The sequence below is a fragment of the Actinotalea subterranea genome, from assembly GCF_008364845.1.
Lineage (GTDB): Bacteria > Actinomycetota > Actinomycetes > Actinomycetales > Cellulomonadaceae > Actinotalea > Actinotalea subterranea.
The window spans coordinates 1-56531 of record NZ_VTTP01000013.1 but is presented as its reverse complement, the minus strand read 5'-3'; the positions used below and the strand labels follow the sequence as shown (position 1 = coordinate 56531).

The 56531-nt window shown below is 73.2% G+C and carries 54 protein-coding genes (1 of these 54 running past the window's edge); 22 read left to right on the top strand and 32 right to left on the bottom strand.

Features of this window, described 5'->3' with window-relative positions; all coding sequences use genetic code 11:
* Window positions 1–891, bottom strand: the 5' portion of a protein-coding gene (locus FZ988_RS16935; RefSeq protein WP_149205216.1) for a glycosyltransferase family 4 protein. It extends 201 nt beyond the left edge of the window; only the first 891 of its 1092 coding nucleotides appear in the window; the start codon lies at window positions 889–891; the stop codon falls past the left edge of the window.
* Window positions 888–1799, bottom strand: a complete 912-nt coding sequence (locus FZ988_RS16930; protein WP_149205215.1) for an alpha/beta fold hydrolase — start codon at window positions 1797–1799, stop codon at window positions 888–890. Before FZ988_RS16930 ends, FZ988_RS16935 begins: the two co-directional genes overlap by 4 nt.
* Window positions 1800–2084: 285 nt before the next feature.
* On the opposite strand from FZ988_RS16930, the gene FZ988_RS16925 reads away from it, so the two are divergent.
* Together FZ988_RS16925 and FZ988_RS16920 are read left to right on the top strand one after the other, a co-directional pair.
* Complete coding sequence (locus tag FZ988_RS16925; RefSeq protein WP_149205214.1) at window positions 2085–3068, top strand: DMT family transporter; 984 nt, start codon at window positions 2085–2087, stop codon at window positions 3066–3068.
* A 34-nt stretch (window positions 3069–3102) separates the two neighbouring features.
* Window positions 3103–4275: a glycosyltransferase gene (locus FZ988_RS16920; RefSeq protein ID WP_246169587.1), complete on the top strand. Its 1173-nt coding sequence runs from the start codon at window positions 3103–3105 to the stop codon at window positions 4273–4275.
* Between the two features lie 12 nt (window positions 4276–4287).
* On the opposite strand, the gene FZ988_RS16915 is transcribed toward FZ988_RS16920, so the two are convergent.
* The 5 genes from FZ988_RS16915 to FZ988_RS16895 form a co-directional block, all read right to left on the bottom strand.
* Entirely contained in the window at window positions 4288–5328 is a 1041-nt protein-coding gene (locus FZ988_RS16915; protein ID WP_149205213.1) for a helix-turn-helix domain-containing protein, read from the bottom strand.
* Window positions 5329–5376: 48 nt separating this feature from the next.
* On the bottom strand, window positions 5377–6360 hold the full coding sequence (locus tag FZ988_RS16910; RefSeq protein WP_188079158.1) for an alpha/beta hydrolase: 984 nt from the start codon (window positions 6358–6360) through the stop codon (window positions 5377–5379).
* Complete coding sequence (locus tag FZ988_RS16905) at window positions 6357–7190, bottom strand: carbohydrate ABC transporter permease (RefSeq protein ID WP_246169586.1); 834 nt, start codon at window positions 7188–7190, stop codon at window positions 6357–6359. The genes FZ988_RS16910 and FZ988_RS16905 overlap by 4 nt, the downstream gene beginning before the upstream one ends.
* Window positions 7187–8005, bottom strand: coding sequence for a carbohydrate ABC transporter permease (locus tag FZ988_RS16900; RefSeq protein WP_246169585.1), 819 nt, complete (start codon window positions 8003–8005; stop codon window positions 7187–7189). The genes FZ988_RS16905 and FZ988_RS16900 overlap by 4 nt, the downstream gene beginning before the upstream one ends.
* A gap of 128 nt (window positions 8006–8133) precedes the next feature.
* The gene (locus tag FZ988_RS16895) at window positions 8134–9510 is read right to left on the bottom strand and encodes an ABC transporter substrate-binding protein (RefSeq protein ID WP_149205211.1); all 1377 of its coding nucleotides are present in this window, start codon (window positions 9508–9510) and stop codon (window positions 8134–8136) included.
* Window positions 9511–9707: 197 nt separating this feature from the next.
* Here FZ988_RS16895 and FZ988_RS16890 point away from each other — a divergent pair, with 197 nt between their 5' ends.
* From FZ988_RS16890 to FZ988_RS16875, 4 genes are all read left to right on the top strand, one after another.
* Window positions 9708–10523 carry an alpha/beta hydrolase family protein gene (locus tag FZ988_RS16890; protein WP_149205210.1) on the top strand — a complete coding sequence of 272 codons (816 nt, stop codon included), beginning with the start codon at window positions 9708–9710 and terminating at the stop codon, window positions 10521–10523.
* A gap of 96 nt (window positions 10524–10619) precedes the next feature.
* Entirely contained in the window at window positions 10620–11627 is a 1008-nt protein-coding gene (locus FZ988_RS16885) for an acetylxylan esterase (RefSeq protein ID WP_149205209.1), read from the top strand.
* Entirely contained in the window at window positions 11618–12037 is a 420-nt protein-coding gene (locus FZ988_RS16880) for a DUF3237 family protein (RefSeq protein ID WP_149205208.1), read from the top strand. The genes FZ988_RS16885 and FZ988_RS16880 overlap by 10 nt, the downstream gene beginning before the upstream one ends.
* Before the next feature lie 114 nt (window positions 12038–12151).
* Entirely contained in the window at window positions 12152–13129 is a 978-nt protein-coding gene (locus FZ988_RS16875) for an aldo/keto reductase (protein WP_149205207.1), read from the top strand.
* A gap of 68 nt (window positions 13130–13197) precedes the next feature.
* Here FZ988_RS16875 and FZ988_RS16870 read toward each other — a convergent pair whose 3' ends face one another.
* The 14 genes from FZ988_RS16870 to FZ988_RS16805 all read right to left on the bottom strand — a co-directional run bounded on the left by FZ988_RS16870 (window position 13198) and on the right by FZ988_RS16805 (window position 29953).
* Window positions 13198–13530 carry a TfoX/Sxy family protein gene (locus FZ988_RS16870; protein WP_149205206.1) on the bottom strand — a complete coding sequence of 111 codons (333 nt, stop codon included), beginning with the start codon at window positions 13528–13530 and terminating at the stop codon, window positions 13198–13200.
* Between the two features lie 49 nt (window positions 13531–13579).
* Window positions 13580–14809 (bottom strand): cytochrome P450, encoded by a 1230-nt coding sequence (locus tag FZ988_RS16865; RefSeq protein WP_246169584.1) that lies wholly within the window; start codon window positions 14807–14809, stop codon window positions 13580–13582.
* Window positions 14810–14863: 54 nt separating this feature from the next.
* Complete coding sequence (locus FZ988_RS16860; protein ID WP_246169583.1) at window positions 14864–17170, bottom strand: exo-beta-d-1,3/1,6-glucosidase; 2307 nt, start codon at window positions 17168–17170, stop codon at window positions 14864–14866.
* Complete coding sequence (locus FZ988_RS16855) at window positions 17167–18816, bottom strand: glycoside hydrolase family 5 protein (protein ID WP_246169582.1); 1650 nt, start codon at window positions 18814–18816, stop codon at window positions 17167–17169. The genes FZ988_RS16860 and FZ988_RS16855 overlap by 4 nt, the downstream gene beginning before the upstream one ends.
* A 50-nt stretch (window positions 18817–18866) precedes the next feature.
* Window positions 18867–19691, bottom strand: coding sequence for a carbohydrate ABC transporter permease (locus FZ988_RS16850; protein WP_149205205.1), 825 nt, complete (start codon window positions 19689–19691; stop codon window positions 18867–18869).
* Window positions 19684–20634, bottom strand: coding sequence for a carbohydrate ABC transporter permease (locus FZ988_RS16845; RefSeq protein ID WP_246169581.1), 951 nt, complete (start codon window positions 20632–20634; stop codon window positions 19684–19686). The genes FZ988_RS16850 and FZ988_RS16845 overlap by 8 nt, the downstream gene beginning before the upstream one ends.
* A 71-nt stretch (window positions 20635–20705) precedes the next feature.
* The gene (locus FZ988_RS16840) at window positions 20706–21965 is read right to left on the bottom strand and encodes an extracellular solute-binding protein (RefSeq protein WP_149205204.1); all 1260 of its coding nucleotides are present in this window, start codon (window positions 21963–21965) and stop codon (window positions 20706–20708) included.
* 176 nt (window positions 21966–22141) lie between these two features.
* Entirely contained in the window at window positions 22142–24976 is a 2835-nt protein-coding gene (locus tag FZ988_RS16835; RefSeq protein WP_188079157.1) for a discoidin domain-containing protein, read from the bottom strand.
* A gap of 178 nt (window positions 24977–25154) precedes the next feature.
* Window positions 25155–26378 carry an ROK family transcriptional regulator gene (locus FZ988_RS16830; RefSeq protein ID WP_149205203.1) on the bottom strand — a complete coding sequence of 408 codons (1224 nt, stop codon included), beginning with the start codon at window positions 26376–26378 and terminating at the stop codon, window positions 25155–25157.
* A gap of 63 nt (window positions 26379–26441) precedes the next feature.
* On the bottom strand, window positions 26442–27278 hold the full coding sequence (locus FZ988_RS16825; protein WP_149205202.1) for a glycoside hydrolase family 31 protein: 837 nt from the start codon (window positions 27276–27278) through the stop codon (window positions 26442–26444).
* Entirely contained in the window at window positions 27275–27610 is a 336-nt protein-coding gene (locus FZ988_RS16820; RefSeq protein ID WP_149205201.1) for a hypothetical protein, read from the bottom strand. The genes FZ988_RS16825 and FZ988_RS16820 overlap by 4 nt, the downstream gene beginning before the upstream one ends.
* A 27-nt stretch (window positions 27611–27637) precedes the next feature.
* Entirely contained in the window at window positions 27638–28312 is a 675-nt protein-coding gene (locus tag FZ988_RS16815) for an SDR family NAD(P)-dependent oxidoreductase (RefSeq protein WP_149205200.1), read from the bottom strand.
* A gap of 60 nt (window positions 28313–28372) precedes the next feature.
* Window positions 28373–29410, bottom strand: a complete 1038-nt coding sequence (locus FZ988_RS16810) for a GNAT family N-acetyltransferase (protein WP_149205199.1) — start codon at window positions 29408–29410, stop codon at window positions 28373–28375.
* 114 nt (window positions 29411–29524) lie between these two features.
* Entirely contained in the window at window positions 29525–29953 is a 429-nt protein-coding gene (locus FZ988_RS16805; protein WP_342781351.1) for a winged helix-turn-helix transcriptional regulator, read from the bottom strand.
* Between the two features lie 119 nt (window positions 29954–30072).
* Here FZ988_RS16805 and FZ988_RS16800 point away from each other — a divergent pair, with 119 nt between their 5' ends.
* From FZ988_RS16800 to FZ988_RS16775, 6 genes are all read left to right on the top strand, one after another.
* On the top strand, window positions 30073–30969 hold the full coding sequence (locus tag FZ988_RS16800) for an aldo/keto reductase family oxidoreductase (protein WP_149205197.1): 897 nt from the start codon (window positions 30073–30075) through the stop codon (window positions 30967–30969).
* A 148-nt stretch (window positions 30970–31117) separates the two neighbouring features.
* Window positions 31118–32044, top strand: coding sequence for an ABC transporter ATP-binding protein (locus FZ988_RS16795; RefSeq protein WP_149205196.1), 927 nt, complete (start codon window positions 31118–31120; stop codon window positions 32042–32044).
* The gene (locus tag FZ988_RS16790; protein ID WP_149205195.1) at window positions 32041–32922 is read left to right on the top strand and encodes an ABC transporter permease subunit; all 882 of its coding nucleotides are present in this window, start codon (window positions 32041–32043) and stop codon (window positions 32920–32922) included. Before FZ988_RS16795 ends, FZ988_RS16790 begins: the two co-directional genes overlap by 4 nt.
* Window positions 32919–33722 carry a hypothetical protein gene (locus FZ988_RS16785; RefSeq protein ID WP_149205194.1) on the top strand — a complete coding sequence of 268 codons (804 nt, stop codon included), beginning with the start codon at window positions 32919–32921 and terminating at the stop codon, window positions 33720–33722. Before FZ988_RS16790 ends, FZ988_RS16785 begins: the two co-directional genes overlap by 4 nt.
* Before the next feature lie 25 nt (window positions 33723–33747).
* Complete coding sequence (locus FZ988_RS16780) at window positions 33748–35160, top strand: sensor histidine kinase (protein ID WP_149205193.1); 1413 nt, start codon at window positions 33748–33750, stop codon at window positions 35158–35160.
* Window positions 35157–35840 (top strand): response regulator, encoded by a 684-nt coding sequence (locus tag FZ988_RS16775; protein WP_149205192.1) that lies wholly within the window; start codon window positions 35157–35159, stop codon window positions 35838–35840. Before FZ988_RS16780 ends, FZ988_RS16775 begins: the two co-directional genes overlap by 4 nt.
* Window positions 35841–35961: 121 nt before the next feature.
* Here FZ988_RS16775 and FZ988_RS16770 read toward each other — a convergent pair whose 3' ends face one another.
* From FZ988_RS16770 to FZ988_RS16760, 3 genes are all read right to left on the bottom strand, one after another.
* The gene (locus FZ988_RS16770; RefSeq protein ID WP_149205191.1) at window positions 35962–36792 is read right to left on the bottom strand and encodes a GNAT family N-acetyltransferase; all 831 of its coding nucleotides are present in this window, start codon (window positions 36790–36792) and stop codon (window positions 35962–35964) included.
* A complete protein-coding gene (locus tag FZ988_RS16765) occupies window positions 36789–37739 on the bottom strand; it encodes an alpha/beta fold hydrolase (protein ID WP_149205190.1) in 951 nt (316 codons plus the stop codon). Before FZ988_RS16765 ends, FZ988_RS16770 begins: the two co-directional genes overlap by 4 nt.
* Before the next feature lie 115 nt (window positions 37740–37854).
* The gene (locus FZ988_RS16760; protein WP_149205189.1) at window positions 37855–38775 is read right to left on the bottom strand and encodes an RNA polymerase sigma factor; all 921 of its coding nucleotides are present in this window, start codon (window positions 38773–38775) and stop codon (window positions 37855–37857) included.
* 209 nt (window positions 38776–38984) lie between these two features.
* On the opposite strand from FZ988_RS16760, the gene FZ988_RS16755 reads away from it, so the two are divergent.
* The 4 genes from FZ988_RS16755 to FZ988_RS16740 are packed head-to-tail and all read left to right on the top strand — an operon-like array spanning window position 38985 to window position 42514.
* A complete protein-coding gene (locus tag FZ988_RS16755; protein ID WP_149205188.1) occupies window positions 38985–39890 on the top strand; it encodes an ABC transporter ATP-binding protein in 906 nt (301 codons plus the stop codon).
* Window positions 39890–40648 (top strand): ABC transporter permease, encoded by a 759-nt coding sequence (locus tag FZ988_RS16750; RefSeq protein WP_149205187.1) that lies wholly within the window; start codon window positions 39890–39892, stop codon window positions 40646–40648. Before FZ988_RS16755 ends, FZ988_RS16750 begins: the two co-directional genes overlap by 1 nt.
* Window positions 40649–40667: 19 nt before the next feature.
* Entirely contained in the window at window positions 40668–41897 is a 1230-nt protein-coding gene (locus FZ988_RS16745) for a sensor histidine kinase (RefSeq protein WP_149205186.1), read from the top strand.
* Window positions 41894–42514, top strand: a complete 621-nt coding sequence (locus FZ988_RS16740) for a response regulator (RefSeq protein WP_149205185.1) — start codon at window positions 41894–41896, stop codon at window positions 42512–42514. The genes FZ988_RS16745 and FZ988_RS16740 overlap by 4 nt, the downstream gene beginning before the upstream one ends.
* Before the next feature lie 68 nt (window positions 42515–42582).
* On the opposite strand, the gene FZ988_RS16735 is transcribed toward FZ988_RS16740, so the two are convergent.
* Window positions 42583–43071, bottom strand: a complete 489-nt coding sequence (locus FZ988_RS16735; RefSeq protein ID WP_149205184.1) for a VanZ family protein — start codon at window positions 43069–43071, stop codon at window positions 42583–42585.
* A 212-nt stretch (window positions 43072–43283) separates the two neighbouring features.
* Between FZ988_RS16735 and FZ988_RS16730 the strand changes: the two genes are divergently transcribed.
* The 5 genes from FZ988_RS16730 to FZ988_RS16710 all read left to right on the top strand — a co-directional run bounded on the left by FZ988_RS16730 (window position 43284) and on the right by FZ988_RS16710 (window position 48571).
* A complete protein-coding gene (locus tag FZ988_RS16730; RefSeq protein WP_149205183.1) occupies window positions 43284–44246 on the top strand; it encodes an ATP-binding cassette domain-containing protein in 963 nt (320 codons plus the stop codon).
* On the top strand, window positions 44246–45130 hold the full coding sequence (locus FZ988_RS16725) for an ABC transporter permease (RefSeq protein ID WP_149205182.1): 885 nt from the start codon (window positions 44246–44248) through the stop codon (window positions 45128–45130). The genes FZ988_RS16730 and FZ988_RS16725 overlap by 1 nt, the downstream gene beginning before the upstream one ends.
* A 40-nt stretch (window positions 45131–45170) precedes the next feature.
* A complete protein-coding gene (locus tag FZ988_RS16720) occupies window positions 45171–46418 on the top strand; it encodes a sensor histidine kinase (protein WP_149205181.1) in 1248 nt (415 codons plus the stop codon).
* Complete coding sequence (locus FZ988_RS16715) at window positions 46415–47092, top strand: response regulator (RefSeq protein WP_149205180.1); 678 nt, start codon at window positions 46415–46417, stop codon at window positions 47090–47092. Before FZ988_RS16720 ends, FZ988_RS16715 begins: the two co-directional genes overlap by 4 nt.
* 87 nt (window positions 47093–47179) lie before the next feature.
* The gene (locus tag FZ988_RS16710; RefSeq protein ID WP_149205179.1) at window positions 47180–48571 is read left to right on the top strand and encodes a ferric reductase-like transmembrane domain-containing protein; all 1392 of its coding nucleotides are present in this window, start codon (window positions 47180–47182) and stop codon (window positions 48569–48571) included.
* Window positions 48572–48617: 46 nt separating this feature from the next.
* On the opposite strand, the gene FZ988_RS16705 is transcribed toward FZ988_RS16710, so the two are convergent.
* Window positions 48618–48989 (bottom strand): VOC family protein, encoded by a 372-nt coding sequence (locus FZ988_RS16705; protein ID WP_149205178.1) that lies wholly within the window; start codon window positions 48987–48989, stop codon window positions 48618–48620.
* A 57-nt stretch (window positions 48990–49046) separates the two neighbouring features.
* On the opposite strand from FZ988_RS16705, the gene FZ988_RS16700 reads away from it, so the two are divergent.
* Complete coding sequence (locus FZ988_RS16700; protein ID WP_149205177.1) at window positions 49047–49511, top strand: MarR family winged helix-turn-helix transcriptional regulator; 465 nt, start codon at window positions 49047–49049, stop codon at window positions 49509–49511.
* A 95-nt stretch (window positions 49512–49606) separates the two neighbouring features.
* On the opposite strand, the gene FZ988_RS16695 is transcribed toward FZ988_RS16700, so the two are convergent.
* The 6 genes from FZ988_RS16695 to FZ988_RS16670 all read right to left on the bottom strand — a co-directional run bounded on the left by FZ988_RS16695 (window position 49607) and on the right by FZ988_RS16670 (window position 56484).
* Complete coding sequence (locus tag FZ988_RS16695; RefSeq protein ID WP_246169580.1) at window positions 49607–50200, bottom strand: hypothetical protein; 594 nt, start codon at window positions 50198–50200, stop codon at window positions 49607–49609.
* Between the two features lie 165 nt (window positions 50201–50365).
* Window positions 50366–51955 carry a beta-1,3-glucanase family protein gene (locus FZ988_RS16690; protein ID WP_149205176.1) on the bottom strand — a complete coding sequence of 530 codons (1590 nt, stop codon included), beginning with the start codon at window positions 51953–51955 and terminating at the stop codon, window positions 50366–50368.
* A 281-nt stretch (window positions 51956–52236) separates the two neighbouring features.
* Entirely contained in the window at window positions 52237–53256 is a 1020-nt protein-coding gene (locus FZ988_RS16685; protein ID WP_149205175.1) for a LacI family DNA-binding transcriptional regulator, read from the bottom strand.
* A 51-nt stretch (window positions 53257–53307) separates the two neighbouring features.
* Window positions 53308–54159 (bottom strand): carbohydrate ABC transporter permease, encoded by an 852-nt coding sequence (locus tag FZ988_RS16680; protein ID WP_246169579.1) that lies wholly within the window; start codon window positions 54157–54159, stop codon window positions 53308–53310.
* A gap of 32 nt (window positions 54160–54191) precedes the next feature.
* Complete coding sequence (locus tag FZ988_RS16675) at window positions 54192–55076, bottom strand: carbohydrate ABC transporter permease (RefSeq protein WP_149205173.1); 885 nt, start codon at window positions 55074–55076, stop codon at window positions 54192–54194.
* Window positions 55077–55131: 55 nt separating this feature from the next.
* Complete coding sequence (locus FZ988_RS16670; protein WP_149205172.1) at window positions 55132–56484, bottom strand: ABC transporter substrate-binding protein; 1353 nt, start codon at window positions 56482–56484, stop codon at window positions 55132–55134.
* Between the last annotated feature and the right edge of the window lie 47 nt (window positions 56485–56531).

The following is a 56531-nucleotide window of genomic DNA, read 5'->3' as shown; positions in this document are numbered from 1 at the left end:
CGCGTCGCCCCCCACCTCACGGAAGACCGGGATGTCGCTGACCACCACGGGCGTCCCGAGCGCCATCGCCTCGACGAGCGGGATGCCGAAACCCTCGTCACGCGACGCCGAGAGGAGCGCCGTCGCACCACGCAGCACCCGGCGGTACTCCGCGTCCGACGCACCGTCGTGGAACACGAGCCCCCCCGCTCCCGCGAGCGCTCCGAGGCGCTCGCGCGCGGCCGCCGGCAGCGGGCTCATCAGGTGGAGCTCGTGGCCCGGGAGCAGCGCCGCCGCCCGGACGAGCGTCTCGACGTTCTTGTACGGCATGAACGAGCCCATGTAGACGAGCGCACCCGTCGGCAGCTCACGGCGCGTCGCCTCACCCGGCGGCACGGGGTCGGCGGCGTTCGTCACGACCGTGACCGGGCGCCGCGTCAGCCGGTGCCGCGCGATGAGGTCCTGCGTCGTCCGGGACACCGTGACCACGTGATCGGCCCGGTTCAGCAGCAGCCGTTGCGGCCACCACGCGAGGTGGAAGGCACGCCACAGCGCGCGAACCGGTGCCGGCAGGTCCCTCGGCGGCGTCGGGTTCCGGTAGTAGATGAGGTCGTGCAGCGTCAGCACCAGGCCGTAGTCGCGGCCCCAGGAGCCCATCGTCTGCATCGGGCTGAAGACGACGTCGGGACGCAGCCGGCGCACCTGACGCGCCACGAACGGCTCACGCCAGCTCGTCGGGGCGCTGATCAGGTGCCACGGCAGGTCCGGCAGGTGGGCGCGCTGTCGCTCGTCGCTCACGAGCAGCTCCACCGGCACCAGCCGCGCCAGCTCGGCGACGAGGCCAGCCGTGTAGCGGCTGATGCCGTCGTGCCGGCCCACCCGCACGTAGCGGCAGTCGACGAACGCTCTCACCGGGTCAGGTCCAGGACGAAGCGCCGCACCTCGCGGGCCACGCCGTCGGGCGCCTCGTAGTGCGTCAGGTGCCCGACGCCGGGCAGCATCACGAGGCTCGCGTCCGCGAAGAGGTCGAGCAGGAGCCGCTGCCCGGCGGGCGGCGCGAGCTCGTCCCGCTCCCCCGCGACCAGGAGCGTCGGGACCCCGACGTGCGGCGCCGACGACGCGACGTCACCCGACACCGACGCGTCGAACGCCTCGAGGAGGGTGCGCCGGTCCGCGAACGCGGAGAAGTAGCGGTCGTGCTCCTCATGGATCCACCGACGCAGCACGCGGTCCGTCGTCGTCGCCATGAGGATGCTCGCGCCGCGGGTCATGGCGGGGTGCCGCAGGACCCACGTCCCTGCGCCTCGCGGACCTCGGCCCGCGAGGTGGTGCAGGAGCACCGTCGCCCGGGTCGCCAGGCGGCGCCGCCCGGCGAGCGCGGCGGTCGCGATCGGGTTGACGAGCACGAGCCCGCGCACCCGCGGTGCGTCCGGTGCCGCGAGGGCGGCCGTCGCGACGATCGACCCGAACGAGTGACCGGCGAGGACGGCGTCACCGGCGGGGTCGACGGCCCGCAGCAGGTCACGCGCCCACCCGGCGTAGCCGGCGACGTCGTGCACCGCGTCCGGCAGCGGCGCGGACGCGCCGAAGCCCGGCAGGTCGGGCACCACCACACGCAGCCCCGTGAGGTGCGCGACGATCGGCTCGAGCCCGTGATGGTCGCCGCGGTACCCGTGCAGGAAGACGACGCAGGGCCCCTCGTCCGGCCCGTACACCCACAGGTGCGTACGCGCGCCGCGCAGCACGACCTCCTCCCGGCGCACGCGCGTGGCGGCGACGAGGGAGGCGTACGGAGAGGGGACCGGGCTCTGGCGGGGCATCGCCGCAGAGCGTAACGACCCTGCCCGGCCCGCGACGTCGTCCTGAGGTCGTACACGCACCCTGAAGAAGACCCGGGGGTTGTCCCCCGGACGGGTGGGGGGACACCCGGATGTACGGGGGCCGCTCCGACCTGTCACCGTTGTCCCATGACGACGAGCACCGGCACCTCGCGCCGACCCCTGACGCCCCCGCCGGTCCCGACGGTTCGTCCGCACCGGCCGCGCCCCTCCCACGGCGCCCGCGTCGTGGTGGCGGCGCGCACGGCACCGGGCCTGGGACGCTGAGTGGGGGACGCCATCGGCAGCCACGCCGGCGCCATCCTGCTCGCCCTCCTGGGCGCCGCGTTCTTCGCGGCCTCGTCCGCGCTCCAGCACCACGCCGTGCGCACCGGGCACCACGACGGCGACGCCCGCCCCGCAGCACCGGACGACGGCACCTCGCAGGACGCCACGACGGGCACGGCCCCCGCGCGCGGCGGCGCGACCATGTCGGTGCGCCACCTGCTCGCCGTCATGCGGCACCCGCGGTGGCTCGCCGGGCTCGGCCTCGCCGGGGCCGGGGCCGGCGTCCACGCCCTCGCCCTGCTCATGGCGCCGCTCCGCGTGGTCCAGCCGATCGGCGTCCTCGCCGTCCCGATGGCGGTGCTCATCTCAGCGGCACGCCTGCGCCGCCGTCCGCCGCACGGCGTCATGGCAGGCGCCGCCGTGAGCATCGTCGGTGTCGCGGTCTTCGTCGTGCTGTCCGCCGGCTCCGCCGCGAGCCACTCACCGACCGGGGGCGCGACGCTCGTGGCCGGGGCGTGCGTGGCCGCCGTCGTCGCGACGCTCACGCTCGTGGGGCTCACCAGGTCCGGCACCGGCCGCTGCGTCGCGCTCGCGATGGCCGGTGCGTCGGCGTTCGGCCTCGTGTCCACGCTCGTGCGGGTCATGTCCCAGGCCGTGGCCGCCGGTGACGTCGGAATCCTCGACCCGCCGATGCTCGGCGCCGCAACCGGCATCATCGCCTCGATGGCCGTGGGAGGCTGGCTCGTCCAGCACGCCTACCACGCAGGGGCGCCAGAAGTCGTGATCGCCTGTCTCACCGTCGTCGACCCGATCGTGGCCGTCCTGCTCGGAGCCCTCCTGCTCGGCGAGGGCACAGCCACGCCCGTGGCCACCTGGGCCCTGCTCGGTGTCGCGGCGGCCGCCGCGACCGCGGGCGTCCTGACCCTCGCCCACCATCACCCCGACGCCGTCGCCGCGCGAGCGGAAGCCGCCGTCCTCGTATGACCCTGTCCAGCACACCCAACCTCGGGAGCCACCCGTGACCACGCTCCGCATCCTCGTCGGCGCAGAGACGTACCCGCCCGACGTGAACGGCGCCGCGCGCTTCGCCGGTCGCCTTGCCGCCGGCCTCGCCGCCCGCGGGCACGACGTCCACGTCGTCGCCCCCTCACCCACCGGCCGGCCCGGCGTCGAGGTGCACGACGGCGTCACCGTGCACCGTGTGACGTCCCGGCGGTACGGCCCCCTCGAGGCCCTGCGCATCTGCATGCCGTGGGAGGCCGCCCGCGAGACGGCGCAGATCATGGCCGAGGTCGACCCGGACGTGGTGCACACCAACGGGCACCTGGTCGTCGGGCGTGGCGTCGTCAACGCCGCGCACCGGCAGGGCCGGCCGCTCGTCGCGACCAACCACCTCATGCCGGAGAACGTCGTCGGCTACCTGCCCTTCCCGCGCGTCATGCGCGACGCGATCGGCCGGTGGATGTGGCGGGACCTCGGCCGCGTCTACGGCCGCGCCCAGGTCGTCACCGCGCCGACCCCGCGCGCCGTCGACCTCCTCACGGAGCGCGCCGGGCTGACCGAGGCCTTCGCGGTCTCCAACGGCATCGACACCGACCAGTACCAGCTGCGGACGCGCACCCCCGGCCTCGAGCCCACCCTCCTGTTCGTCGGGCGCCTCGACCCCGAGAAGCGCGTGGACGAGCTCCTCCGCGCCGTGGCGATGCTCCCTCCAGGCGTGCCGGCACGCCTGGAGGTCGTCGGCGACGGCGCGAAGCGCGCCGAGTGGACCGCGCTCGCAGGCACGCTCGGCATCGCGGACCGGGTCGTCTTCCGCGGCCGCATCACGGACGACGAGCTCCTGCAGGCCTACTCCGACGCGGACGTGTTCTGCATGCCCGGGGTCGCCGAGCTCCAGAGTCTCGTGACGCTCGAGGCCATGGCCGCCGGCCTGCCGGTCGTGGCGGCCGACGCCATGGCGCTGCCGCACCTCGTCCGCCCGGGGGTCAACGGCGAGCTCTACGAGCCCGGTGACGTCGGCGAGCTCGCCGACTGCCTCACGGTGCTGCTGATGGACCCGGGCCTGCGCGAGAGGTGCGGAGCCGCGAGCCGTGAGCTCGTCGCGGTGCACGCGATCGACGCGACGCTCGGCATGTTCGAGACGGTCTACGACAAGGTCCTCGACCGGCAGCCGGTCTCCGCCGACGCCTGAGGTACGCCCCGGTCAGTCCTGCGTGGCCGCGAACCGGACGGTCCGCAGGCGGTGCAGGCTGAGCGCGACGAGCGCGCGGTGGCGACCGTGCGCCGCGGTCACGTCGAAGCCGAGGTCGCGCTGCATGCGCGTCAGCCGGCTCTGGAGCGTCGAGTGGTGCAGGCCCAGGACCTGCGCCGCGGCGCGCACGGAGTCGGTCGCGGCGAGCGCCTCGAGGGTCTCCAGGCCCCACGGCTCGGCGGCCAGGGCGGCCACCCGTTCCAGGTCCGGGTGCTCCCCCACCGTCCCCTCGGCCGCCGTCAGGAAGGGACCGAGCACGCCCAGCTCGTCCCAGTGCACGACGGGTGACAGCCGGGAGACGAGGCGGACGGCGACGAGGGCCTGCGCGAACGACTGCGGCAGCCCGTGCAGCGACGTCGCGGTCCCCACCCCGCAGCGCGCCGGCCACCGCTCGGTCGTGGGCTCGGCGACGCCCGCCCGGATCGTGCCCAGCGAGGACTCCACGAGCGTCGACCGCATCCCGTCGGGCATCGGCTCGTCAGGCGGCGCGACCACGACGCGCAGCGGCCGGTCGACGGGCAGCCGCAGCCTGCGGGCGGCCTTGCGCCGGGAGTCGTCCGTCGACGTGGCCGAGACGAGGATCTCGACCGCCCCGGCGTCGTCCAGGTCGACGGGGCTGACCCGCTCGAGCGTGAGCCGCAGCCCGGCGGAGAGCCGCTCGAGCGTGACCATGTCGTTCGCGCTGCTCCCGCCCGGCCGCTCGATCCAGACCAGGGCCCCGGAGCCGTCGTCGAACTCCAGGTGCGGCCACTCCCGGACGACGTCGACACCCTCGACGGCGGGCGCCACGTTCCCCGACGGGTCGACGCGGATCCAGAGCTGGTGCAGCGGGTGCGCGAACCCCGCCGGCCACCCCGACAGCACCGCGGCGCCACGCACGAACGGCTCGAGGCCCGCCTTGCGGCGCAGCAGCGTGTCGAAGTACGTGATGATCTTCACGGCGGCGGAGGCGTCCTCGTCGAGGGCGCTGAGTCGCTGAAGGAGCTCTCTCATCAGCCCGTGGGGCCGTGCTGGGACGTTCGCATCGTCGCGCGCCCTCCGTCAGTCGCGGCCGGAGTACCCGAGCGCGCGGTCCAGCCAGTTGCGCACCGCGTCCCGAGCCCCCCTCGCGAGCGTGGTGTGCTCGAACAGCTGGAAGCCGTGGAAAGCACCCGCCCACACGTGGAGCTCGGCCTGGCCGCCGGCCGCCCAGATGTCGGAAGCATAGGCGACCGCCTCGTCACGGAACACCTCGGCGCTGCCGACCTCGATGAACGCGGGCGGCAGGTTGTCGAAGCGCTCCGCGCGTGCGGGCGCCGCGTAGGCCGGGACGTCGTCCGAGCCGTAGAGGTCGCCCAGCAGCGAGCGCCAGCCCAGCTCGTTCTCCGTCGAGTTCCAGATGCCCGACGGGAACTGCCGCGCGGAGCGGGTCACCCTGTCGTCGAGCATCGGTGCGAGCAGGAGCTGACCCGCCAGGCGCGGCCCGTTCGCGTCGCGGACCATCTGCGCGACGGAGGCGGCGAGCCCTCCCCCGGCGCTGATGCCGGCGAGGAGGGCCGTCTCGAGGGTCAGCCCGAGGCGGCCCGCGTTGTCCTCGAGCCACCGCAGGCCCGCGTAGCAGTCCTGCTGCGGGACGGGGAACCTGTGCTCGGGGGCCAGGCGGTACTCGACGGTGGCGACGACGGCGTTGTACCGCTCGATCCACTCGAGGAACACGTCCGCACCGCTCCACCGGTTGCCGAGGATCATCCCGCCGCCGTGCATGTAGTAGATCAGCGGGCTCGTCGGGATGCGGTCGCGCCGGTGGACCAGGCTCAGGGTGATCGTCGCGCCGTCCGCGACCGGGATCTCCTCGTCGACCCGGACGAGGCCGAGCTCCTCGATGTGCCTCGTCATCGCCGCGGCGTCGCCGGCCTCGACCCGCCGCCGCTCCCCGATGTCGTCGGCGGTCAGGGGCGACGGCGTGCCGACGGTGAGCGCGAGCGCGGCCGCGGACTCCGAGTCGAACGGCGGTGCGGGCAGTGGTGCTGCGTTGCGGAGTGTCATCCCTTGACCGATCCCTGGAGGAGTGCGGCGACGAACTGCTTCTGGAAGAGCAGGAACACCACGATGGTGGGCGCCATGATGAGCAACGCACCAGCGGAGAGCAGCACGATGTCCGTGCCGTGCTCACCCTGGAACGCGCCGAGCGCGCCCGCGACGGTCCGCTTGAGCGGGTCGTCCATCATCACGAGCGCGATGATGAACTGGTTCCACGTCCAGAGGCTGAACAGCACGGTCAGCGTCGAGAGCGCGGGCTTGGCGAGCGGAGCGTGGATGAGCCGCAGCGCACGCCACGAGCCGGCCCCGTCGAGCGCCGCGGCCTCGTCGAGCTCCTTGGGCACGCCCTGGAAGTGCGCCCGCATCCACAGGACGCCGAACGGCAGGTAGAGCGCGATGAGGGGCAGTGCGATCGCGATCTGGGTGTTGTGCAGCCCCCAGTTCCGCATCATGTAGTAGAGGGGCCAGATGAGGCCCTCGAACGGGATCGTGAGGCCGAGGAGCAGGACTCCCAGGGCGATCGCCCGGCCCGGCACGCGCAGCACCTCGAGCCCGTACGCGGCGAGCAGCGACAGCACGAGCGACGCGGGCACGACCATGACGACGAGCAGGACGCTCGACCACATGAGCTCCGGCAGCCGTGCGACCTGGAACGCGGTGACGAAGTTCTCCAGGTGCAGCGGGAACGAGAAGCTCATCCCCGTCGGTGCGCTCCCCGGCTCCTGGAGCGCGGCGCTCAGCATGCCGGCGAACGGCAGCAGGGTGAAGGCGACGAGCCCTGTGAGGATCACCCGGCCGGACCACTTCTCGGCCTTCCCGATACGTCTGACGCTCACGACCGACCTCGCACGACTCGCTGGATGGGGATGACGACCAGAAGGACGAGCACCATGAGGACCACGCCCATCGCGGACCCGGCACCGACACGCGCCTGGTTGAACGTGAGCTGGTAGACGTCGACGCCGGGCACCATCGTCGCCCGGCCGGGACCGCCGAGCGTCATGACGTACACGACGTCGAAGCTCTTCAGGGCGCTGATGAGGGTCACGGTCACGGCGACGGCGACCTCGTTGCGCAGGCCGGGCAGGGTCACTGCGAAGAACGTCCGCACGGCACCCGCGCCGTCGACGCTCGCGGCGTCGTACAGGGCAGGGTCGATCTTGGACATCCCGGCGCTGAAGAGCATCGTGCAGAAGCCGATCAGCACCCAGGTGCCGACGAGGCCGATGGCCGGCAGCGCCCACGTGAAGTCGGCGAGCCACGGGCGGGCGAGCGCGCCCAGCCCGACCGCCCGCAACGCCTGGTTGACGGCACCGTCCGTGGCGTAGAGCCAGCTCCAGGCGATGCCGGCCCCGACGAGGGGGACGACCTGGGGCAGGAACAGGATCGTCTGGGCCGCACGGCTCCACCGGGACTCCAGGGAACGCGTCAGCGTCGCCGCGAGCAGGCCCAGGGCGACCGACAGCACCGAGTAGAAGAAGATCAGCTTGAACGCGTTGAGCAGGGCGTTCAGTCGGGACGGGTCCGCGAACACCTCGACGTAGTTCTCGAGGCCCACCCACACGGCGGTGCCGATGCCGTTCCAGTCGAAGAACGAGTACTGCACCGAGAGGCCGAACGGGCCCAGCACGAGGACCGCGTAGAGCGCCATGGCCGGCGCGACGTAACCCCAGGCGAGCCATCGGCGACGGGGCCCCCGCGGCCTGCGGGCGTCGCGACCGGCACCGCCGGCCGGTGGAGCGAGCTCCACCGCGCCGGCGCTGCCTCGAGTCACTGCGGTCATCGCCCGAGCTCGGTCTCGTACCCGGTCTGGACCGCCGTCACGTACTCCTCGGGGGTGATCCGGTCGCTGATGAGCAGCTGCAGGTTGGGGCCGATGACGGCCGTGAAGATGCCGGGCGTCGAGTTGGCCGTGAAGTCGATGGCCCCGTCGCTCTGCGACACCACCTGGGCCGCGGCGAGGGTCTCGACCGCGAGGGTGCCCTCCTTGGGCGTGGGCTGCGCGAGCTCCGCCGGACCGCCGGGGGTCGAGCCGGTCACGTCGAGCACGATCTGACGCGCCCCCTCGTCGGTGTGCACCCAGTTGAGGAAGTACGCCATCGCGTCCTTGTCCGCCGCCTGTGCGGGCACGACGTATGTGGCGGGCGCGGACATCGCGATGGCCCGGCTGTCCGCCGTCTCACCGGGGAACAGGAAGAAGCCGAAGGCGCCGGGGGCGATACCGTCGATCTGCGCGGCGGCCCAGTCGCCGTTGAACATGAAGAGGCCCTCACCGCCGGAGAACCCGCCGATGTCGCCCATGTAGTCGATGGCGTTCGCGTCGTCGGGGAAGTAGCCCTTCTGGGCCCACTCCTGGATCTTCTGCGCGGCCGCGAGGGACGAGTCGAGCTCGAACGTGGAGTCGGGGCGCGCATACGCGAAGTGCTTGAGGTCGTCGAGCCCCGTGGGCGTGCGCAGGGCGTACTGGTTCTGCAGCGCCTGGAAGGGGAAGTTGACCATGAAGTCCTTGTTGCCGGAGCTGATCGGGAGCTCACCGGCGGCCTTGGCGACCGCGAGCTGCTCCTCGAACTCGTCGATCGTCGTCGGCGGGATCGTGAGCCCCAGCTCCGCCGCGAGCGCCTTGTTGTAGTAGACGCCCGTGACCGAGTAGCCGATGCCGAGCCCGTACAGCGAGCCCGCCCCACGGGAGCCGTCACCCGGCGTGCGGAGCTGGTCCATCGTGCCGGTGGGCCACGCGTCCCAGCCGTACGCCTCGGCGTAGCCGTCGAGGTTCGCGACGATCCCGTCCTTGGCTGCCTGGGCGACCGAGGTGTAGCGCACGAGGTCCGGCGGGGCGTCACCCGAGATGATCTTGGTGGCGTTCTGCGACAGGTTCGCGGTCGTGTCCGCCTGGAACGTGAAGGTGACGTTCGGGTGCTGGCTCGTGAACTCCTCCGCGAGCGCCTTGAACGCGTCCTGGAAGTTGGTCTCGAGGTAGACGTCGAGGACGACCTCCTCCTCCGTGAGGGCGGTGTTCACCGGTGTGGCGCTCGCCGCGGGGGTCTCGGCTGGTGCCGAGCCGCCGGGCGTGCACCCGGCGAGCAGGACGCCGGCGACCCCGACGAGCGCCAGCCCCACCGCTCTCCTGCGTGCACCCCTGGTCGTGGTCAGACGCATGGCTTCTCCCTTGAAGTACCGGCGCTGCGCTTCAGCACCCGCGGACAACTGTCCTCGCGGCCCGTGCGGCGCCGACACCGCCACGACGACGAAGGTCCGGGGGCCGCGCCCGCCATGCGGCGGTTGAACGCGCCGGGACGACCTGGTGCGATGGCTCAGCCGGGCGGTAGGCACCCGGCGACGACGAGAGGACCACGGTGGACGTCACCCCCCTGAGCTGGTCGACGCCGGCGGGCGCCGTCATGCGCGGCTCGCTCTACCACCCCGCCGGCGACGGCCCCGCGTGCGCCGCGGGGACCGACCTCGTGGTCCTGCACCACGGCTTCGCGTCGACGAGGACGGAGGCGCTCGGGCTGTTCATGGGGCTCGCGCGTGAGCTGTGCGCACGCGGGTTCACGGTCGCCTCGTTCGACCGGGTCGCCCACGGCGAGAGCGACGGCGAGTTCGACCGGATCACGATCGAGACCGAGGTCGAGGACGCGGTCGGCGCGATCACGTGGCTCGCCGACCACCCCACGCTCCGGCCGCGCTCCGTGAGCCTCCTCGGCATGAGCATGGGCGCCGTCGTCGCGGGCGTCGCCGCCGCGCGGCTGCGGACGCCTGTCGCGTCCATGGTCTTCTGGTCGCCGGCCGCCGTGTTCGCTGACGAGCTCCGGGGAGGGTCCATCCAGGGCCGACCGTTCGGGGACCTCGCGACCACGGGCTACGTGGACTTCCTGGGGCTGCGGCTCTCCGCCGCGTACGTCGACGCGGCCGCGCGGTTCGACCCCTACGCGCAGGCCCGGGGCTACGAGGGGCCCGTGCTGGTCATGCACGGCGCGGACGACGCCATCGTCCCGTCGTCGTACGCGCTCGCCTACGGGGACGTGTACGGGGATCGGGCCGAGATCACGGTCGTCGACGGCGCGGACCACGGCTGGAGCAGCGTCGGCGCACGCGAGGTCCTCTACGACCGCACCCTTGCGTTCCTCGTCCGTCACACGGCCCCCGTCGCGGCGCGACCGGGCGCCTGACCGACCCGTCCGGGCCCGGCACCCCGGGCCCGGCACCCGAGCACGCCGGCGCCGCGCGAGACGCGGCGCCGGGGACCGAGACAGGAAGGACCCGCCGTGCCGCGTTTCGACATGCCCCTCGAGGCCCTGCGTGACTACGCGCCCGAGATCGAGGCACCCGACGACTTCGACACCTTCTGGGCGACGACCCTCGAGGAGTCGCGCGCGCTCGACGCCCACGTGACGGTGACACCCGTTGTGACCGCGCTCACCGGGGTCGAGGTGCACGACGTGACGTTCCCGGGCTTCGCGGGCGACCCCGTCAAGGCCTGGTACCTGCGCCCCGCCGGCGCACCGGGCCCGCTGCCCGTGGTCGTGGAGTACGTCGGCTACGGCGGCGGACGGGGCCTGCCGCACGAGCACCTCGCGTGGCCGTCGGCGGGGTACGCCTACGTGGTCATGGACTCGCGCGGCCAGGGATCCGTGTGGGGCGGGGGCGGCGGCACAGCCGACCCGCACGGGGCCGGCCCGGCGGTCCCCGGCTTCACGACGCGCGGCATCGAGGCGCCCGAGACCTACTACTACCGGCGGCTGTTCACCGACGCCGTGCGGTGCGTCGACGCCGTGCGCGGCCTGCCGGGGATCGACCCCGCCCGGGTGGTCGTCGCGGGCGTCAGCCAGGGCGGCGGGACGGCGCTCGCCGTCGCCGGGCTCCAGGACGGCCTCGCTGCGGCGCTCGTCGACGTCCCGTTCTGCTGCCACTTCTCGCGCGCGGTGGGGATGACCGACGCGGACCCGTACGCCGAGGTCGCCCGCTACCTGGCCGTGCACCGCGACCGCGTCGACACCGTGCTGCGGACCCTGTCCTACGTGGACGGCGTCCACTTCGCCCGACGGGCCACCGCACCGGCGTTCTTCTCCGCGGCGCTCCTCGACGTGATCTGCCCGCCGTCGACCGTGTTCGCCGCGTACAACCGCTACGCCGGGCCCAAGGACATCACCGTCTACCCGTACAACAACCACGAGGGCGGCGGGGTCGCACGCTGGCCCGAGCACGCGCGGTTCCTCGCAGACCTCGCGACGGGCACCGACGCGGCCGTGCAGGGGGCCGGGCCGTGGAGCTGAGCCAGCGGCACGCGTTCACGATCGAGGCGGTCATCGGGGCACCCGTCGAGGTCGGCGCGACGGCAGCCGGCTTCCGGCGGGTCATCCCGATCCTCGGCGGCACCGTCAGCGACGGGCTCAGCGGCACCGTGCTGCCCGGCGGGGCCGACTGGAACGTCGTGCGCGCCGACGGCTCCGTGCACCTGTGGGCGCGGTACGAGCTGCGGACCGACGACGGTGCGGTCGTGTCGGTCCTCAACGAGGGGGTCCACGACGGCCGGTCGCCCCTGATCCTGACCCGACCGACGTTCGAGGTCGGCGCCGGCGGCCCCACGTGGCTGGCGACGGGCTTCTTCGTCGGGGTGCTCACCCCGCCGGTCTCGACCGACCGCGTGCGCATCGAGGTGCACCTGATCACCGCCCAGGGCTAGCGGCACGTCGGCGCGTCGGGAACACCGGACGGCGCACCCGAGTTGCCCCAGGCAACGGCCCGCGGGACGACCCGCCGGCCCCGAGCCGCACAGCCCCACCCCCGAGGAGCCCGCATGACCACGACCGCCGCGCACTCACTGGCCGCCCTGCGCCGCTTCCCGCTCGTGCTCGGCGGCAACGTGTTCGGGTGGACGGCCGACGAGCCCAGCACCCTCGCGGTGCTGGACGCGTTCGCCGACGCCGGAGGGGTCATGGTCGACACGGCCGACGGCTACTCCGCCTGGGTCCCCGGGCACACGGGCGGTGAGAGCGAGACCCTCATCGGCCGGTGGCTCGCCCGCCGCGGGCGCCGCGACGACGTGGTGGTCGCCACGAAGGTCAGCACCCACCCCGACTTCTCCGGGCTCGCCCCGGCCACGGTCCGGGCGGCCGCAGAGGCGTCCCTGCGCCGGCTCGGCACGGACCGGATCGACCTGTACTACGCGCACTTCGACGACGCGGGCGTGCCGCTCGCCGAGACCGCCGGCGCCTTCTCGGCGCTGGTCGACGACGGCCTGGTCAAGGACGTCGGCCTGTCGAACTACACGCCCGAGCGCATCGACGAGTGGATGGCCGTGGCCGAGCGCGACGGCCTCCACCGACCGGTGGCCCTGCAGCCGCACTACAACCTCCTCGAGCGTGAGTTCGAGGGCGCGCTGCGCGACCGCGCCGAGCGCTACGGCCTCGGCGTCCTGCCGTACTTCGGCCTGGCGCGGGGCTTCCTCGCCGGCAAGTACCGCGACGGCGGTCCCGCCGTCGACAGCCCGCGCGCCGGCTCCGCCGCGGCCTACCTCGACGACCGGGGCCGACGCGTCCTGGCGGCCCTCGACGACGTCGCGGCGGCGCACCGGACGTCCGTGGCAGCGGTGGCCCTCGCGTGGCTGCGCATGCAGCCCACGGTCGTCGCGCCGATCGCGAGCGCACGGACGGTCGACCAGCTCGCGGACCTCCTCGCCTCGGCGACCCTCGAGCTCACGGCCGCCGAGGTCGACGCCCTCGCGCAGGCCTCCGTGCGGGCCGACGGCGACGCGGGCGCCGCGCACTCCGGCTGAGCCCGCACCGGTGCACCCGGTGGGGCGGGCCACCTGACCCGGTGGCAGGCCCCACCGGGAGACGGTGGCTACGCCGTGGGGAGCGCCCGCGCGTGGTCGACGGCGCGACGCACCCAGCGCTCGAGGTCGGCGTCGCCGGCGACCGCCTCGGCGGCGACGTGGAGCCAACCATCCATCGCGCGGCCGCGCATCTCGAACCTCGCGACGCCCGGCTGGGCGGCGAGCTCCTCGGTGGACGCGGGCTTGACCCGTACGAGCAGCCCACCCTTGCTGCTCGCGCTGACCGCGAGGTGGCCGTCGACGAGGAACGCCAGCCCGCCGAACATGCGCTTCTCCTCGAGGCCGCGCTCGTGCCCCACCAGGTCGCGGACCCGGTCCGCCAGCTCGACGTCGTACGCCATGACGGCATTGTGGTTCCGGCGGCGCGCCACCGGAAGGGTCGGCTCGGGTTCAGGTCAGCAGGACGGGGGCCGCGGCGAAGCCTCCGACGGGTGGCAGCGCGCGTTCGCGAGGTCTCTGCGGGTCGGCCTCGATCGCGGTGGTCGCTGCCAGGAGCGCCCGCACCAGGACCCGCAGCTCGAGGGTCGCGAGGGGCCGGCCGGGGCACACGTGCCTCCCGATGCCCCACACGAGGGTGTCGGGTCCGTTGCGTGCCGGGTCGAACGCGTCAGGGTCACCGAAGACGGCCGGGTCGCGGTTGGCGGCCGTCCAGCTGAGGAACACCCGCTCCCCCGGCTCGATCCGACGGCCACCCACCGTGACCGGACGGGTCGCGACGCGGCGGTTCGAGACGAACGGGTCGTCGATCCGCAGGATCTCGTCGAGCACGGCGTCCAGCTCGGCGTCCGGCACACCGGCACGCAGGTGCGCCTGGAGCCCCGGGTGGTCCGCGAGGTGGACGAGGACCACACCCACGCACAGGGCCATCGAGCCGAGGTCGCCGCCGGTCCAGTTCCGCAGGATCGAGACGATCTCGTCCTCGGTGAGCGGCCGACCGTCGAGGCGGTCGTGGACGAGCTCGGTCGTGACGTCGTCGGGCCGCTCGGGGCCGGACGCGCGGCGCGGGGCGACGAGCGCACGGACGAGGGCGTCGAACCGGTCCGCGACCTCGGCCGTGCGCGTGGGGTCGCCTGACCGGGTGGCCGCGTGGTTGTCCTGGACCCACCTCAGCAGGTCCTCCTCGATGTCCGCCGGCCACCCGAGCCAGGCGCTCTGGGCGCGGACGGCGAAGCGCGCGCCGAGCTGCACGGCGTCGACGCGTGCGGGCAGGTCGAGCCCGGCCACCAGGTCCGCCGCGACCTGCGTCGCACGGGGCTCGACCGCGGCGACCCTCGCCGGCGTGAAGTACCTGTCGACGAGGGCACGCCACGCGCTGTGCGTGGCGCCGTCGAGGCCGTTGGGCACCTGGAGGTGCCGGGACGTCGCGCTCGAGAACGTCTCGTCGTCGAGCGCGGCCCTGGTGACGTCGGCGTGCGCGAACAGCGTCCAGGCTCCGTCCGGGCCGTGGGCGACGGGGCACCGTGCGCGCATCTCGTCGTACGCGGCGACGGGGTCGCGGCGGACGTCGGGGCCTCGCGGGTCCCAGTCCGCAGGCCCCGCGTCCGGCCGGGACCCGTGGGCGGGGGCGCCGTAGGGCGGCAGGGTGGGTGAGCGCTCGTCCGTCGCGGTGTGCTCGGTCACCCGGTCATCCTGCCCCCCGGCCCGGGCCGGTGCGCGCCGGCGGTCGCCGGGCGGTCAGCCGCCCGTGACGGTGAACCTGGCGCGCACCTGCGCCTGGGGCCGTGAGGACGGACCGACACGGAGCTCGAACTCGCCGGGCTCGACGACCCGGTGCCCGGCGCCGTCCACGATGGTGCAGTCGGCCGCCGCGACCTCGAGCTCGACCGTCCGCTCCTCGCCCGCGGCGAGCTCGACCTGGACGAACGCCTTGAGCTCCTGCTCGGCCCAGGTCGCGGACGTGACGACGTCGCTCACGTAGACCTGGACGGTCTCGAGCGCGGGCCGGCCGCCGGCGTTGCGCAGCGTCACGGACGCGCGGACCACGCCGGTCGCGGTCACCTGCGGGTCCACGACGCGCAGGTCGTCGTACTCCACGGTGGTGTAGCTCAGGCCCTCCCCGAACGCGAACGCCGGGCTCTGCGTGAGGTCCGCGTACCTGGCGCCGTGCTGGCCGCGCACCTGGTTGTAGTACGTCGGCTGCTGGCCGGCGTGCGCGGCGAAGGAGATCGGCAGCCGACCGCTCGGCTCGACGAGCCCGAGCAGGACCTCGGCGAGCGCGCGGCCACCGCGCATCCCCGGGTTCGCGGCCCACACGAGCGCGGCGGCCTCGAGCGCGGACGGAGGCAGCACGAGCGGCTTGGACGCGAGCAGGACCACGACGACGGGCGTGCCCGTGGCCACGAGCGCGTCCAGGAGCGCCACCTGACCACCCATGAGCTCGAGCGTGGCCGTGGACCGGCCCTCGCCGACGAGCTCGATGCGGTCACCCACCACGGCGACCACCACGTCGGCGTCGCGTGCCGCGTCGACGGCCTCGTCGAGGAGGCCCTGGTCCACGGGCGCCGGGTGCACGACCGGGGGGCGGGGCTGACCGTCGGGGAAGGTCTCGCCCTCGGGGTCGGGGCCGACCGTCAGGATGTCGGCGCCGCGCGCGTGGGTGACCTGCCACGCCGACGGCGCGAGGGCCCGCAGCCCGTCCACGACGGTCTCCGTGAGCTCGCGCGGGTGCCCGTCGGGCATGAGCCAGCGCACCTGGCCCGACGCGCCCGCCCAGTCGCCGAGCTGCGTGTGGACGTCGTCGGCGTTGGGGCCGACGACCAGGACGCGGCGCGGGCGCGGGTCGACGGCGACGCTCGCGCCGCCAGGGACCGTCCGGCAGCCGCCCGCCAGCGGGAGCGTGCCGTCGTTGCGCAGCAGGACGAGCGACCGGCGCGCGACCTCGAGGTTGAGCTGGGCGTGCGGTGCTGCGCCGACGAGCCGGCGGCGGTCGGGGTGCGGGTGCCGGGGGTCCTCGAACAGCCCCATCCGGAACTTGAGGGCGAGGATGCGGGCGACGGCACGGTCGATGCCCGCCTCGTCGGCCATGCCCGTGCGCACGGCCTCCTGGGCCGCCTCGAAGAACTGCGGGGTCGTCATGATCACGTCGTTCCCGGCGCGGATGGCCGCGGCCGCCGCGGCGACGTCGTCGGGGAAGATCCGCTGCTCCCAGACCATGCGCCCGACGTTGTCCCAGTCGGTGACGAGGACACCCGGGTAGTCCCACTCCTGGCGCAGCACGCCGTCGAGCAGCCATGCGTTCGTGGTGACGGGCACGCCGTCCATCGACTGGTAGCCGAGCATCACGGTGCCCGTGCCCTCGCGCACGACCCGCTCGAACGGGGGCAGGAACCACGAGCGGAGCTTGCGCCGCGAGATGTCGGCCTCGGACGCGTCGCGTCCGCCCTGCGTCTCCGAGTACCCCGCGAAGTGCTTCGCGGTCGCGAGCACCGCAGTGGGGTCGGACAGCCCGTCGCCCTGGTACCCGCGCACCATGGCGGCGCCGAGCTCACCGAGGAGGTACGGGTCCTCGCCGAACGTCTCCCCCACGCGACCCCACCGCAGGTCGCGCGCGATGCAGAGCACGGGCGAGAACGTCCAGTGCACGCCCGTCGCGGCGACCTCGACGGCGGTCGCGCGCGCCACGCGCTCGAGGAGCTCGGGCGACCAGCTCGCGGCCATGCCGAGCTGGGTGGGGAAGATCGTCGCGCCCGCCTCGAAGGAGTGGCCGTGGATGCAGTCCTCCCCGACGAGCACGGGGATGCCGAGCCGGGTCCGGGTCACGGCCTCGTGGGCCGCGCGCACGTGCGCGGGCGACGCGTGCAGGATCGCGCCTGCGTGCCGCTGCTCCACGGCGTGCTCGACGCCCTCCTGCGCGTCGAGCAGCAGCATCTGGCCGACCTTCTCGGCGAGCGTCATGCGGCCCAGCAGGTCGGCGACCCGCTCGGCGACCGGCAGGCCGGCGTCCCGGTACGGCGCGGCGACGTGCGTCCCGAGCGCGCTCACGAGGCGACCCCCGTCACGCGCACGGAGGCGAGCGTGAGCCCGCCGTCGGCCGCGGCGACCCGGAGCGCGACGCGGTCCGGCCGCGGGGACGTGAGCGGTGCCGCCCACGCGTCGTCCAGGGCCGTGGCGTGAGCCGGCGCGGGGTGCAGGGCGATCGGCACGCCGTCGACCTCGAGCAGCGGGACAGCGCCCGGCGCGCCCGGCGCGCCGCAGGTGCCGAGGACCACGACCTCCCACGTGCCCGCGGGCACCTCGGGCTCGAGCACGAGCCAGTCGCCCGGGGCCAGGTCGGCGACCACGTCGCCCTCCGGCCCGGCGGCGCGGGGGTGCTCGAAGCCGAGGTCCGGACCGCCGTCCCGGCGCCGGAGCGTCACGGCGTCGTCGGGCCGCAGCTGCGGGTGGGGCACGGCTCGGGTGGTGCCGTACGACGCGCCGGCGCCGCGGAACGTGAACGCGCTCGCCGGCAGCGTCACCGGGGCCCGACGGAACAGGGCGTGCACGACGTCCTCGCGCCGCTCGCACGCGTGCGCGGGCATGGCGTCGAGCAGGTCGGTGAGGATCCGGACGGCGTCGGCCCGGTCCGGGCGCGGCCCCCGGCCGTCCGCGTACGCGAGCACGCGGTCCCAGCCCTCGGGCGCGCGCACCGACATCGGCGACGTCTGCGTGTCGATCTTCTTCCAGGGCCAGAAGTTCCAGCCGATCCCGTGGTCCTCGTAGAGCTGGTGGGCCGCGGCGAGCCACTCGGGCGTGTTCTCGCCGCCCTCCCCCATGTAGACCGGCAGGCCGAGCCGGCGACCCACCTCGACGTACCCCTGGATGCTGGGACGGTCGGCGGCCGACCAGTACTTGTGGAACTGGAGCGCGGAGTTCTCGTCCCACACCTGCGTGAAGATCTCCCAGCCGGTCGCCCAGTGCGTGCCCTCGTACATGATCAGGTGGTCGGGGTCGACGTCGCGGATCGCCGCGGTGATCCGCCGGTACAGCGCGACGAGCTGCTCGGGGTACGTGTGCTGCCACTCGTTGGGCAGCGGCTCGTTGAGCAGGTCGTAGCCGAGCACGGCCGGCTCGCTCGCGTAGCGACGCGCGAGCTCGACCCACAGGGCGACGGTGAGGTCCGCGTTCCGGGGGTCCATGAACAGCGCGGGGCGGCCGTCCGAGTCGTCGATGTTGGTGCCCGTCTGGCCGCCCGGCGCGCCGTGCAGGTCCAGGAGCACGCGGAGCCCGGCGTCGCGGCACCAGCCCACGAGGCGCTCGACGAGCGCGAACCCGTCCTCGCGCCAGCCACCGTCCCCGGTCATGAGCACGCGCCAGTTGATGGGCAGGCGCACGTGGTCGAACCCGTCCCGCGCGATCTGGGCGACGTCGGCCTGCGTGACGAACACCTCCCGGAAGCGTCGCCAGAACGCGGCGGCCTCCTGCTCGCCGACGAGGTCGACGACGAGCGCCTCGATCTGCGTGGGAGAGGCGGCCGCGTGCCCGAAACCCCACATGTAGCCCTCGGGCAGCAGCCAGTTGCCCAGGCCGACACCCCGGAGCAGGAGGGGCTCGCCGTCGGGCCCGACCAGTCGCCCGCCCTCCGCCCGGACGAACGCGGACGGGGCGTGCACGGGTGTGCGGGGACGGGTCGAGGCAGAGACGTGGGACACGGGGTTTCCTCCGGACGGGGACGGCGGCGGGACGGGCGGGGCGGGCCGGGCTACTTCAGGCCCGACATCGTGAAGCCCTGGACGATGTGCCGCTGGAAGAGCACGAAGACGACGATGATCGGCACGACCATGAGCGAGGCCCCGGCCATCTGCAGGGTCGGGTTCACGGTGATCTGCTGGTTGAGCAGCGAGAGGCCGACCGAGAGCGTGTACATGTCCTGGTCCGTCGCGATGATCAGGGGCCACAGGAAGCTGTTCCACCCGCTGATGAAGGTCAGCACGCCCTGGACCGCGAGGATCGGCGTCGACAGCGGCAGCACGATCGTCAGGAACGTCCGCATCTCCCCCGCACCGTCGAGGCGTGCGGCCTCGAGGAGCTCGTCGGGGATGGTCGCCATGAACTGCCGGAACAGGAAGATGCCGAAGGCGCTCACGAGGGTGGGCGCGGCGATGCCGGCCAGGGTGTTCGTCAGGTGGAGCTCGTTGAGGATCAGGTAGGTCGGGATCATCGTGACCTGGACCGGGATCATGAGCGTCATCAGGACGAGCATGAACAGCACGCCACGCCCGCGGAACCGGTACTTGGCGAACCCGTAGCCCGCCATCGCCATCGCGAGCAGCCCGACGGCCCCGATCGCCACGACGGCGAGCGTGTTCAGCAGGTACCTGCCGAAGTCGAGCTCGGTGAAGAGCCGCGTGTAGGCGTCGAACGACGGCGCACTCGGCCAGAAGGTCGGGGGTGTGGCGAGCGCCTCGCTCGCGGGCTTGAGCGAGCTCGTGATCATCCATAGGAACGGGAACGAGGTCGCGAGCGCCCCGACGGCGAGGACGGCACCGACGAGGACGACGAGGGGGCGTCGGCGGCGATCAGTCATCGGAACCTCGCATGCGCAGCTGGACCGCCGTGACGACGGCGATGAGGATCAGCAGGACGATCGAGCCGGCGCTGGCGTAGCCGAACTGGTTGAGGCTGAAGCCGTTCTCGAAGATGAACAGGGAGATGGACGTCGTCGCCCCCACCGGGCCGCCCTTGGTCAGCACGTACGGCTCGTCGAAGAACTGGAGCCAGCCGATGAGCGTGGTCACCGTGACGAAGAAGAGGGCGAACCGCAGCAGCGGGAACGTGACCCGCCAGAACGTGGTCCACCGGCCCGCGCCGTCGAGCGCGGCGGCCTCGTGGTACTCCTTCGGCACCGACTGGAGCGCGGCCAGGAAGATGATGATGTTGAGGCCGGTGGCCCGCCACACGGCGACGAGCGCCACGGAGAACCGGGCGGACGTCGGGTCGGAGAGCCAGCCGACGGGCCCGAGGCCGACCTGGTCGAGCAGGTGGTTCAGCAGCCCGAACTGGCTGTTGTAGAGGTAGCCCCAGATCAGGGCGATCGCGACGATGGCCGTGATCGCGGGCAGGAAGTAGAACGCGCGCAGCGCCCGGAAGAACCGCGACTCCGACGTGTTGAGCGCGACGGCGACGGCCAGCGAGACCGCGATGATGACCGGCACGCCGACGACGACGAAGAAGGCGGTGGTCTGCAGGGCCTTCCAGAAGCCCGGGTCCGAGAAGAGCCGCTCGTAGTTGTCCAGGCCGATGAAGCGGACGGTCTCGGGGTTGCCGAGCCCGCCGATGTCGAGGTCGGTCAGGCTCACGCCCGCGGCGACGAGGATCGGCAGCAGCCCGAACATCGCGAGCAGCAGCAGCGCCGGTGAGATGAACGCGTACGGGACGAGCGCCGCGCGGCCGCGTCGGGGTCGCCGGTCGGCAGGCCCTCCTCCGGGGCGGGTGCGGCGCCGCGCACCCGGCCGTCGATCGTCGTGCACCGGTCCAACCTCCGTGGTGCCAGGGAGAACGGCGGTGCCGCCGAGGGGCCCGCCGGCACCGCCGTTCCCGCTCATCGGGCGTTGATCTCCTCGATCGTGGCGAACAGGGCCGTCAGGGTCTGCTCCTTGTCGGCGCCGGTCAGCGCGATCGCGTTGAGGGACTCGAGGACTGCCTTGTTCGCCTCGTCCCAGGCGGTGCTGATGGGCAGCGGGCGGGAGTCCTGGAGCTGCTCGGCGTAGACCACGGCGAGCGGGTCGTCGGCGAGCGCCGCGTCGTCGAACGCGGCGGTCACGGCGGGGAGCTCGCCCGTGGCGTCGTACCAGGCGACCTGGGTGTCGGCCTCGGTGAGGAAGTCCAGGAGCTGGAGCGCGGCGTCCATGTTCTCGGTGCCCCTCCAGATGCCCAGGTTGGAGCCGGCGAAGAGCGAGGTGGCCGAGTCGTTGCTGGGCACCGTGGTCACGCCCCACTTGCCCTCGAGGTCGGGGGCCTGCTCGGCGATGGCGGCTGCGAGGTAGGGGCCCGAGACGAGCAGGGGTGCGGAGCCCGAGATGAACCCGGCCGTCTGGTCGAAGTCACCGGCCGTGGGCACGGACGCGTCCTCGTAGAAGCCCAGGTAGTGGTCGACGGCCTCCCGGAAGGCGGGCGTGTCGAGCTCGATGGTCCCGTCCTTGGCGATGACGTCGCCGCCCGACTGCCACGTGTAGGTGACGGGGAGCGGAGCGTCCCACTGCGGGATGTAGTAGCCGTACTGCCCGTCGCCCCGGGCGGCGAGGGTGGTCGCCGCCGTGCGAAGCTCGTCCCACGTGGCCGGCGGCCCGTCGATGCCTGCCTCGGCGAGGATGTCCGAGCGGTAGAAGAGCACACGCGTGTCGCTCACCCACGGCACGGAGTACAGCCCGCCCTCAGGGTTGAGGTTCTCGGCCGCGACGGCGCTCGGGAAGTTCGCGGGGTCGAGGTTGGGGTGGTCGGGGACGTAGTCGGTGAGGTCCTCGAGCGCGCCGCCCTCGAGGAAGGACGCGAGGTGGGACAGGCCGATCTGCGTGACGTCGGGGCCCTCGCCCGAGGCGACGGCGGTGGTGAGGCGGTCGTTGACGTTGTCCCAGGGGATCGCCTCGACGTCGACGGCGATGCCCGTCTCGGCGGTGAACGGCTCGACGGCGGCCTCGAGGTTGGCACCCGAGTCGCCCATGACCCAGACGGTCAGGGGCGCGGTCTCGGTGTCGTCGCCGGCGGCGTCGGCCTCGGGCGACTGCCCCCCGCAGCCGGTGAGGGCGAAGGTCGCGACGACGGCGACCACGCCGATCCTGCGGGTGGTGCGGGCCTTGCTCATGACAGCTCCTTCGTTGGAGGTCGGGGGTGCAGCTCCTTCTTTCACGACCAAGAATAAGTGCTGGAATATGCCTGCGGCAAGCATCGCGCATCACGATCGAGTAACGAGGCAGGACGCGCACGGACAGCGGTGCGGGCCCCCGCCGACGACGGCGAGGGCCCGCACCAGGTCACACCTCAGTACGACGAGTACACGCTCACGTCGTCGATCGTCCACCACTGCGGTGCGGCGCCGGTCTGCGTGATCCGGATGTAGCGCGCCGTCGTGGGCGTCACCGAGATCGGCCGCTTCCAGCCGTACGCGATGCCCGTGGCCAGAGTCGTCCACGACGTCCCGTCGGTCGAGACCGCGACGTCGAAGCCACGCGGGTAGTCCCACGTGTTCCCCGTCGGCGTCTGGACCGTGACCATCGCGACCGTGCGGTTGGCACCCATGTCGATGCGGTACCACTCCCCGCCGGCCATCGCCGAGCCCGTGGCCCAGCTGCCGCCGCCCACGCCGTCGACCCCGCCCGCGGGCGAGGACCCCGGTGCGGTGCTCGACGCCGTCGCCGTCCACCCCGCGTGGCTGATCGCCGTAGGCGAGTACGTCGAGAGGCCGCCGGAGTACTTCGCCAACGTCGCGACGAACCGCGTGTTCTTCGTGAAGCTCCCGGTGCCGAACTGGCCGAGCTTCGAGATGAACGTCGCGGAGCTGTCGCTGTTGATGACCGGGATCGGCTTCTGGTTGTCGTAGTACATGCCCCAGTAGGCGAACCCGTCGCTCGCGGTGCCCCTGACCTTGTACGTCCACGCCGACCAGGACACCGACGAGGCGTTGAGGCCGGCCATGAAACGCGCCCACACGTCGTCGTTGTAGTAGAGCGAGTACTCGCCGTACAGGATCGGCACCCCGGGGTTCGCGAGCTTCGCGGCGAGGCCGTCGAGCTCGTTCGTCACGAGCTGGTTCTGCGCCGTCCAGTCCTTCGAGTTCGGCATGTCGTACGGGTGGTACTCGTAGACCACGTTGGTCCACCCGTGCGTCGACGGCGGGGTGATCGCACCCAGGTTGAAGAACGCGCCGAGCACGACGGTGTGGTCCGGGTCGATCGCGCGGACCGCGTCGTACAGCCGGTCGTAGTACGCGCTCTTCTGGGCGACGTCGTCCGCGTCCTCGCCGTAGTCGATGAGCGGCTCGTTGATGAGGTCGTAGCCGGCGACGGCGGGGTTGCCCTCGTAGCGCGCCGCGATCTCCTCCCAGATGTCGACGACCCAGTCCTGGTACGTCGAGGTCCCCCAGAAGCCGTTGGGGTTGGGGCCGATGCGACCACAGCTCCCCCACGGGCACCCGCCACCGGGAACGGTGTGCAGGTCGATGAGCGTGTAGATGCCGCGCTCGCTGAGCTCCTGGACCACCCAGTCGATCTTCTCCCACGGGTTCTGCTTCCACGTCCCGTCGAGGTTGAGGAACGTGTTCCAGCCGATGGGCACCCGCACGAAGTTGAAGCCCGCGGCGTCGAGGTTGTCGAGGTCCGCCTCCGTGATCCACGTGTCCTGGTGAGCGTCGATGATCGTCTGCGCGCCCGCGGTGCCGAAGCGGTTCGCCATCGACAGCTGGAGCGAGTAGTCGTCGTTGTAGAGGCCCGCCGTGAGCTCGCCGATCGACCACCACGAGCCCGACGACCCCGTCTGCGTGAGCCGGAAGTACCGCGCGGCCTGCGCGACGAACCCGATCGTCGTGGCCTTGCGGGTGCCGACGCCCGTCGCGACCGTCGTCCAGGTGCTGCCGTCCCTCGAGAGCTCGAGCCGGTAGCCCCGCGCGTAGTCGGTCTCGTCGGAGGTGTTCTTGGCGGTGTCGATGGTCACGTTGTCGAGCGTGACGAGCGCACCCATGTCGACCTGGACCTGCTGCCCGTTGGTCTGGGCCGCACCCGTGGTCCACCTGGTGCCGACGTTGCCGTCGACCATGGCCGCCGGGGAGGCACCCACGGACGCCGTGACGCCCCAGCCCGCACGGTCGAGCGACGTGCCGCTGGAGATGGCGACCTCGGCGATGCTCCACCACTGGGACGAGGTGCCGTTGGACGCGAGCCGCAGGTACCTGCCGTTCTTGGTGCCCTGGAAGTCCGCCTGGATCACCCGGTTGGTGCCGTAGCCGCTCGCGACCTGGGTGAAGTTCACGTTGTCCCAGGAGACGTAGACGTCCCAGGTCCGCGGGTAGTCGTCGGGGGCGGCCGCGCCCGAGTCGAACAGGACCTTGTCCATGTCCACGTTGCGGCCGAGGTCGATCGTGAAGGTCTGGCCGGGCACCTGCGGGGTGCCGCTCTGCCAGGCGGTGGCCGCGTTCCCGTCGAGCGCGTTCGCCGCGGACCCGCCGCCGACGGTCGCGAAGGCCGACGCCGTGTGCGCGCCGTTGTGCAGCACCGGGTCGTTGAAGAGGTTGAGCTCGCCCACCGACCACAGCGCGGACGCGGAGCCCGTCTGACGCACCCTGACGTGGCTCGCGACCTGGGCGGCGAACTTGACCGTGGTGACGCCGTCGGCACCCGGCTGGGTCGCGACGCTCACCCAGGTTGTCCCGTCGTTCGACACCTGCACGTCGACGGTGCGCGGGTACTGCCCGGGGTTCGCCGTGTTGTCGATCGACAGACGGTTGAAGAGCGTGGGCGCACCGAGGTTCGCCTGGATCCACTCGCCGCCGCTCTGGTTGGCGCCGGTCGTCCACCGGGCGGTGCCCGACCCGTCGGCGGCGGCCGAGGCCGTCCCCGCGGAGGCGCTGAGCGACCAGCCGGTGCGGTCGACGGCGAACTCGCCCAGCGGGGACATCCAGTCCTCCTGGGTGAGCCAGCCGCCGATGTTGGTCCCGCGCAGGTTGATCGCTGCGCCAGTGCCCGCGTTGAGCCTCAGGACGTTTCCGTCGGCCTTGATGAAGTCACCGTTCCCGAGCGCGGCGCTGGCCGCGACCGGTGGTGTGAGCCCCACTGCCATGAGCGTCGTCGCCAGGACGGCGCCCGCGAACGTCTTCCCCTTCATGATCCTCCTCGACCATGCCCGCTCATCACGGGGTGGATGCGCGTGTGATGACGCGGGCGCGGGCGACGGTGCCCGCGGGAGTCAGCGTGGCATCGCCCAAGGGCTTTGTCGAGGCCTTGAACTAAGTGCTGCGATTATGCGGGGACGGCCACCCGCAACGCACCGCACACGCGAGGGGCTACGGGCGCGGGGCCCGGACCAGCGACTCCATCGGCATGATGGCGGCCCCCAGCGCGACCGTGTCACCGCCGAACGCGGAGGCGACGAGGTCAACCCGGCCGCCGAACAGGGTGAGCGCGTTCTCGCGCGTCGCCTCGATGAGGCGCGGCTGAAGCCGCTCCATCAGCCGGAGGCCGACCCAGCCGCCGATCACGATGCGCTGCGGGTCGGTGAGGTTGACGACGCTGCCCAGCGCCACCCCGAGCGACGCGACCACGTCGTCGACGACCCGCACGGCCCCGGCCTCCCCCGCCTCGGCAGCCTCGAGGACCTCGCCGATCGCACGCCAGCCCGTCCCCTCGAAGGTGGCCCCCGTGTCCCGCCACGCCTGGAGGATCGCGTCCGCGCCGACGTAGGCCTCGAGGCACCCGCGGTCCCCGCAGCGGCAGAGCGCCCCGCCGCGAACGATCTTGGTGTGGCCCCACTCGGCGGCGCTGCTCGTCGCGCCGCGCTGGAGCCGGCCGTCGGCGATGATGCCGAGGCCGACGCCGCGCCCGAGGAGCACGACGAGCGCGTGCTCGATGCCCCGCGCCGCCCCGAACCACAGCTCCGCCATCGCCTGCGTCTTGGCGCCGTTCTCCGCGAACACCGGGCCGTCCACGTGGACGAGGTCGGTGACCGGGACGGGGTCCCAGCCCAGGCTCTGCGCGTACAGCGTCTGCGCACCGTCGGGCGCCGTCCCGACCACGCCCGGCAGGCCCAGCCCGATGCCGGCGAGCGACGCCCACGCCTGCGGGTTGCGCTCACGCAGCGCGCCGATGGCGTCGTCGAGGTCGTGCGCGATCGTCTGCGGGCTCTCCTGGTCGCGCCCGCCGCGGAACTCCCGGTCGATCCGGTGCATCGCGAGGTCGAACAGCTCGACCGCGACGCCGCGCTCCCCCACGTCCGCACCGACCAGGTACGCCCCCTCAGGCCGTGGCTCGACGACGCCGATGGGCCTGCCCCCGCGCGACGCGATGAGCCCCGTCTCGTGGACCAGCCCCTCCGCGACGAGGTCGTTGACGATGTTCGTGGCCGACGCGATGGACACACCGCACTCCCGCGCGAGGTCACCCCGCGTGGTGCGGCCCGACTTCAGGACGTGGGCCAGGAGGCGCGCCCGGTTGCGCTGCCGCAACGAGCTGACGGTCGCGGCCTCCGGGGCAGGCGAACCGCCGACCCTGCCGGAACCCTGATCGACCATGGCGCGAAGATACCAACGTCGCTCCCCGGCCACCCCGGACAGCACCCTGGCGAGGGCGTCCCCTCACGTACCGACCGCGGATGCGCGCACGCCCGGCCCCGGGAGCGCACCGACGAGAGCGGGCAACGCGCCGTCGCGCAGGAACACGGGGACGACGGCGAGGGGCGCGCTGGCGCGGACCCAGCGTCCGCCGTCGTGCACGTCGCCCGTGTGCGCGTCCGTCCACCGGGCGCCGCTCGGCAGGTACACGGCCCGCGACGTCGCGCCGGCCTCGAGCACGGGCGCGACGAGGACGTCCGGCCCGTACATGTACTGGTCGTCGAGGTCCCAGGCGGTCGCGTCGTGCGGGAACTCGTGGAACATGCCGCGCATGACCGGCTGACCGTGCTCGTGCGCGTCGACCATGAGGGCCCGCGTGTAGGGACGCAGCGCCTCTCGCAGGTGGACGTACGCGGCCAGGACCTCGTAGACCTCGTCGCCGAAGCTCCAGAGCTCGTTGGGCCCGCCGCTGCGCAACCGGCGCGAGCCGTCCGCAGCCGTGACGTCACGGTAGGGCAGCCGGTCGCCGTGCAGGCGCATGACCGGGCAGAACGTGCCGAACTGGAACCAGCGCACGAGCAGCTCCCGGAACTGCGGGTCGTCGACGTCCCCGTCGTGGAAACCACCGATGTCGGTGGTGAACCACGGGATGCCCGCCACACCCATGTGGATGCCCGCGGTCACCTGGCTGCGCAGGTCCTCGAAGGTCGAGTGGATGTCCCCCGACCAGGCCAGCGCCCCGTACCGCTGGCTGCCTGCCCAGACGCACCGGACGAGGTTGACGACGTCGTCCTGCCCGGCGGCCGTCTGCCCGTCGTGGAACGCGCGGGCGAAGAGCTGAGGGTAGAGGTTCCCGATCATGGCGTGGCCAGCCTGTGCCACGTCGACCTGAGGACAGGGAGCGCCTGGTCGCCCCACCACTTCACGACGTGCGGCTTCGCCGTCTCCAAGGCGGCCATGGCTCCGAGGAGGACGAGCGCGCCGAGCAGACCCTCGAGAGTCAGGTCGTCGCCATCTCCTGACGCCGCCGCGCTCCCGTGGGCGGGCTGCAGCTCCTCGTCGTCCGGGAAGAACGTGGCGTGGTCTGCGAGGCGCCTGTCGCTGTCGTAGAGGTTCTGGTGGAGTCCCCCCTCCTTCGACCGCCCGGGGGTCAGGTCGTCGGGGTGCTCGAAGTAGCCGTAGATCCTAGCCATCGGCCCCTCCCCATGCGGCTGACGGACTCACTCCCGGCCTTCCTCCAGCGGGATGAGCATCGTCCGGAACTCGCCGCGGGCGCTGTGGAGCTCCCAGATGCGCTGCGCCACGTCGTCGATGCCGTTCTCGAGCCTGAGCTTCGGGATGCCGCCCGGGATCACGAGCTGCGCGACGCGGATGCCCTCACCCTCGAGCGCGTCGTGGAGCATCTCGCCGTACGCGCTCTCGGCCGGGAACGCGACCGAGGTCCCGGCGAAGTCGCTCCGCGCCTTCACGGACGTCCCCCCGTTGATCAGGAGGATGCTGCCCTGGCCCGCCGCCCGCATCGCGGGCAGGACCGACCTGACGGCGTGGATGAGCCCCAGCGCCGAGAAGCGCAGCGCCTCCAGCGCCAGCTCGGGAGTCAGGTCGAGCACCGGCTTGAGGTAGTCCCTGGAGGGCAGCGGGCTGTACTGCAGGACGCTGACCGGGCCGAGCTCGGCCGCCGCACGTGTGAGGGCGGCCTCGAGTGCGGCGGGGTCCAGGACGTCCGCCGCGTACCCGCGCGCCACCACGCCGCCCTCCTGGAGCTCGGCCGCGAGCTCGTCCAGCTTCGGCTGGTCCCGGGAGAGGAGGACGACGGAGAACCCCTCGGCGCCGAACCTGCGCGCGACCGCGGCCCCGAGGCCCGGTCCCGCTCCGACGATCGCGATGGTGGGCATGGCCGTCCCTTCAGCGGAGTGCGTTGATCGACGATAGCGCCGGTCACCGCCGCGCCCCGGCTAGCGGTCCAGGACGAGCTCCTGGTGCCAGGACTGCGTCACGTAGCCGGTCTCGAAGCCCAGCGAGAGATACAGCTCCTTGGCGCCCGTCGGGGAGTCCGCGTCGACCTCCAGGCCCACCGAGCGCCGGCCCCGGTCGGCGGCGTCGGTGATCACCGCGTCCAGCAGCGACGTCGCGAGCCCACGCCCGCGGGCGGTGCGCAGCACCCCGAGGTACTCGACGTAGCTGCCGACCGGCCTGCCGTCGGGGTCGAGCGACGCGCTCCCGACGAGCGCGCCGGCGGGCTCGACCCGCGGACCGTCGACGAGCTCACCCAGCCACCAGTGGTCCCACCGGTGGCCTGGGTCGGCCCGCAACCGGTCGACGAACTGGTCGAACGTCTCCTCGTGGTGGTTGAAGTGGTCCGCGAACGCCTGCTCGAGCACGTCGTGCACGGCCACGAGATCGGCCTCGTCCGGCATCCCGTCGCCGGACCGGACGACCGGCCGCACCCGCACGCCTGGACCCGGGTCCCTCGGCGGACGCGCATCGTCGTCGACCACCGGCCGCGACATCTGCAGCCACGTGCGCGCGTGGGTGTAGCCGGCCGACGCGAGCCACCGCTGCTGGCGGGCGTCGGGCTCGAACGCACCGCTGTCCAGCTGGACCACGGTCAGCCCGCGCCCGAGGGCGATGCGCGACGCCGTCACCTCCGACCAGGCGAGAAGGCTCGCCGCGAGCCGGTCGGCGTCCGCCCGGTCCGGGTCCACCAGCACGGCGACGATCAGCCGTCCCGCGGCACGGTCGTGCACCGTCGCCCAGGCGCGCGCGACGCCCTGCTCGTCCCGCACCACGACGTGGGACCGGGTGCCGGCCCCGGAGCCGACCACCTCGCTCTCGACGTCTGCGGCGCCCGTCGAGCTGCGGCCACGCACGGCCACCTCGTGCCGCGTACGCAGGGCGAGGAGCTCTGGCACGTCGTCGGCGCCGGGGGCGTGCGCGCGCCAGCCGGCAGGGAGGTCGAGAGCTGTCATGGGGTCCAGCGGAGAAGTCGTCATCGTCACGATCTTCTCGCACAGGCGACCCGGCCGGCCTCCCGGAGCGACGTCCCGGCCCGAGGGCGGCCGTCGCTGGTCGCCGCGGCCCGCTCCCGCAGGCAGCGGCGGCGCGACTCAGCGCCCAGGCACCTCGTCGTACGCCGCCCGGTGCGCCAGCACGTCGTCCATGTGCGTCTGCGCCCAGATCTTGAGGGTCGCGACGGCCTGCCGCAGGGAGGCGCCGAGCTCGGTGAGCTCGTACGTCACGGTCACCGGGACCGTCGGGGTGACCGTGCGCGTGATCAGTCCGTCGCGCTCGAGCGTCCGCAGGGTCTGGGTGAGCATCTTCTGGCTGACGCCCGCGAGCTGGCGCGCGAGCTCGGAGTAGCGCATCGCACGCGGCTCGCCGTACCCGGCGTCGCTCCCTCCCCCGAGCGCACACAGCACGAGCGTGACCCACTTGTCGGCGACGCGGTCGAGCAGCTGCCTGCTCGGGCAGACCGCCAGGAACGCGTCGTACTCGACCTTCGCCTGTGCCCGGCGTTGAGCCGCCGTCGCCGTCACCACATGCCTCCCGGTGCCCTACGCACTTCCAGGTGCCTACTTCCCGTCAGAGAGCCTTCGTCCCCATCCTGGTGCCACGCCGACCACGGCACAACCACCCACCGACCCGAAGGCGAGACATGACCGCGACCTCCACCACGCTCCCCGGCGGCACCTGGACCCTGGGCGACCTCACCGTCACCCGCGTCGGCTACGGCGCCATGCAGCTCGCCGGGCCCGGCGTCATGGGCCCACCGGCGGACCACGACGGTGCGCTCGCGGTGCTGCGCGAGGCCGTCGACCTGGGCATCACGCACGTCGACACCGCCGACGCGTACGGCCCGCGCGTGACCAACGAGCTCATCCGCGAGGCGCTGCACCCCTACCCGGCCTCCCTGCACGTCGTCACCAAGGTGGGCGCCACGCGGGACGCCCAGGGCGGCTGGCCACCGGCGCGACGCCCGGACGACCTGCGGCGCGCGGTCGACGCGAACCTCGAGTCCCTGGGCCTGGACGTGCTCGACGTCGTCAACCTGCGCCTCGGGGACGCGTCGGGCCCGCAGCCCGGCTCGCTGGCCACGGCACTCGAGACGCTCGTCGACCTCCAGGGCCAGGGGCTCGTGCGCCACCTCGGCCTCAGCAACGCGACGCCCGAGCAGGTCGCCGAGGCCCGCGCGATCACGCCGATCGTGTGCGTGCAGAACATGTACAACCTCGCCGTGCGGCACGACGACGACCTCGTGGACGCGCTCGCGGCGGACGGCATCGCGTACGTGCCGTTCTTCCCGCTGGGCGGCTTCAGCCCCCTGCAGTCGGCCGCGCTGACGGACGTCGCCGAGCGGCTCGGTGCGACACCCATGTCGGTCGCGCTCGCCTGGCTGCTTCAGCGCTCGCCCAACATCCTGCTGATCCCGGGCACCCGCTCCGTCGCGCACCTGCGCGAGAACGTCGCCGGGGCGGGCCTCGCGCTGACGCCGGCCGACCTGGCTGTGCTCGACGGGATCGGCCGGGCCGACGCACGGGTCACGGCCGGGTAGCGCCCCACGGTGGACGCCCCTCCTCCCGTGGGAGGAGGGGCACAGCCCGCTGGTCTCCTCCACCAGCAGGTGCCGGCCGCCCGGTCCCTCTCCGTAACGTCGCCGACGGACGCCCGCACGGGCACCGGCCCGACGACGAGGAGACGTGATGATCGAGGTGGAGGCGCTGACCAAGCGCTACGGGAGCACGACGGCGGTGGACGGGCTGACGTTCACGGCCCGGCCGGGGACGGTCACGGGATTCCTCGGCCCCAACGGCGCGGGCAAGTCCACGACCATGCGCGTCGTGGTGGGTCTCGAGCGCCCGACGTCGGGCACGGCGACGGTCGCCGGTCGCCGGTACGCGGACCTGCCCGCGCCGCTGCACGCGGTGGGCGTCATGCTCGACGCCCGCTCGGTGCACCCCGGGCGCACGGCGTACAAGCACCTGCTGGCGATGGCCCAGACCCACGGCATCGGCAAGGCACGCGTGCGTGAGGTCCTCGCGCAGACCGGCCTCGAGCCGGCCGCGAACCGCCGCGCAGGCACGTTCTCGCTCGGCATGGGGCAGCGCCTCGGCATCGCCGGGGCGCTGCTCGGCGACCCTGCCACGCTCATCCTCGACGAGCCCGTCAACGGCCTGGACCCGGACGGCGTGCTGTGGGTGCGGCACCTGGTGCGCGAGCTCGCGGCCGAGGGCCGCACGGTGCTCCTCTCGTCGCACCTGATGCACGAGCTCGCGCTGTGCGCCGACCGGGTCGTGATCATCGGCCGCGGCCGTCTGCTCGCCGACGCGACGGTCCAGGAGATCGTCGCCCGCTCGGAGCGCGCCGGCGCCGTGCGGGTGCGCACCACCGACCCCGAGGCGCTGGCCCGCGAGCTCCTCACGGCCGGCGCCGACGTCACGCCGCAGGACGGCGGCGTCCTGCAGGTGCACGGAGCGTCGGTCGACGACGTCGGCACGGCCGCCCGCCGGTGCGGGGTCACCGTGCTGGAGCTCGGCGCCGAGTCCGGGTCGCTCGAGGACGCGTACCTGCAGCTGACCGGCGACTCCGTGGAGTACCGCACGGCCGACACCCTCGGGCGCACCCGGTGAGCGCCGCGACGACGGTGCCGGGCGCGGCCCGGGCGCTGGCCACCGCCCGCTCCGGCCCGACCTTCGCCCGCCTGCTCGCCGCGGAGTGGACCAAGCTCACGTCGCTGCGCTCACCGTGGTGGGTCGCGGCGGTGACGGTGCTGGTCACCGGGGCAATCACGTACCTGAGCGCGCAGGCATCCTCGGTCGACTCCGGGTTCCAGCCGGTCGACTCGCTGTCGACGGGCCTCGTTCTGGGCCAGGTCGGCCCGCTGGTGCTGGGCGTGCTGGTGGGTGCCGGCGAGTTCCGCACCGGCGCGTTCCGGACGACCTTCACGCTGGCCCCCCGGAGGTTGCCCGTGCTCGCCGCACAGGTGCTCGCCCTGACCGCGTTCGCGCTGGCCCTGGCCGTGGCGGCGACGGCGGCCTGCGTGGTGGGGATCTGGCCGCCGGCGGCATCGCGGGGCATCGCCGTCGACCTGACCGGCGGCGACGCTCCCGGACTGATGCTCGGCATGGTGGCCTTCGGCGTCGGCCTGGCACTGTTCGGGTTGGCCCTGGGGGCGCTGGTGCGCCGCACGGTTCCGGCCATGCTGACGGGGTTGTTCGCCGTCCTCATCCTGCCCATCGTGCTCATGATGGTGAGCGACCCCATGGTCGGCGCCGACCCCGCGTCGACCGGTCTGGTGGACGGCGCTGTGCCGACCACCGTGCCGGGCACGCTCATGGCCTTCTCTCCCGGTGGTGCCGCACAGCTCATGACGATCCCCGCCTCCTACGGTCCGATCGACGGCGCACCGGACCTCGGCCCGGTGGGCGGCGGCCTGGTTCTCCTCGCGTGGATCGTGGTGCTGCTCGCGGCGGCAGCCGTGCGGCTGCACGCCCGGGACGTGCGATGACCGCCGCCGTGATGGGCCGGCCGGGGTCGACCGGGCTCCGTGTGCTCCGCGCCGAGTGGACCAAGCTCACCAGCGTGCGGTCGAACGTCTGGATCGCGCTGGGCACGGTGGCCGTCGCGGCGGGTACCGCGTACGGGCTCGGCCTGTTCGTCCGGCCGGGCGACGGCCGGTCCGGCTCCTGGGTCGTGACCTCCGGGTTCGTCCTGGCCCAGCTGGGGTTCCTCGTGCTGGGCGTCCTGGTGGGGACGTCCGAGCACACGACGGGTACCGCCCGGACGACCTACACCACGGTGCCCCGGCGACTGCCCGTCCTCGCGGCGCAGGTGCAGGTCACGCTCCTGGCTGCGCTGACCACGGCGTCCGTCGCACTGGGTGCCTCCTACCTGGCGACCGGGGGCGTCCGCGCCGTGGACGCACCCGCCCTGGACCTCTCGGTGCCGGGCGCTGCCCGGGCCCTGCTCGGCTTCGTGCTGGCCTCGGCCGCCGTCGCCCTCCTCGGTGTGGGCCTCGGCGCGCTGCTGCGCCACCCCGCGTCCGCGCTCGTCGCCGGGGTTCTGCTCGTGCTCGTGGGCGACCACCTCCTGGCGATGAACCCCGGCCGGACGACCGACACGATCCGCGCCTTCCTGCCGTCGTCGGGCGCCCGGCTCCTGCAGGACGACGCCGCGCTCGCCGGCCTGGATGCCGTGACGCGCGGGCCGCAGCTCGGGGTGTGGGGCGGCGGCGTCGTGCTCCTGGTGTGGGTGGTGGTGCTGCTCGCGGCGGCGGCGTACCGGTTGTCGCGGCATGACGTCCGTTGAACGAGCGGGATGGCACAGTGGCCCGATGGTGATCCGACGCGCGACGCCCGCGAGCGCCGGCGCGCCCGGGCCGGAGGACGCCCCGCTGACGGAGGCCCAGGTCAGCGGCGGCAGCCCCGTCGCACGGCTGGTCAACGCGCACCCCTGGATCATGGACGTGACGGTCGCCGTCGCGATCGTCCTGGTGGGCCTCGTCGGCGTGATCTTCGCCTGGCAGGCCGCCGTCGGCGCGCGGTTCCTGGGCCTGTACCCGATGGACTCCGAGATCGAGCGCACGGTCACCGCCACATGGCTCGTCGGGGCCTTCGGCGGGGCCGCCCTCCTGCTGTTCCGGCGGGCCCGGCCGCTCACGGTGACCGCGCTGCTCGTGGCGGGGTTCGTCGCGTCCGTGCTCGTGGCCGGGGTCCAGGGGGTGCTCGGAGCCGCGGTGGCGTGCGCCCTCTACAGCGTCGCGGCGGCGCACGGGCCACGCGTGACCTGGTCGGTGGTCGCCCTCGTGCTGGTCGTCCTGACGGCGGCGACGTGGTGGTGGGAGCATCTCGGCTTCGTCGAGATGACCTTGTGGTACAGCGCCGTACCCTCGATCGCCGAGCCGTGGGAACCGGCGCGAAGCCTTCCCGAGCCACCGTTCGCCGCGGCGCGCAGGACCGGGTCGCTGCTCGTGCTGCACGCCGTCCTGCTGCTCGGCGTGGCCGTGGGGTCGGCGGCGCGCGCTCGCCGCCTGCACGCGCAGGACCTCGTCGAGCGCTACCGCGCGCTGGCGCGGGAGCGGGACCAGAGCGCCGCGTTGGCACGGGCCGCCGAGCGCGCCCACATCGCACGGGAGATGCACGACGTCGTCGCGCACAACGTGTCGGTGATGGTCAGCCTGGCCGACGGCGCGGACGCCGCCTTCGAGCGAGCGCCGGACCTGTCCCGCGACGCGGTGCGGCAGATCGCCCGCACCGGACGGGCCGCGCTCGGCGACATGCAGGGCGTCCTGGGTGCGCTCGGCCCGGCGGGCGGCGAGGGCGACGGCCGTCGTGCCGAACCCACCGAGGTCGACCTGTCGACGCTCGTCGAGCGCTTCGAGGCTGCGGGCGTCCCGGTGCGCGCCACGGGTCTGGACACCGAGCTCCCGGCCGACACGTCGGTGCGCCTGGCGGTCGTGCGCATCCTGGGTGAGGCGCTGACCAACGTGCTGCGCCACGCGCCGGGCGCATCGTCCGTCGAGGTCTCGGTGCGGCGCACCGCGACCACCGTGGAGGTCGAGGTCGTCGACGGGGGCGGCGCACGCCCCGGCACGGGTGGGGGTGGCGGCACCGGACGCGGCGTCGTCGGGATGCGGGAACGCGCGGCGCTGCTCGGCGGCCACGTCGAGGCCGGTCCCCGGCCGGGCGGCGGCTGGCGCGTGCACGCGACCCTGCCGTGGACCGACGAGAAGGGAGGTCGGCCGTGACGACAGTGCTCCTCGTGGACGACCAGTCGCTGCTGCGCGTCGGATTCCGGCTCGTCATCGAGTCCGAGCCGGACCTCGAGGTGGTCGGCGAGGCCGCCGACGGCCGGGTCGCGCTCGAGCAGGTCGCGGCGCTCGCGCCCGACGTCGTGCTCATGGACATCCGCATGCCCGGCATGGACGGCATCGAGGCGACGCGGCGCGTGGTCGCCGAGCACCCGGGCTCCCGCGTGCTCGTGCTCACGACGTTCGACGTGGACGACCTCGCGTTCGCCGCACTGCGCGCCGGGGCGAGCGGGTTCCTGCTGAAGTCGGCCCGGCCCGACGAGCTCGTCGACGCGATCCGCACGGTCGCCGCGGGCACGGCCGTCGTCGCACCACGCGTGCTGCGCCGGATGCTCGACCTCTTCGCGCCCCATCTGCCCGCGAGCGCCGGGGCGACGGCGGACGACGCCCCTAACCCCCGCCTGAGCGTGCTCACGCCGCGCGAGCTCGAGGTCCTGCGGCTGATCGCGGAGGGCGCCTCCAACGCCGAGATCGCGACCTTGCTGATCGTGTCCGAGACCACCGTGAAGACGCACGTGGGCAACGTGTTCGCGAAGCTCGGGGCACGGGACCGCGTGCAGGCCGTGATCATCGCGTACGAGTCCGGACTGGTCGGGGGCGGCGCCGGGCAGCGGTGACGTCCGCCGAGCCGCGGAGCCGGGCCCGGCGGTCACCGCCGTCCTCCTCGCCCGGTCGGGTCCGCCCGGCAGCACGCGTGGTGCCGCCGGGCGGACGCCCTCCCCCGGCCTCGCCCCAGCGCTACGTGCTGCGCGCCACCGTCCGCGGCGCCCGCTCGGCCGCCGACGACTTCGGTGCCGGTGCCGGTGCCGGTGCGAAGTAGACGGACGTGAGGTGCGAGACGCTGCGGAACCCGACCCGGCGGTACACGCCGAGCGCGCCGGGCTCCGCCTGGAGCGTCACGGCGGTCGCGCCGTCGCGCAGGGCACGCTCGACGCCGGCGCTGACCAGGGCCGTCGCGATCCCTCGACCGCGGTGCTCCGCCTGGGTCGCGACGACGTAGATGCCCGCGACCGTCCCGGTGACGAGCACCTCCGTCGTCGCCACGACGGAGCCCGCGAGCACGCCGACGAGCCGCGTCCGGGCACCCGCGTCGTAGCTGCGCTGCCGCTCGACGCCGACCGTGAGGTCCCGGGCCTCCGGCGGGACGCCGAACGCGTCGCGGTAGCCGTCGACCCAGGGCCCCAGGTCCGCCTCAGCCGGCACCTCGTTGACGCTCAGGCCGGCGGGCGGCTCCGCGACCGGACGGAACGCGGCAGGATCCAGCGCCATCACGTCCAGCGAGCCCGCGTCGACGCCACCACCCGCGAGGAGCTCGTCCACGGTCCCCGGCCGGCTGAGCGGGCTCACCTGCCACACCCAGGGCAGGCCGCGAAGCCTCTCGCGGAGCTCAGGCAGCACCTCGCTCGCGGGGGCCGCGCTCGACGTGACCCCGTTGAGGATCGGGTGCGGCACACCGGAGACGTGGTACGCGAGCCCGTCGACGCTGCCGCGGTCCCGGACCCCCCAGCCGAGCCAGTACGTGTCCCAGTTGTGCAGCAGGGCGGTGAGGTCCGTGCCGAGGGCGGTCACAGGTCCGCCGCCCGGACCTCGTCGCCGGCGACCGGCCCCGCTCCGGCGCCCGGCCCAGCTCCGGCGTCCGCCAGGAAGGAGAGGACCGCTCCGGCGAACAGGTCCGGCGCCTCGAGGTGCAGCATGTGCCCGGCCTCGGGCACCTCGACGTAGGTCGAGGTCGGGAGCAGCGCGTGCAGCTCACGTCCCCACTCCGGGCCGCAGACCGGGTCCAGCTCACCGCACAGGACGAGCGCGGGCGCCGTCATCCGGGCGAGCGAGCCGCGTACGTCGAACGGCGAGATCTCCGGCGTGCCCAGCGGCGTCGCCGCCAGGCGCATCGTCCGGACGAGCCCCTCGACGACCTCCGCACGCGCGGGCAGGTCGCCGACGTACAGCGGGAGCGCGGACGGCAGCGCCTGCGCCAACGCCTCGTCCGTCGTCGCCTCGAGCATCGCCTGGAGCGCACCCGGGAGCGCCGCGAGGTCCGGGCGCGAGGGCTGCTGCTCCGCGCGTCGGACGAGGGTCTCGAGGGCCCGCTGCATCAGCTCGGGACCGAGCCGGGCGGCCGTCGCGTACAGCACGACGCCTGCGACACGCTCCGGGTGGAGCAGGGCGTAGTGCGCCATCACGAACCCACCGAACGAGTGCCCGATGAGGTGCACGCGCGGGTCCGCCGGGTCGGCGACCGAGCGGACGACCTGCGCGAGGTGCCGCGCGTAGGTGTCGATGCGGTAGTCGCGAGGGTTCGCCAGGCGGCCCGAGTGCCCCGTGCCGATCGGCTCGACGTAGACGACCGTGAGGTGCCGCTCGAGCTCGGGCATCCGCAGGTACTCCCAGTCGGCCCCCGGACCGCCCGGGTGGACGACGCAGACCGGCCCTCGGCCCGCCACGTGGAAGCGCTGGACGACACCGTCGACGACGGTCGCGTGGGGTGTCGGAGCACCGTGGTGCGAGGTGGATGTCATGTGTGTCTCTCCTGGATCAGCGGACCGCCGTTGCGATCCGTCGAGGACAGGAGGCGCGGGGGGCCCAGAAAGTTCGATCCTGCGTCCGACGTCGGTGCACCCGGCGCGAGTCAGGTCAGGGCTCGGGGTGGTACAGCCGCAGCGTGCGGACGCGGCCGTGGGCGTTCCGCTGGAGCCACAGGACCGCGGGCGCGCTGCAGTAGTCCAGGTCCTCGCTGGTCATGCGGGTCTCCCAGATCTGCACGTCCCCGGCGGTCTGCACGTTCGTGACCCGTTGCGCCACGCCGTGGTCGACGTCCGCGCGCAGGGCAGCGACGAGGGCCGAGCGGTCCCACTCCTGGCCGGCGGGGCCCTTCGCGGTCATGGCGGCACCCCACAGGTCGTCGACGGCCCGGTCGAGCTCCCCCGTCCGGACGGCGGCCAGGAACCAGGCCGCCCGGGCGGCGTCGGCCTGCGCACGGAGCGTCGGGTCGGGTGCGTCGACCGCCGCGCGCTTGAGCTCCTCGAGCAGCTTGACGCGGGCCTGGCTCAGCCGGCTACGGACCGTCCCCACCGGGACGCCGCACACGGCGGCGATCGCCGCGTACGACTGCGCGGAGCTGAAGTAGCGCAGCAGGGTCACCGTGCGCAGCGGCTCGGTGAGCGTCGAGAGCGCGGTCCACAACCACGCGCGCGTCGTCGCGTCCTCGAACAGACGCTCCGGGGGGTCGACGACGCCGAGCGCGTCCTCCTCCTGCGGGAGGGGCGCGTACCGACGGTCCCGCCGTACCTGCGCGAGCGCGTGGTGGCGCACGATGGTGCGCAGCCACGCCCCGAAGGCCGCGGGCTCACGGAGCTCGTCGAGCTGGGTCAAGGCGGTGAGGATGCCGTCCTGGACCGCGTCCTCCGCACCCGCGCCGTAGCCCAGCACGGAGACGGCGACCGCACGCGCACGCGCCTCGTGCGCCGCGACCAGCGCCCCGAACGACGCCGCGTCGCCGGCGCGCGCCAGGCGGACCAGGCTCTCCTGGTCCTCGGGCGTCAGAGTGGCGGGCACGGCGGCACCTCCTGCGGCGGTCTGTGGTGGTTCGGGCGGGACGTCATGCTAAGCAGGGCGTCCCGCCGGGCGCGACGCCCTGCGGGTGAACGCCCGGGGACGGCCCCTGCGCCTGGCCCGGCATCAACCGATCGGTCGATGCCGGGATCGACCGACCTCGCCCCTGGCCGGGTGATCCGCCCTCGCGCCCGAGGGCCGAGGCTCGAGGCATGGACATCATCGAGGTCACGAACCTCCACAAACGCTACGGGGCGACGACGGCGGTCGACGACGTCTCCTTCACGGTCGAGGCCGGCGAGATCTTCGGCATCCTCGGCCCCAACGGTGCGGGCAAGACCACCACCGTCGAGTGCCTGACCGGTCTGCGCGCACCCGACCGCGGCACGCTGCGGGTGCTCGGGCTCGACCCCGGCCGGGACCGCGGTGAGCTGCGGCAACGCGTCGGCGTCCAGCTGCAGGAGAGCCGGCTGCCGGACAGGCAGACGGTCGGCGAGGCGATGGAGCTCTACCGCTCGTTCTACCGGCGTCCCGCCGACGGCGGCCGGCTCCTCGAGATGCTGGGGATCGCGGACAAGCGCACCACCCAGTACCGCAAGCTCTCCGGCGGGCAGAAGCAGCGTCTGGCGATCGCCCTCGCGCTCGTGGGCAGCCCCGAGGTCGCGGTCCTCGACGAGCTCACCACGGGCCTGGACCCGCAGGCTCGACGCGACACCTGGGACCTCGTCGAGCACGTGCGCGACGCCGGGGTGACGGTCGTGCTCGTCACCCACTTCATGGACGAGGCGGAGCGCCTCTGCGACCGGCTCGCGGTGATCGACTCCGGTCGGGTGACCGCGCTCGACACGCCCGCGGGCCTGGTGGCGCGCGTCGGCGCCCAGCAGCGGGTGCAGTTCCGGCCGTCGGTCCCCGTGGACGAGCGGCTCCTGACGGACCTCCCGGAGGTCACGGACCTGCGCCACCACGGCCAGCACGTCGTGGTGACGGGCACGGGCAACCTGCTCCAGGCCGTCACCTCGGTGCTGGCCGTGCACCACGTCGTCGCGCACGACCTGCGGGTCGAGCAGGCCAGCCTCGACGACGCCTTCATCACCCTCACCGGAAGGAGGTCGGTCTGATGTCCGCCCTGTACAGGCTCACGGTCGCCGAGACCAGGCTGTTCCTGCGCGACCCCGTGTCGGTCGGCTTCGGGGTCCTGTTCCCCGCCGTCCTCCTGCTCGGCCTCGGCGCCATCCCCGCGCTGCGGGAGCCCGCCGAGGAGTTCGGCGGCGCGACCTTCGTCCAGTCCTGGGCCCCGGCAGCGCTGGCCCTCGGCCTCGGCATCCTCGCCCTCCAGCAGATCCCCGTGGTGGTGGCCACCTACCGCGAACGCGGCATCCTGCGCCGGATGTCGACCACGCCCGTGCACCCCGGCGCGATGCTCGCGGCGCAGCTGCTCGTCGCCCTGGGCGCCGCGGTCGTGGCGGGTGCCCTCGTGGTCGCGTCGGCCTGGCTCCTGCTCGACGTGCCGCTGCCCCGGCAGCCGCTCGAGTTCGCGGTGGCGTTCGTCGTCGGCTTCGGCGCCCTCCTCGCCGTCGGCGTGCTCATCGCGGCCGTCGCGCCGACCCTGCGGCTCGCGACCGGCCTGTCGACGCTCGCCTACGTGGGTGCGATGTTCACGGGCGGCGTGTTCCTGCCCCAGTTCCTCCTGCCGGACGCCCTGGTGCGGATCAGCGCCTACGTCCCGCCGGGCGTGCAGGCCCTGCTCGACACCTGGTCGGGCGTGGCGTCCACCACGGCCGGCGCGAGCCCGCCCCTGATGCTCCAGGTCGGGATAATGGCGGTGCTCGCGGGCGTCGTCGGCGGGGCCGCAGCCACACTGTTCCGCTGGGAGTGAGCCGGGGGTGCCAGCCACGATGAGCGAGGACCTGGGCCGTGACGGCGAGCACTACTTCGTCGCGCTGCTGCGCCTGATCCCGTGGCTCACGCTCCCTGTCGCGACGGTGATCGCCGTCGCGCAGCCCGGCCAGACGGGGGCCGACCGCGCGGTCACCCTCGGTCTGGCCGGGCTGGCCGCCGTCTGGGTCTACCTCACGTACACCCGGGTGTCTCAGGAGCGCCGCCGGCGGACCCTGCCGCTGCTGACGTACTTCGTGGGGCTGCTCGCCCTCAGCGCGGTCTTGATGGGCCGCGACCAGGTCTTCCTGCTCTTCACCGTCACCGGGTTCTTCCACGCCTTCGTGCTGCGCCCGTGGCAGGTGGGCGTCGCGGGGGTGCTCGCCACGTCGGTGGTCCTCAACACCGTGACCATCGGTGTGCCGGGCCCGTCCGTCGCGTCGATCGCGACCTACGCGGGTGTCATCGCTGTCCAGACGGCGGGCGTCGGGCTCGGTGTCGCCCTGGTCGAGCGGACCACCGAGCAGCACCGACGCCGCAAGGAGATGATCGCCCGGCTGGAGGCGACGCTCGCGGAGAACGCCGGCCTGCACGCGCAGCTGCTCGCGCAGGCCCGGGAGGCGGGGGTGGTCGACGAGCGTCAGCGGATGGCCGGCGAGATCCACGACACCCTGGCGCAGGGCCTGACCGGCATCATCACGCAGCTCCAGGCCGCCCAGCGGGTCTGGCGCTCGCCGGACCAGGCCCTCGAGCACGTGGACCGGGCGACGGGTCTCGCCCGGGAGAGCCTCGCCGAGGCCCGACGCTCGGTGCAGGCGCTGCGGCCCCACCAGCTCGAGGAGGCGCACCTGCCCGACGCCCTGGGTGACCTGGTGCGGCGCTGGGCGCAGGACGGCGGTGCCGCGGCAGGGTTCGACGTGACCGGCGACCCGGTCCCCCTCAGCCCGGCCGTCGAGGTCGCGCTGTTCCGCGTCGCCCAGGAGGCGCTCCACAACGTCGCACGGCACGCGCAGGCGGGGCGCGTCGGCGTCGTGCTGTCGTACCTGACGGACGAGGTGCTGCTGGACGTGCGCGACGACGGGCGGGGCATGGACATGGACAGCGACGGGTACGAGGGGCGAGGGTTCGGGCTGCGCAGCATGGCGCAACGCGTCCGGAGCGTGGGAGGTGCGATGCAGATCGAGAGCTCGCCCGGCGAGGGCACCGCGATCAGCGTGCGGGTGCCCGCGGCCCCGGTGACGGCGCCGTGATCCGCGTCCTGATCGTCGACGACCACCCCATCGTCCGCAACGGGCTGCGGGGCGCGTTCGCGGACGTGCCGGACATCGAGGTGGCCGGCGAGGCGGGCGACGGGCGCGAGGGCGTGAGCGAGGCCGTCCGGCTGGGCGTCGACGTCGTGCTCATGGACCTGCGGATGCCGCAGATGGACGGCGTGCGGGCGATCGTCGAGCTCGGCCGCGTCGCACCCTCGGTCCGGGTGCTCGTGCTCACCACGTTCGACAGCGAGTCCGACGTGCTGCCCGCGGTGCAGGCCGGCGCGACCGGCTACCTGCTCAAGGACACGCCCCCCGAGGAGCTGATCCACGCCGTCCGCGCCGCCCACCGCGGGGAGTCCGTCCTCGCGCCGTCGGCGGCCGGGCAGCTCATGGGGCGGGTCCGCAGACCCACGGGCCTGGCGCTGAGCGACCGCGAGCTCGAGGTCCTCCAGCTCGTGGCCGACGGCGCGTCCAACCGGGAGGTGGCCCGGCAGCTGTTCATCAGTGAGGCCAGCATCAAGACGCACCTTCAGCACGTGTACGACAAGCTCGACGTCCGCGACCGCGCCGCCGCCGTGGGCGAGGGCTACCGGCGGGGGCTGCTCCGGTAGCCGGCGCACGCGGACGCTGGGGTGCGGGCGGGTCAGCCCTCGCGCGGTCGCGCCGCGCCGTCCAGCCGCTACGCGAGTCGCTGTGCGAGCCGCTGTGCGAGCCGCAGCGCGACCACCGCCAGCAGCGCCCCGAGGACCGCGCCGAGCGTGTTCTGCAGCCAGTCGTTGGTCGAGCAGCTCCGGCCGAGCGCGGGGGCGAGCGCCTGGACCGCCTCGATGAGCACGGACAGGCCGCTCCCGGCGAGCAGCATCGCGAGCGGACGCCGGGTCAGGACGCCGGCCAGCAGGACGACCGGGCCGAGCATGACCAGGTTGGCCACGGCCTCGACCGCCCCGAGCCGCGGCAGGCCCCACTCGACGGTGCAGCCGACCGCGAGCTCGCGCTCCGTGGGGACGAGAGTCAGCGCCGCGACGACCACGAGCGAGAGCCCCAGCAGCACCTGGGTGACGCGCGGTCGCGGGACCAGCCACGCCCCCGCCAGGGGACCGACGACGACCAGCACCACGAGGGCGGCGGTCGTCAGCCACGGATGTTCGACAAGGACGGTCGAGAGCACGGACCGGACCCTACCCAGGCGCGGTGCGTGCCCGTCGTGCCGCAGGCCGTCCTCCGGCCCGGCGTGACCACGGGCTGGACGTCGCGAGCGAAGGCATGCCCGCCCGGCCGCCTACCACGGTCGTGGTACGCGCAGGTCGCTCCCGCACAGTGACGACGGCTCGGGCGCGGGTTCGCGACAGTCGTCCTACGACAACACACCGGAGGACGACCATGATCGAGCTGCGAGAGGTCACCAAGCGCTACGGCGACAAGGTCGCCGTCGACCACATCAGTGCCACCATCCGCCCCGGCGTCGTCACCGGGTTCCTCGGCCCGAACGGGGCGGGCAAGTCCACGACGATGCGCGTCGTCGTCGGCCTCGACAGGGCGACGTCCGGCGCCGCCCTCGTCAACGGACGGCCCTACGTCACCGCGCCCGCTCCGCTCGCGGAGGTGGGCGCGCTGCTGGACGCCAAGAGCGTCGACAAGGGCCGGACGGCGCGCAACCACCTGCTCGCCCTGGGGGCGACGGTCGGCATCGGGCCGCGTCGGGTCGACGAGGTTCTGGGCGTCGTCGGGCTGAGCGACGTCGCGGGCAAGCCCGCCGGGACGTTCTCCCTGGGCATGGGCCAGCGGCTGGGCCTCGCTGCGGCGCTGCTCGCCGACCCTGCCGTGCTCATCCTCGACGAACCCGTCAACGGCCTGGACCTGGACGGGATCCAGTGGATCCGCGCCCTGCTCGCCGACCTCGCCGCCGAAGGGCGCACGATCCTGCTGTCCTCGCACCTGATGAGCGAGATGGAGCTGGTCGCCGAGCACCTCCTGGTCATCGGCCTGGGGCGCATCCTCGCGGACACCTCGATGGATGCGTTCATCGCCGGGGCCTCGTCGGGCGTCGTCGTCGTGACCTCGCCGGACGCCGCCGCGCTGGCACCGCTGCTCGTCGGACCCGACGTGTCCCTGACGGCGTCACCGGGCGGGCGGCTCGAGGTCCGCGGCATGACGGCGGACGTCATCGGCGACCTCGCGGCCCAGCACCGCGTGCGGCTGCACGAGCTCGCCGAGGTCACCCCGTCGCTGGAGACCGCCTACCTCGAGCTCACCCGGGGCAGCGTCGAGTACACCGGCGCCGTCCCGAGCCACCTGCGCCCGACCCGCACCGCCGACGCCGACGCCGCCAGGAGGGCTGCCTGATGACCACCGACACGCTCGTGGCTCCTGCCGCGGCAGCCGACCGTGCTGCGTCCCGCAGCACGGAGCCCATCGCCGTCCGCCCGCAGACCCTGGGGCGGGCCATCCGCTCGGAGTGGGTCAAGCTCACCACCCTGCGCTCGACCTGGGTGGGCCTGGGCGCCGTCGTCCTGATCCTCGTCGGCCTCGGCGCCGTCGCCGCCGGGGTGTCCACCGGCTCCGTCGCGGACCCGGACGGAGGCGGCGGTGGCGGTGGCGACGGACCCTTCGGCGGCTCCGGGCCGGTCGCGATCGCCCTGACCGGCGCCAACTTCGCCGTCCTGCTCATCGGGGTGCTCGGGAGCCTGGCCGGGGCCCGCGAGTACGGCTCCCGGATGATCACGGCGACCGTCGCCGCCGTCCCGCGGCGGTGGCAGGTGGTCGTCGCCAAGGCCACCGTGTTCCTCGGCACGACGCTCGCGGCGTCGCTGATCGGCGTCCTCGGCGCGTTCTTCGCCGGGATGGGCATCCTGGCCGGCGCGGACGCCCCGACCGTCGCACTGACCGACGACGGCGTCCTGCGCGAGGTCCTCGGCATGGCGGGATACCTCGCCGCGATCGGCCTCATCGGCCTGGGCCTGGGGATCCTGCTGCGCAGCGTCGCCGGGTCCGTCGGGGCAGTGGTCGCGGGCGTCCTCATCCTGCCGACCCTCGCCGGTGCGCTCCTGCCGGACACCTGGGACCCGATCCTGCAGTACCTGCCCAGCTCGGCAGCCTCGGCCTTCACCGCCGTCCAGAGCTTCGGCACGGAGGTCCTCAGCGCCGGGGCGGGGGCCCTCGTCCTGGTCGCGTGGGTCGCGGTGGCGCTGGGCGGCGCGGTCGTCGCCCTCACCCGGCGCGACGTGTGAGCCGGTCTGGCGCGGCGTCGCGGTCCGTAGGGTGACAGCCATGGACGTGCGTCGGTCGGTCGTGGAGGCGCTCCGGCGTCGTCCCGCGGTCGCCGACGCACTCCTGGGCGTCGCCCTCGGCGCGCTCTTCCTGGTGGGCCCACTGGTCGCGCCCGATGGCCTGCGTGACGAGGGGGCCCTCGACCTGACGCCGACCCCGCCGGGTGTCGCCCTGACCGTCCTGGCCGCGGTCGCACTCACCCAGTGGCGGCGGCACCCTGCCGTCACGGTCGCCGTGACGACGGCGGTCACGGCGGTGTCGATGCTCAACGCCTGGGACGTCTACGTGGCGACACCGGCCGTGGTCATCGCGGTGTACGGGTACGCCGTCCGGGCCCCGCGGGCTCGCGCGGTGGCTGCGGCCGTCGCCGTGTCGCTGACCATCGGGCTCGCCGGGCTGTGGCGCGACGAGTGGGGCGAGCACGACAAGGTCATCCTCCTGCTCTGGACGGCGACTGCCGTGGCAGCTGCCGTGCAGAACCGGCGCGCGACCATGGCGGCCCTGGAGGACCGCGCCCGCCGCGCCGAGGAGTCGCGCGAGGAGACCGCACGCCGCCGAGTCGCCGAGGACCGCGTACGGATCGCACGCGAGCTGCATGACGTGATCGCCCACCACGTGGCGGTGATGAGCGTGCAGTCCGGGGTGGCCGAGCACATGGTGGAGCGTGACCCGGCGGCGGCCCGCGAGGCGCTGGCGCACGTGCGCACCGCGTCCCGCGCCGTCCTGGCTGAGCTGCAGTCGGTGCTCGGGGTCCTGCGGCAGGACGAGGCGGCGCTGCCCACCGCGCCTGCCCCGCGACTCTCCGGGCTCGACGTGCTCGTCACGTCGTTCCGCGCGACAGGAGCGCGCGTCGAGAGCACGCTCCCCGCGACGCCCCCGGCGCTGTCCCCTGCCGCGGACGTCGCCGCCTTCCGGCTGGTGCAGGAGGCCCTCACGAACGTCCAGAAGCACGCGCACGGGGCCGCCGCAGCGGTGCGCGTCGAGTCGCAGGGCACGCTCGCCCTCATCGAGGTGACCAACGGCCGGCCGCCCCGCCTGCCCGCCGGTCCGAACCGGGCCGAGCCCAGCGGCACAGCGTCGGACGCGGCGTCGGTGGAGCCGCGGGACGCCGCGACCGGCTCCGGCCTGGGTCTGGTCGGCATGCGCGAACGCGTCCTGGCGGCCGGCGGCTCGTTGGAGACCGGACCCACCGCGGACGGCGGCTTCCGGGTCGCCGCCCACCTGCCGCTCGCCCAGGAGGACCGATGACCATCCGCGTGCTGATCGCCGACGACCAGGCGTTGATCCGCGCAGGCTTTCGCGTGCTCGTCGACGGCGCCGACGACCTCGAGGTCGTCGGCGAGGCAGGGGACGGTGAGCAGGCGGTGGCGCTCGCCAGGAGCGAGCGGGCCGACGTCGTCCTCATGGACATCCGGATGCCCGGGCTCGACGGGCTCGAGGCCACGCGCCGCATCAGCGCCGACGAGGACCTCGCCGGCGTCAAGGTGCTGGTCCTGACCACGTTCGAGCTCGACGAGTACGTGTACCTCGCGCTGCGCGCCGGTGCGAGCGGCTTCCTCGGCAAGAGCGTCGACCCGGGCGACCTCCTCGACGCGATCCGGCTCGTCGCAGCCGGTGAGGCGCTCCTGTCACCCGCCGCCACACGGTCCCTCATCCTGACGTTCCTGGCGCAGCCCAGCCGGGTGACCACGGCAGGCGCGCCCGCCCAGCTCGGACAGCTCACCGAACGCGAGCGCGAGATCGTCGCACTCGTCGCGGAGGGGCTCACCAACGACGAGATCGCCGCCCGGCTCTTCATCTCGCCGATGACGGTGAAGACGCACGTCAACCGGTCCATGACCAAGCTCGACCTGCGTGACCGGGCGCAGCTCGTGGTCGCCGCGTACCAGTCGGGCCTGGTGCGGGTCGGCCCGAACGACTGACCGCTCCGCCCTACCGCGAGCGCGGTAGGGCGGCGTTGCCGCACAGCGTCGATGCGTGCGACGGACGCCCCTCGGGACGCTCGACGCATGCCGACACCGACCGCCCACGACCCGCACCTGCCCGCTGATCCCACCTCCCGCCCTCGCTCCGGTGTCCGCGGCGAGGCGGCGAGAGCCGAGACGCGACGGCGCCCGCGCCCCAGCACAGGCGTCCTGACCCATCTGGCGATCACGGTGCTGATCGCTGCGGTCTGGCTGGCCGTCGGTCCTGGCGACGGGCTCCAGCAGAACCACGTCGCCGAGCTGCTCGGCGTCGAGTCCGTCTGGTTGATGAGCTCCTCCGTCCTCGTGCTCACGCGCTCCGCCCGTGTCGAACGCTCGTTCGGCGGCGTCGCGGGCGCCCTGTGGTGGCACCGCGTGGCCGGTGCGGTCGGCGTCGGGCTCGGCGTCGTCCACCCGGTCCTCCTGGTGCCGGACGGCGGCCGGCCGGCGTCCCTCTTCGCCGAGCTGCTCGACCCGCTGACCGCGCTCGCCGTCGTGCTCACGGCCTGGGCACTGATGACGCCGACCTCCCGGGTCGCCTCGTGGCGCGGCCCGCTCGGTTGGCTCGCCCGGCGCAGCTACGACCGCTGGCGTGCCATGCACGGCGTGCTCGCGGCGTTCCTGGTCGTCGCGATGGCCCACGGCGTGGCCGACAGCGTGAGCCTGCGCGAGCGGCCCGTGCTCGCGGTCGTGTACGCGGGTGTCTGCGCCCTCGGCCTCTACGCCGTGATCGAGCGCATGGTCATCACCCGTAGCGGCGTGCGTGACGTGCCGGGGACCGTCGTGGCGGTCGAGCGCCATGGCACGGACGTCGCGGTGATCACCATCGCTCCCGAGCGGCCGATCCGCTACGCGGCGGGCCAGTTCGTCGAGCTGGGGGTGCCCGTCTCAGGCGAGCGGCCCCACCCGCTCACGCTCACGAGCGCACCCGACCAGCCCGACCTCCAGGTGGCCGTGCGGGCCGTCGGAACCGGCACCGCCCGGGTCGTCGCGGGTGTCCGTGCCGGCGACCGGGTGTCCCTGGGCCCGGTGCGCGGCCTGTTCCGCCACGAGGGCGCCGGCGCACGTCAGGTGTGGCTGGCCGGGGGCATCGGCATCGCGCCGTTCGTCAGCTGGGTCCGCGCGCAGGGCGAGCACTACCCCGATCACCACGTCGACCTGATCTGGTCCAGCCGCGGCTTCGAGACGGAGCCGTTCGCCGACGAGCTGCTCGATGCCGCACTCCGCCTCGAGTGGCTGGATGTCCACCTGCACGACACCACGCGCCTCGCCCGGCTGACCGCGGGCGACATCGTGGCCGTGGCCGGCGGGAGGGCCGATGCGATCTCCGTCCTGGCCTGCGGGTCGCCGGCGATGGTCTCGACGCTGTGCACCGACCTGCGCGCAGCGGGGGTTCCCCGCGGGCGGCTGCGCACCGAGGCCCTCTCCTACCGCTGACCCCGCGGGCTCCGCTGGCAGACCCCGCGGGGCGGGCGGGCCGGCCTCAGGGCTGGTCGTGGATGGTCACGGCGTACCCGTCGGGGTCGCCAAGGGTGAACGTCCGCCCGAAGGGGCTGTCGAACGGCGCCGCGAGGATGGCGACACCAGCGGCCGCGAGCCGGTCGTGCAGCTCCTGGGCGTCGGTCGCGTGCAGCCACAGGGCCACCCCGAGCCCGGGGCGCGGGCTCGCTGCGTCCAGGTCGACGCCGGGGAGCGGCTCGCGGACGGCGAAGGCGATGGGAGCGGTGTCGAACACGACCGCCCCGGGCGGGCTCATGGGTGCGCGGCGCAGCCCGAGGTGCGTCTCGTAGAACTGGGCCGAACCCTGCAGGTCGCGCACCTGCAGGGCGAGGAAGTCGGGTCCGGTGACGGTCATGGGGTCCTCCAGGGATGTCAGGATGTTGACACCTGGATTGTGTGTCAGGATATTGACATGAGTCAAGGCGAGATGGTCGGCGACCTGGACCACGCCGTGGGCTACGTGCTCAAGCAGGCCGCGGCGGCGTTGCGCACCGCGATGGATGCCGCGCTGCGGCCGATGGACCTCACGGTCCCGCAGTACGCCTGCCTCGAGCTGCTCGGGCAACGGCCGGGCCTGTCCAACGCGGACCTGGCGCGGGGCGTGTTCGTCACCCGCCAGTCCATGAACGGGGTGCTCCGCGGCCTGCAGGACCGGGGCCTGGTCACCCGGCCGACGACCGCGCCGCAGGGCCGGGCGCTGCCCACCGAGCTCACCACCACCGGACGCGAGCAGCTGCGCAGGGCCAGCGCCGCGGTCCAGGCGATCCAGCAGCAGATGGTGTCCCACCTGTCCCCCGCGGCCCAGCGTCGCCTCGTGGACGACCTCGCGTCGTGCGTCGCCGCGCTGTCCGTCTCACCGACTCCCACCGCAGACTGAGGCCGACGACGGCGCAGCCCCGCCCGGGTGCCCACCTGCCGTCGGGCCGCTTCTCGCCGAGACCTGGCCGACGCACGGGAGCGCACGCCGGAGCGTCAGTGGCCGGTGAGCTGGTTCTTCACCTGGACCACGCCGATGGCGACGACGAGGACGCCGCCCGCGTAGACGAGCGCACGCCGCCGTGTCGCACCCCCGCCGACGGCGACGGCGAAGCCCACGAGGGCGATCGTCGCCGCGAGCACGAGCCCGAGGACCTCCCCCTCCACGGGCTCCGGGCTGAGGCCGACGGCGACCGACGCGGCCAGCGCGACGACCGCGGCGCCCGCCACCTGGGCGGCACCCGAGAGCGCATCGCTCGCGCCCACCCGACCCGTCGCGACGAGGCGTGAGGTGACCCGGAACGCGAACACGTGCGCGATCGCCAGCCCGGCGGTGGTGCCCCAGATGAGACCGATCATGGGGATGTGCTCGCGGGTGTCCTCGGGCAGGGCCGTCAGCGCAGCGAGCAGGGAGATGGCGACGTAGAGCGCCATCGTCGCCGCCTCCTTGCGCAGCTCGACGACGTGCATGCTGCCGCCGGTTGCGTGCGCGGGAGCGGGCCCGGTGGCGGCGGGAACGCCCGGGTCCGCGGGCTGCGGTGCGCCCGAGGGCTCCGCGGGACCCGAGGGGTCGGGCGGGACTGCGGGCACGGGCGCCTCCTTCACTGGCCGGGGTCGGCGCGTACCGGGCACGCGACCGCGGCCATCATGTCCCGCCACTCACCCCGTCCGGTAGGTGAGCGTCGGGGTATGGGCGCACCGACGCCCGGCGGTGGTGCCGCCGGGCGTCGGTGGTGACGCGGTGACGTCAAGCCGTCAGGCGCCGGGGAGCGACCACCACTGGGCGCTGTTGCCGTAGCAGTCCCAGAGCTGCAGGCGCTGACCGTTGACGGCCAGGCCGTCGGGGTTGTCCAGGCAGCGTCCGGACGCGGGGTTGCGGTACGCGTTGCCGTCGCGCGCCCACGTCTGGTTGGACTGGCCGGGGTTGCAGTCCCAGAGCTGGACCTTGGAGCCGTTGGCGGTGCCCCAGTCCGTGACGTCGAGGCACTTGTCCAGGACGCGCAGGGAGCCGTCCGCGCCGAACGTGACCTTCTGCGCGGCGGTCCCGTTGCACTCGTAGAGCTGCACCGCCGTGCCGTTGGCGCTGTTCCCGCCCGCGGCGTCCACGCACATGCCGGACGCGCCGGACCGGACCGCACCCGTCCCGGTCACGGGGCCCGCGCCGCCCGAGAAGGCGGTGAGGTCGATGCGCGCGCTGCGCGGGTTGCCGTCGCCCACGAGGGACTCGTGCGCGCCCACGTCGTCGAAGGCGAACGCGTACGCGCTGCCGTCGGCCATCGCCGCGTGGATGATCGGCCCGTACTTCACGACGGGCTCGTTGCGGTAGTACCGCGAGGGGTCGAGCACGGGTTCGGTGGTGCTCGTGCCGAGCGTGCCGCGGAACAGCGCCGCGCAGAGGGTGCGCGCGATCGGGCCGACGACCTGGTCGTTGGGTGCATGCAGGGCGCCGTCGCACGCGAAGACGTCCATGGTCGAGGGCCGCGCGAAGGACGCGACCTCACGGCCGGACGGGTCGGTGAACCGCATGGTGGTCCCGGACACCCGGCCCGTGTAGCGGACCTCGGGGCGGTCGCCGAACGGCTGCACGGTCAGCGAGCGCGTGGTGAAGCTGTTCCACGCCGAGGCGATGTAGGCGTCCAGGTAGGTGGTGCTGAGCAGGCCGGAGCCCGCCGCCTTGCTGGGCGCGAGCACCCGGAGCACGGTGCCGTCCGCGCGCGTGACGACGCTGCGCGCCCACGTGGGGTCGGCGCGCATCGCGTCGACGACCTGCTGGCGACCGTTCGGGACGAGCACGCCGGCGGTGCGGGTGGTGCCCGAGGCGCCGGTGACGCTCACGGCGTGCGGCACGGCGAACATGTCGACCTGCGAGCTGTTGAGCCACAGGCCGTCGTCGTTGTAGGTGAGCTCGCTCCAGTCGAACAGCATGTCCCGCGTCGGGTCGCCCGGAGCCCACGGGGCGGGCTGGACGAGGCCGTCGGGCGTGAGCGCGAAGGGCAGCTTCTGCCCGAACGAGAAGTAGATGCGCCCGGAGAAGCCGCGCGGGATGTTCACCGTGACCGCGCCGCCGTTGGCGGGCCCCGCGATCGCGCTCTCCGGTGCGGGCGAGGGCGGCAGCTGCCCCGCCGGCCACTGGTGGAAGGTGCCGCCGGCGTCGACCCAGCCGAGACGCCCGGTCGCGAGGTTGGTGCCGAGCACGTGGACGAACACCTGCTCGCCCCGCCCGGACTGGTTGGCGATCGTGATCGGCAGCTGGTCGGGCCCGACCGCCGCCGCGGGTGCCGCGGCGCCCATGGCGCACAGACCTCCCACCACGAGCGCGACGAGCCACTTCCGTAGCTGATGCATGTGCGTTCCCCCTCATGTCGTCTCCGCGCGCCGCTCTGCCCGGGCGCGCGGCGCCCGCACCCCTGGGGCGGGCCTCCGCGCGCTGCCGGACGACGTCATCGGGCGGTGCGGGGCGGCGCACGCCAGGACGCAGCCGTGTCATGCACCCTAGTGACACGTGTCATTGAGTGTGGGCCGAACGGGTGAATCAGTTTCGCGGATGCTCGAACGCCGGACTGTCAGGACAGCACGCCTCACGAGCGCCCTCCCGCCCGACGTCGTCGGCCGCCCTTCAGCCTCGGTCAGTCCACGCGAGTCCCCACGGACTCGCGCAGGACGACCGGACACTCGATGACGTGCCGCGGGCCACCGTCGGCAACGCCCAGCAGGGCTTGGACCGCGCGGACGCCGATCTCGTAGTGGGGCAGCGCCACCGTGGTCAGCGTCGGCCTCAGGTGGCCGGCGATGACCTCTTGGTTGTCGAAGCCAACGACGGCGATGTCCTCGGGCACCCTCAGGCCGCGCTCGCGAAGGGCGTCGTAGGCGCCCATGGCAACGCGGTCGTTGTAGCAGAACAGAGCTGTCGGTGGCTGCGGGTCGTCGAGCAGCACCTGGACGCCCACATAGCCGGACTCTTGATCGTGCCCCGCCGCGAAGACGAGTGCGGGGTCCGGCGGAAGCCCCGCGTCCTTGATCGCGGCGGTGTAGCCAGCCAGGCGACCCGAGGGGCCCGGAGCATCTTCGACCGAGTTGATGAAGCCGATGCGTCGGTGGCCCGCGTCGAGGAGGAGCTGGGTCGCCGACCGGCCGCCCCCGACCTCGTCCGGCACCACCGCCGTCTGCCGGGGGTCAGCGGAGTAGCAGTTGGCGAGGACGTGGGGTACCTCAGCCAGCTCTCTGGGGGCGATCACCTGGCGGTGGAAGTACGTCGAGTAGAGGACTCCCGCCACTCGGTGCTCGAGCATCACACGCAGCGTGTTCTGTTCGACCTGGAGGTCGTCGCCGGTGTTGGCGATCAGCAGCAGGTAGCCATGGCGCCAAGCCTCAGCCTGCGCACCCTCGAGGAGCTGCCCGGCGAACGGCGTGGTCGCGATCGCGTCAGCGACCACGCCGATGAACCGCGAGGTCCCGTGGAGCAGGCCCTGGGCGAGCGCGTTGGGCCGGTAGCCCAGGGCACTGGCCGCTGCCCGCACACGGTCCCTCGTCGCCGGTGTGATCTTGGCGCCCGGCTTGTCGTTGAGGACGTAGGACACGGTGGCAACGGAGACGCCGGCGCGAGCAGCGACGTCCGTGATGGTCACGCGGCGCGCGTCACGGCTCACTCAGCACCTCCTCCTGCCCTTCCTCATCCACAGCGTTCGAAGGCTAGCTCCTCATCCCTTGCTGCCACCGCCTTCGATGCCGTAGATGATCGCTCGGTTAAGCGCCAGGAAGGCGAGCAGTACCGGCGTGACCGTCACGCAGACGGCCGCGAAGGTCGCCGTCCAGTCCACCGAACCCATCGCACCCATGTAGTTCTGCAGCCCCAGGGGGATCGTGCGCAGCTGCTCGCTCAGCACGAAGGTGTTCGCGAAGATGAAGTCGTTCCAGATGAAGATCGTGTTGACGAAGACCACCGTGATGATCGTGTTGACGGACAGCGGCATCGTGATCTTGAAGAAGACCCGGTACGGTCCGGCGCCGTCGAGTGAAGCCGCCTCGTAGGTCTCGTGAGGGACGTACTGGAAGAACGACGCGAACAAGTACACGGAGATCGGCAGCGAGAAGCCGACGAGCGGCACGATCATCGCCTGGTACGTGTCGAGCAGCCCCACGCGCGCGTAGTTGATGAAGAGCGGGACGAGTGCAACCTGAACGGGGACCACCAGGCCAACGACGAACAGCCCCATCACAGCATTGCTCCACCGGAACCGAAGCACCTGGATCGCATAGGCCGCCATCATGCCGAGGAGCACGATGAAGACGTTCGATGCGACGGTGACCACGAAGCTGTTGCCGATGTACCGCGGCAGATCGGCCATCTCCCACGCCCGGCCGAAGTTGTCAAAGGTGGGCTCGCGAGGCAGGGCGAACGGGTTGCCGCCGGCGAACTCCGCCGGCGTCTTGAGGCTGGCCAGGACCACCCACACGAGCGGATAGATCTGGATGGCGACGATGAGCAGGACCAGGATCGTCGAGAACGCCCTGGCGATCCGGAGCCGGCGATTGCCTTCTCGCGTGCTCATGGGACGCGCGGCTCGGGGCAGGAGTGCGCTTGTCATGCCGTCTTGTCTCCTCGATTGCGCAGCACAAGGATCGCACCGACGGCAACGACGCACTGGACGACGATGAAGACAGCAATCGTGCTGGCGTAGCCGAAGTCGGTGCTCGTGAATGCCGTCTTGTACATGTAGGTCGTGAGCAGCTCAGAGGCTTGCCCCGGTCCGCCGTTGGTGAGCAGGTAGGGGATGTCGAAACCACGCAGGCTGTAGGTGGTCGCCATGATCATCGTGGTGAGCCAGACGGGGCGGATGTAGGCGAAACGGATGTGCCGAAAGACCTGCCAGGAGCTCGCGCCGTCGAGACGGGCAGCCTCTTCGAGCTCCGCCGGCACCGCGATGATGGCCGCATACAGAATGAGCATGTATAGCCCGGTGAAGCGCCAGCCTTCGGGTACGGAGACAGACACCAGCACGGTGTCGAGCTCGGAGAGCCACGGGCGCGCGAGGTCATCGAGCCCGATGGCGTCCAGAGCGCCGTTCAGCAGGCCGACCGGCTCGAACGAGTAGACGCGCTGGAACAAGAGCGCGATCGCGACCGTCGAGACGATCGCCGGAAGGAGGAACAGGGTCTTCACCGTCTCCCGGCCGCGCCTGACGTAGGTCAGGAGGTTTGCCAGGAACAGGGCGACGCCGAGCTGAAAGAACAGGGCTACGGCGACGTAGACGAGCGAGTGGCCCGCCGCCCGCCAGAACACGTCGTCGCCCACCAGCATGCGGCGGTAGTTGTCGATGCCGACGAACTCCATCGGGGTGATCCCGTCCCAGCGGAAGAAGCTGAGGAACAGCGACTGAAGGATGGGAAAGAGGACCGCGACGACGTAGGTGAGCAGGGGCGGTAGCAGGAAGACGGCAACGGCGGTCTTCGATCGGTGGCGCAGCATGGTTGTCTCCTACCCGGGGCAGGGCGAGTGCATCGCCCCGCCCCGGGATTGCGGGTCAGTTGCCGAAGTACCCTGGCGCGTGGTCTGCGATGGTGGCGTCCATCGTCGCGATGAACGCCTCCGGGGTCGTGTCACCCTGCGCGAGGAGGGTGAGCTCCTGCTGGAGGCGCGTGTTCGACGTCGGGTCGAGCTGGGTGTCCCACGGCATCGCGACCACGTCTCCGACGTTCTCCATCTCCGCAGCGGCTCTGTCGAAGATCTCCGTCGCGCCGGCCGGACGAGTCACCTCCACCCCCAGCGTCGGACCGAATGCGCCCAGGGCGGCGTAGCGGGCCGGGTACTCCCGGAGCATGTACGAGACGAAGTCCTTCACCAGCGGGTCGAAGCTCGCCGAGCTGAGCGCCGCCCCGATGCCCGACGGCGCCACGTACTCGTTCTCGGCGGTCACGGCTCCGTCCACTGTGGGAAGCGTGAAGTAGTCGATGGAGTCCGCGATCGGCAGGTCGGGATCGGCCATCGTCGGCAGTTCCCAGGTACCCATGTTGTAGACAGCTGCCTGCCCACTGGTGAACAGGTCACGAGCGTCGGTATAGCTGGCGGACGAGAAGCCATCTGCGAAGCAGCCGGCCTGCCCCAGGTCGTAGATCCAGCTCGCGGCCGCAGCACCCGGTTCCTCGGCCATGGACGCCTCGCCCGTGCGAAGCTCCGACACGTACTCGGGTCCGGCAGCGCGGAACGGGTAGTAGGAGATCCATCGCTCGAGCGGCCACTGGTCTGCGCCAGCCATCGCGATCGGGATCACACCCTGCTCGCGGAGGGGTCCGCACAGGTCCACGATGTCGTCGAGCGTGCTCGGCACCTCGAGACCTGCAGCGGCGAACAGCTCGGTGTTGTACCAGAACACCTCGATGCCGAACTCGAACGGGAGGAGGTAGAGGCTGCCGTCGTCGAACCTCTGGTACTCGAGCGCGGCCGGGCGGTAGTCGTCGTAGATGTCGAGCTCCGTGAGGAGAGCCTCGACGTCGACCATCTTTCCCTGGTCTCGAAGCTTCGCCGCGAACGGGGTCGCGTCCGTGTCGAAGAGCTCCGGCAGCTGGTTGGCGGCAGCGAGAGTCTCGAGCTTCTGAAGGTAGGACGGGCGGTCCGGGGTGGTGATGAGCTCCAGCTCGAAGCCGGGGTGCGTCAGCGCGTAGTCCGCCGCGATCTCCTGAATGGTGGTGATGACAGCCCCGTCGGCGGGTCGCGAGAGGAGCCAGGAGATGGGACGCGGGACGATGTCGCCTTCCACGTCCCCGGGGTCGGTGCTCGCCGGCGTTGAGCCGCCGGTGCATGCCGCCAGTGTCAGAGTGGCTGCCGCGAGAGCGACTGCCGAGCGGAATGAACCGCCCCGGCGTGTCCGGAGACTCACTGGTGTGAGACCTCCGCTGTTGGCGTGAGGCTGTGGGCAGCGTAGTA

Bases quoted from the DNA above. Each gene is read 5' to 3' on its own strand.
- FZ988_RS16930 (WP_149205215.1), bottom strand. From the start codon at position 1,799: ATGCCCCGCCAGAGCCCGGTCCCCTCTCCGTACGCCTCCCTCGTCGCC.
- FZ988_RS16915 (WP_149205213.1), bottom strand. From the start codon at position 5,328: ATGAGAGAGCTCCTTCAGCGACTCAGCGCCCTCGACGAGGACGCCTCC.
- FZ988_RS16910 (WP_188079158.1), bottom strand. From the start codon at position 6,360: ATGACACTCCGCAACGCAGCACCACTGCCCGCACCGCCGTTCGACTCG.
- FZ988_RS16900 (WP_246169585.1), bottom strand. From the start codon at position 8,005: ATGGCGCTCTACGCGGTCCTCGTGCTGGGCCCGTTCGGCCTCTCGGTG.
- FZ988_RS16895 (WP_149205211.1), bottom strand. From the start codon at position 9,510: ATGCGTCTGACCACGACCAGGGGTGCACGCAGGAGAGCGGTGGGGCTG.
- FZ988_RS16875 (WP_149205207.1), top strand. From the start codon at position 12,152: ATGACCACGACCGCCGCGCACTCACTGGCCGCCCTGCGCCGCTTCCCG.
- FZ988_RS16870 (WP_149205206.1), bottom strand. From the start codon at position 13,530: ATGGCGTACGACGTCGAGCTGGCGGACCGGGTCCGCGACCTGGTGGGG.
- FZ988_RS16850 (WP_149205205.1), bottom strand. From the start codon at position 19,691: ATGACTGATCGCCGCCGACGCCCCCTCGTCGTCCTCGTCGGTGCCGTC.
- FZ988_RS16840 (WP_149205204.1), bottom strand. From the start codon at position 21,965: ATGAGCAAGGCCCGCACCACCCGCAGGATCGGCGTGGTCGCCGTCGTC.
- FZ988_RS16835 (WP_188079157.1), bottom strand. From the start codon at position 24,976: ATGAAGGGGAAGACGTTCGCGGGCGCCGTCCTGGCGACGACGCTCATG.
- FZ988_RS16830 (WP_149205203.1), bottom strand. From the start codon at position 26,378: ATGGTCGATCAGGGTTCCGGCAGGGTCGGCGGTTCGCCTGCCCCGGAG.
- FZ988_RS16825 (WP_149205202.1), bottom strand. From the start codon at position 27,278: ATGATCGGGAACCTCTACCCTCAGCTCTTCGCCCGCGCGTTCCACGAC.
- FZ988_RS16820 (WP_149205201.1), bottom strand. From the start codon at position 27,610: ATGGCTAGGATCTACGGCTACTTCGAGCACCCCGACGACCTGACCCCC.
- FZ988_RS16815 (WP_149205200.1), bottom strand. From the start codon at position 28,312: ATGCCCACCATCGCGATCGTCGGAGCGGGACCGGGCCTCGGGGCCGCG.
- FZ988_RS16810 (WP_149205199.1), bottom strand. From the start codon at position 29,410: ATGACGACTTCTCCGCTGGACCCCATGACAGCTCTCGACCTCCCTGCC.
- FZ988_RS16800 (WP_149205197.1), top strand. From the start codon at position 30,073: ATGACCGCGACCTCCACCACGCTCCCCGGCGGCACCTGGACCCTGGGC.
- FZ988_RS16795 (WP_149205196.1), top strand. From the start codon at position 31,118: ATGATCGAGGTGGAGGCGCTGACCAAGCGCTACGGGAGCACGACGGCG.
- FZ988_RS16785 (WP_149205194.1), top strand. From the start codon at position 32,919: ATGACCGCCGCCGTGATGGGCCGGCCGGGGTCGACCGGGCTCCGTGTG.
- FZ988_RS16780 (WP_149205193.1), top strand. From the start codon at position 33,748: ATGGTGATCCGACGCGCGACGCCCGCGAGCGCCGGCGCGCCCGGGCCG.
- FZ988_RS16765 (WP_149205190.1), bottom strand. From the start codon at position 37,739: ATGACATCCACCTCGCACCACGGTGCTCCGACACCCCACGCGACCGTC.
- FZ988_RS16755 (WP_149205188.1), top strand. From the start codon at position 38,985: ATGGACATCATCGAGGTCACGAACCTCCACAAACGCTACGGGGCGACG.
- FZ988_RS16750 (WP_149205187.1), top strand. From the start codon at position 39,890: ATGTCCGCCCTGTACAGGCTCACGGTCGCCGAGACCAGGCTGTTCCTG.
- FZ988_RS16745 (WP_149205186.1), top strand. From the start codon at position 40,668: ATGAGCGAGGACCTGGGCCGTGACGGCGAGCACTACTTCGTCGCGCTG.
- FZ988_RS16730 (WP_149205183.1), top strand. From the start codon at position 43,284: ATGATCGAGCTGCGAGAGGTCACCAAGCGCTACGGCGACAAGGTCGCC.
- FZ988_RS16725 (WP_149205182.1), top strand. From the start codon at position 44,246: ATGACCACCGACACGCTCGTGGCTCCTGCCGCGGCAGCCGACCGTGCT.
- FZ988_RS16720 (WP_149205181.1), top strand. From the start codon at position 45,171: ATGGACGTGCGTCGGTCGGTCGTGGAGGCGCTCCGGCGTCGTCCCGCG.
- FZ988_RS16715 (WP_149205180.1), top strand. From the start codon at position 46,415: ATGACCATCCGCGTGCTGATCGCCGACGACCAGGCGTTGATCCGCGCA.
- FZ988_RS16710 (WP_149205179.1), top strand. From the start codon at position 47,180: ATGCCGACACCGACCGCCCACGACCCGCACCTGCCCGCTGATCCCACC.
- FZ988_RS16705 (WP_149205178.1), bottom strand. From the start codon at position 48,989: ATGACCGTCACCGGACCCGACTTCCTCGCCCTGCAGGTGCGCGACCTG.
- FZ988_RS16700 (WP_149205177.1), top strand. From the start codon at position 49,047: ATGAGTCAAGGCGAGATGGTCGGCGACCTGGACCACGCCGTGGGCTAC.
- FZ988_RS16690 (WP_149205176.1), bottom strand. From the start codon at position 51,955: ATGCATCAGCTACGGAAGTGGCTCGTCGCGCTCGTGGTGGGAGGTCTG.
- FZ988_RS16680 (WP_246169579.1), bottom strand. From the start codon at position 54,159: ATGAGCACGCGAGAAGGCAATCGCCGGCTCCGGATCGCCAGGGCGTTC.
- FZ988_RS16675 (WP_149205173.1), bottom strand. From the start codon at position 55,076: ATGCTGCGCCACCGATCGAAGACCGCCGTTGCCGTCTTCCTGCTACCG.